The organism is Umezawaea endophytica, assembly GCF_025061645.1.
In the GTDB taxonomy this organism is placed as follows: domain Bacteria; phylum Actinomycetota; class Actinomycetes; order Mycobacteriales; family Pseudonocardiaceae; genus Umezawaea; species Umezawaea endophytica.
Map to the genome: position 1 here is coordinate 56,582 of NZ_JANYMP010000001.1, position 57,671 is coordinate 114,252.

At 72.9% G+C, this 57,671-nt stretch carries 50 protein-coding genes (2 of these 50 running past the window's edge); 15 read left to right on the top strand and 35 right to left on the bottom strand.

The genetic code is table 11. The annotated features are described in order from the left end of the window. The 3 genes in view from NZH93_RS00265 to NZH93_RS00275 are tightly spaced (at most 25 nt apart) and all read right to left on the bottom strand, a layout consistent with a single transcriptional unit that may run on beyond the window. Nucleotides 1–658, bottom strand: the 5' portion of a protein-coding gene (locus NZH93_RS00265) for a carbohydrate ABC transporter permease (RefSeq protein ID WP_259620796.1). It extends 224 nt beyond the left edge of the window; only the first 658 of its 882 coding nucleotides appear in the window; its start codon is at nt 656–658; its stop codon lies beyond the left edge, outside the window. A 2-nt stretch (nt 659–660) separates the two neighbouring features. Further along, entirely contained in the window at nt 661–1,980 is a 1,320-nt protein-coding gene (locus tag NZH93_RS00270) for an ABC transporter substrate-binding protein (protein WP_259620797.1), read from the bottom strand. A gap of 25 nt (nt 1,981–2,005) precedes the next feature. Further along, the gene (locus NZH93_RS00275) at nt 2,006–4,804 is read right to left on the bottom strand and encodes an alpha-L-rhamnosidase (protein ID WP_259620798.1); all 2,799 of its coding nucleotides are present in this window, start codon (nt 4,802–4,804) and stop codon (nt 2,006–2,008) included. A 177-nt stretch (nt 4,805–4,981) separates the two neighbouring features. Here NZH93_RS00275 and NZH93_RS00280 point away from each other — a divergent pair, with 177 nt between their 5' ends. After that, a complete protein-coding gene (locus NZH93_RS00280; RefSeq protein WP_259620799.1) occupies nt 4,982–5,920 on the top strand; it encodes a helix-turn-helix transcriptional regulator in 939 nt (312 codons plus the stop codon). Nucleotides 5,921–5,946: 26 nt separating this feature from the next. On the opposite strand, the gene NZH93_RS00285 is transcribed toward NZH93_RS00280, so the two are convergent. The 9 genes from NZH93_RS00285 to NZH93_RS00325 all read right to left on the bottom strand — a co-directional run bounded on the left by NZH93_RS00285 (nt 5,947) and on the right by NZH93_RS00325 (nt 18,804). Further along, the gene (locus tag NZH93_RS00285) at nt 5,947–6,492 is read right to left on the bottom strand and encodes a hypothetical protein (protein WP_259620800.1); all 546 of its coding nucleotides are present in this window, start codon (nt 6,490–6,492) and stop codon (nt 5,947–5,949) included. A gap of 31 nt (nt 6,493–6,523) precedes the next feature. Next, nucleotides 6,524–7,843 (bottom strand): DUF2252 domain-containing protein, encoded by a 1,320-nt coding sequence (locus tag NZH93_RS00290; protein WP_259620801.1) that lies wholly within the window; start codon nt 7,841–7,843, stop codon nt 6,524–6,526. Nucleotides 7,844–8,003: 160 nt separating this feature from the next. After that, a complete protein-coding gene (locus NZH93_RS00295) occupies nt 8,004–13,175 on the bottom strand; it encodes a DUF7379 domain-containing protein (RefSeq protein WP_259620802.1) in 5,172 nt (1,723 codons plus the stop codon). Nucleotides 13,176–13,311: 136 nt separating this feature from the next. Further along, entirely contained in the window at nt 13,312–14,868 is a 1,557-nt protein-coding gene (locus NZH93_RS00300; protein ID WP_259620803.1) for an ABC transporter permease, read from the bottom strand. Then, nucleotides 14,865–15,743, bottom strand: a complete 879-nt coding sequence (locus NZH93_RS00305; protein WP_259620804.1) for an ABC transporter ATP-binding protein — start codon at nt 15,741–15,743, stop codon at nt 14,865–14,867. The genes NZH93_RS00300 and NZH93_RS00305 overlap by 4 nt, the downstream gene beginning before the upstream one ends. Before the next feature lie 4 nt (nt 15,744–15,747). Then, nucleotides 15,748–16,038, bottom strand: coding sequence for a hypothetical protein (locus tag NZH93_RS00310; protein ID WP_259620805.1), 291 nt, complete (start codon nt 16,036–16,038; stop codon nt 15,748–15,750). Nucleotides 16,039–16,132: 94 nt separating this feature from the next. Further along, nucleotides 16,133–17,230 (bottom strand): sensor histidine kinase, encoded by a 1,098-nt coding sequence (locus NZH93_RS00315; RefSeq protein WP_259620806.1) that lies wholly within the window; start codon nt 17,228–17,230, stop codon nt 16,133–16,135. A gap of 295 nt (nt 17,231–17,525) precedes the next feature. Further along, nucleotides 17,526–18,149, bottom strand: coding sequence for a response regulator (locus tag NZH93_RS00320; RefSeq protein ID WP_259621422.1), 624 nt, complete (start codon nt 18,147–18,149; stop codon nt 17,526–17,528). A 109-nt stretch (nt 18,150–18,258) separates the two neighbouring features. Beyond that, nucleotides 18,259–18,804 (bottom strand): M15 family metallopeptidase, encoded by a 546-nt coding sequence (locus NZH93_RS00325; protein ID WP_259620807.1) that lies wholly within the window; start codon nt 18,802–18,804, stop codon nt 18,259–18,261. Nucleotides 18,805–19,008: 204 nt separating this feature from the next. On the opposite strand from NZH93_RS00325, the gene NZH93_RS00330 reads away from it, so the two are divergent. Continuing rightward, a complete protein-coding gene (locus tag NZH93_RS00330) occupies nt 19,009–20,319 on the top strand; it encodes a toll/interleukin-1 receptor domain-containing protein (RefSeq protein ID WP_259621423.1) in 1,311 nt (436 codons plus the stop codon). Here the strand turns inward: NZH93_RS00330 and NZH93_RS00335 are convergent. Genes NZH93_RS00335 through NZH93_RS00355 form a run of 5 tightly spaced genes read right to left on the bottom strand, consistent with a single transcriptional unit; the run spans nt 20,316 to nt 24,496 of the window. Beyond that, nucleotides 20,316–21,575, bottom strand: coding sequence for a phosphotransferase (locus tag NZH93_RS00335; RefSeq protein WP_259620808.1), 1,260 nt, complete (start codon nt 21,573–21,575; stop codon nt 20,316–20,318). The two genes, NZH93_RS00330 and NZH93_RS00335, sit on opposite strands and share 4 nt — an antisense overlap. After that, the gene (locus NZH93_RS00340) at nt 21,566–22,375 is read right to left on the bottom strand and encodes a hypothetical protein (protein ID WP_259620809.1); all 810 of its coding nucleotides are present in this window, start codon (nt 22,373–22,375) and stop codon (nt 21,566–21,568) included. The genes NZH93_RS00335 and NZH93_RS00340 overlap by 10 nt, the downstream gene beginning before the upstream one ends. An 8-nt stretch (nt 22,376–22,383) precedes the next feature. Continuing rightward, nucleotides 22,384–23,241 (bottom strand): hypothetical protein, encoded by an 858-nt coding sequence (locus tag NZH93_RS00345; RefSeq protein WP_259620810.1) that lies wholly within the window; start codon nt 23,239–23,241, stop codon nt 22,384–22,386. A gap of 55 nt (nt 23,242–23,296) precedes the next feature. After that, nucleotides 23,297–23,842 carry a hypothetical protein gene (locus NZH93_RS00350; RefSeq protein ID WP_259620811.1) on the bottom strand — a complete coding sequence of 182 codons (546 nt, stop codon included), beginning with the start codon at nt 23,840–23,842 and terminating at the stop codon, nt 23,297–23,299. A 3-nt stretch (nt 23,843–23,845) separates the two neighbouring features. Beyond that, nucleotides 23,846–24,496: a hypothetical protein gene (locus NZH93_RS00355; RefSeq protein WP_259620812.1), complete on the bottom strand. Its 651-nt coding sequence runs from the start codon at nt 24,494–24,496 to the stop codon at nt 23,846–23,848. Between the two features lie 209 nt (nt 24,497–24,705). Here NZH93_RS00355 and NZH93_RS00360 point away from each other — a divergent pair, with 209 nt between their 5' ends. Continuing rightward, nucleotides 24,706–26,007 (top strand): ferredoxin reductase family protein, encoded by a 1,302-nt coding sequence (locus NZH93_RS00360; protein ID WP_259620813.1) that lies wholly within the window; start codon nt 24,706–24,708, stop codon nt 26,005–26,007. Between the two features lie 54 nt (nt 26,008–26,061). Continuing rightward, nucleotides 26,062–26,727: a rhomboid family intramembrane serine protease gene (locus NZH93_RS00365; protein ID WP_259620814.1), complete on the top strand. Its 666-nt coding sequence runs from the start codon at nt 26,062–26,064 to the stop codon at nt 26,725–26,727. Here NZH93_RS00365 and NZH93_RS00370 read toward each other — a convergent pair. Both NZH93_RS00370 and NZH93_RS00375 read right to left on the bottom strand, forming a co-directional pair. Continuing rightward, complete coding sequence (locus NZH93_RS00370; RefSeq protein WP_259620815.1) at nt 26,684–29,404, bottom strand: helix-turn-helix transcriptional regulator; 2,721 nt, start codon at nt 29,402–29,404, stop codon at nt 26,684–26,686. The two genes, NZH93_RS00365 and NZH93_RS00370, sit on opposite strands and share 44 nt — an antisense overlap. Before the next feature lie 43 nt (nt 29,405–29,447). Then, complete coding sequence (locus NZH93_RS00375; RefSeq protein ID WP_259620816.1) at nt 29,448–30,053, bottom strand: VOC family protein; 606 nt, start codon at nt 30,051–30,053, stop codon at nt 29,448–29,450. A gap of 220 nt (nt 30,054–30,273) precedes the next feature. Here NZH93_RS00375 and NZH93_RS00380 point away from each other — a divergent pair, with 220 nt between their 5' ends. Beyond that, entirely contained in the window at nt 30,274–30,813 is a 540-nt protein-coding gene (locus tag NZH93_RS00380) for a DUF308 domain-containing protein (RefSeq protein ID WP_259620817.1), read from the top strand. Here the strand turns inward: NZH93_RS00380 and NZH93_RS00385 are convergent. The 4 genes from NZH93_RS00385 to NZH93_RS00400 are packed head-to-tail and all read right to left on the bottom strand — an operon-like array spanning nt 30,803 to nt 34,089. After that, the gene (locus NZH93_RS00385; protein WP_259620818.1) at nt 30,803–31,984 is read right to left on the bottom strand and encodes a cation:proton antiporter; all 1,182 of its coding nucleotides are present in this window, start codon (nt 31,982–31,984) and stop codon (nt 30,803–30,805) included. The two genes, NZH93_RS00380 and NZH93_RS00385, sit on opposite strands and share 11 nt — an antisense overlap. Nucleotides 31,985–31,986: 2 nt before the next feature. Continuing rightward, the gene (locus NZH93_RS00390) at nt 31,987–32,460 is read right to left on the bottom strand and encodes a cation:proton antiporter regulatory subunit (RefSeq protein WP_259620819.1); all 474 of its coding nucleotides are present in this window, start codon (nt 32,458–32,460) and stop codon (nt 31,987–31,989) included. Between the two features lie 31 nt (nt 32,461–32,491). Beyond that, nucleotides 32,492–33,142 carry a response regulator gene (locus tag NZH93_RS00395; RefSeq protein WP_259620820.1) on the bottom strand — a complete coding sequence of 217 codons (651 nt, stop codon included), beginning with the start codon at nt 33,140–33,142 and terminating at the stop codon, nt 32,492–32,494. Beyond that, nucleotides 33,139–34,089, bottom strand: coding sequence for a HAMP domain-containing sensor histidine kinase (locus NZH93_RS00400; protein ID WP_259620821.1), 951 nt, complete (start codon nt 34,087–34,089; stop codon nt 33,139–33,141). The genes NZH93_RS00395 and NZH93_RS00400 overlap by 4 nt, the downstream gene beginning before the upstream one ends. A 218-nt stretch (nt 34,090–34,307) precedes the next feature. On the opposite strand from NZH93_RS00400, the gene NZH93_RS00405 reads away from it, so the two are divergent. The 3 genes from NZH93_RS00405 (at nt 34,308) to NZH93_RS00415 (ending at nt 36,459) form a co-directional block, all read left to right on the top strand. Next, nucleotides 34,308–34,478, top strand: a complete 171-nt coding sequence (locus NZH93_RS00405; protein WP_259620822.1) for a hypothetical protein — start codon at nt 34,308–34,310, stop codon at nt 34,476–34,478. 103 nt (nt 34,479–34,581) lie between these two features. Further along, nucleotides 34,582–35,076: a CBS domain-containing protein gene (locus NZH93_RS00410; protein WP_259620823.1), complete on the top strand. Its 495-nt coding sequence runs from the start codon at nt 34,582–34,584 to the stop codon at nt 35,074–35,076. A 96-nt stretch (nt 35,077–35,172) separates the two neighbouring features. Beyond that, nucleotides 35,173–36,459, top strand: coding sequence for an ArsB/NhaD family transporter (locus NZH93_RS00415; RefSeq protein ID WP_259620824.1), 1,287 nt, complete (start codon nt 35,173–35,175; stop codon nt 36,457–36,459). 45 nt (nt 36,460–36,504) lie between these two features. Here NZH93_RS00415 and NZH93_RS00420 read toward each other — a convergent pair whose 3' ends face one another. From NZH93_RS00420 to NZH93_RS00430, 3 genes are all read right to left on the bottom strand, one after another. After that, the gene (locus NZH93_RS00420; RefSeq protein WP_259620825.1) at nt 36,505–37,890 is read right to left on the bottom strand and encodes a lamin tail domain-containing protein; all 1,386 of its coding nucleotides are present in this window, start codon (nt 37,888–37,890) and stop codon (nt 36,505–36,507) included. A 194-nt stretch (nt 37,891–38,084) separates the two neighbouring features. After that, nucleotides 38,085–39,251 carry a fatty acid desaturase family protein gene (locus NZH93_RS00425; protein ID WP_259620826.1) on the bottom strand — a complete coding sequence of 389 codons (1,167 nt, stop codon included), beginning with the start codon at nt 39,249–39,251 and terminating at the stop codon, nt 38,085–38,087. 23 nt (nt 39,252–39,274) lie between these two features. Further along, nucleotides 39,275–40,357: a ferredoxin reductase gene (locus NZH93_RS00430; RefSeq protein WP_259620827.1), complete on the bottom strand. Its 1,083-nt coding sequence runs from the start codon at nt 40,355–40,357 to the stop codon at nt 39,275–39,277. Nucleotides 40,358–40,449: 92 nt separating this feature from the next. Between NZH93_RS00430 and NZH93_RS00435 the strand changes: the two genes are divergently transcribed. After that, the gene (locus tag NZH93_RS00435) at nt 40,450–41,622 is read left to right on the top strand and encodes a PucR family transcriptional regulator (protein ID WP_505011375.1); all 1,173 of its coding nucleotides are present in this window, start codon (nt 40,450–40,452) and stop codon (nt 41,620–41,622) included. A gap of 4 nt (nt 41,623–41,626) precedes the next feature. Here the strand turns inward: NZH93_RS00435 and NZH93_RS00440 are convergent, their stop codons facing one another. Next, nucleotides 41,627–42,328 carry an SDR family NAD(P)-dependent oxidoreductase gene (locus tag NZH93_RS00440; protein WP_259620829.1) on the bottom strand — a complete coding sequence of 234 codons (702 nt, stop codon included), beginning with the start codon at nt 42,326–42,328 and terminating at the stop codon, nt 41,627–41,629. A gap of 129 nt (nt 42,329–42,457) precedes the next feature. On the opposite strand from NZH93_RS00440, the gene NZH93_RS00445 reads away from it, so the two are divergent. Further along, nucleotides 42,458–42,817: a winged helix-turn-helix transcriptional regulator gene (locus NZH93_RS00445; protein WP_259620830.1), complete on the top strand. Its 360-nt coding sequence runs from the start codon at nt 42,458–42,460 to the stop codon at nt 42,815–42,817. A gap of 20 nt (nt 42,818–42,837) precedes the next feature. On the opposite strand, the gene NZH93_RS00450 is transcribed toward NZH93_RS00445, so the two are convergent. The 4 genes from NZH93_RS00450 to NZH93_RS00465 are packed head-to-tail and all read right to left on the bottom strand — an operon-like array spanning nt 42,838 to nt 46,414. After that, a complete protein-coding gene (locus NZH93_RS00450) occupies nt 42,838–43,698 on the bottom strand; it encodes a TauD/TfdA dioxygenase family protein (RefSeq protein ID WP_259620831.1) in 861 nt (286 codons plus the stop codon). A gap of 22 nt (nt 43,699–43,720) precedes the next feature. Continuing rightward, complete coding sequence (locus tag NZH93_RS00455) at nt 43,721–44,500, bottom strand: ABC transporter ATP-binding protein (RefSeq protein WP_259620832.1); 780 nt, start codon at nt 44,498–44,500, stop codon at nt 43,721–43,723. Next, the gene (locus tag NZH93_RS00460; protein WP_259620833.1) at nt 44,490–45,521 is read right to left on the bottom strand and encodes a taurine ABC transporter substrate-binding protein; all 1,032 of its coding nucleotides are present in this window, start codon (nt 45,519–45,521) and stop codon (nt 44,490–44,492) included. The genes NZH93_RS00455 and NZH93_RS00460 overlap by 11 nt, the downstream gene beginning before the upstream one ends. Nucleotides 45,522–45,553: 32 nt before the next feature. Beyond that, nucleotides 45,554–46,414, bottom strand: coding sequence for an ABC transporter permease (locus tag NZH93_RS00465; RefSeq protein WP_259620834.1), 861 nt, complete (start codon nt 46,412–46,414; stop codon nt 45,554–45,556). 161 nt (nt 46,415–46,575) lie between these two features. On the opposite strand from NZH93_RS00465, the gene NZH93_RS00470 reads away from it, so the two are divergent. After that, nucleotides 46,576–47,130 (top strand): TetR/AcrR family transcriptional regulator, encoded by a 555-nt coding sequence (locus NZH93_RS00470; protein WP_259620835.1) that lies wholly within the window; start codon nt 46,576–46,578, stop codon nt 47,128–47,130. A 20-nt stretch (nt 47,131–47,150) separates the two neighbouring features. Here the strand turns inward: NZH93_RS00470 and NZH93_RS00475 are convergent, their stop codons facing one another. Together NZH93_RS00475 and NZH93_RS00480 are read right to left on the bottom strand one after the other, a co-directional pair. Then, nucleotides 47,151–47,639, bottom strand: coding sequence for a winged helix-turn-helix domain-containing protein (locus NZH93_RS00475; protein WP_259620836.1), 489 nt, complete (start codon nt 47,637–47,639; stop codon nt 47,151–47,153). A 152-nt stretch (nt 47,640–47,791) separates the two neighbouring features. Further along, nucleotides 47,792–48,559: an SDR family NAD(P)-dependent oxidoreductase gene (locus NZH93_RS00480; protein ID WP_259620837.1), complete on the bottom strand. Its 768-nt coding sequence runs from the start codon at nt 48,557–48,559 to the stop codon at nt 47,792–47,794. 526 nt (nt 48,560–49,085) lie between these two features. On the opposite strand from NZH93_RS00480, the gene mptB reads away from it, so the two are divergent. Both mptB and lnt read left to right on the top strand, forming a co-directional pair. After that, a complete protein-coding gene (gene mptB, locus NZH93_RS00485; RefSeq protein WP_259620838.1) occupies nt 49,086–50,579 on the top strand; it encodes a polyprenol phosphomannose-dependent alpha 1,6 mannosyltransferase MptB in 1,494 nt (497 codons plus the stop codon). Further along, a complete protein-coding gene (gene lnt, locus NZH93_RS00490; protein ID WP_259620839.1) occupies nt 50,572–52,122 on the top strand; it encodes an apolipoprotein N-acyltransferase in 1,551 nt (516 codons plus the stop codon). Before mptB ends, lnt begins: the two co-directional genes overlap by 8 nt. Before the next feature lie 34 nt (nt 52,123–52,156). On the opposite strand, the gene NZH93_RS00495 is transcribed toward lnt, so the two are convergent. Continuing rightward, nucleotides 52,157–53,317, bottom strand: coding sequence for a beta-ketoacyl synthase N-terminal-like domain-containing protein (locus NZH93_RS00495; RefSeq protein WP_259620840.1), 1,161 nt, complete (start codon nt 53,315–53,317; stop codon nt 52,157–52,159). 413 nt (nt 53,318–53,730) lie between these two features. On the opposite strand from NZH93_RS00495, the gene NZH93_RS00500 reads away from it, so the two are divergent. Further along, nucleotides 53,731–56,466 (top strand): sensor domain-containing protein, encoded by a 2,736-nt coding sequence (locus NZH93_RS00500; protein WP_308214153.1) that lies wholly within the window; start codon nt 53,731–53,733, stop codon nt 56,464–56,466. Between the two features lie 87 nt (nt 56,467–56,553). Here the strand turns inward: NZH93_RS00500 and NZH93_RS00505 are convergent, their stop codons facing one another. Next, complete coding sequence (locus tag NZH93_RS00505; protein WP_259620841.1) at nt 56,554–56,949, bottom strand: DUF5997 family protein; 396 nt, start codon at nt 56,947–56,949, stop codon at nt 56,554–56,556. Nucleotides 56,950–57,007: 58 nt separating this feature from the next. Between NZH93_RS00505 and NZH93_RS00510 the strand changes: the two genes are divergently transcribed. After that, nucleotides 57,008–57,671, top strand: partial view of a LysR substrate-binding domain-containing protein gene (locus tag NZH93_RS00510; RefSeq protein ID WP_259620842.1) — the 5' portion only. Its footprint extends 62 nt past the window's final position; only the first 664 of its 726 coding nucleotides appear in the window; it begins with the start codon at nt 57,008–57,010; the stop codon falls past the right edge of the window.

The following is a 57,671-nucleotide window of genomic DNA, read 5'->3' on the forward strand; positions in this document are numbered from 1 at the left end:
TGACGACCGTCACCGTCGCCGGGCGGCACAGCGGCAGCAGGATGTGCCGGAACGTGGTGAACCGGCCCGCGCCGTCGACCCTGGCGGCCTCGAAGTACTCGCTCGGGATGGACACGATCCCGGCGATGTAGATCAGGGTCGCCAGCCCGACGCCCTTCCACACGTCGACGAGCGCCACCGACAGCAGCGCGGACGACGGGTCGGTCAGCCACGCGGGTCCCCGCACGCCGAGGACGGCGAGCGCGTCGTTGATCAGCCCGCCGTTCGGCTGCATGAGGACGGTGAACGTGATGCCCACGCCGATGGTGCTGACGAGGACCGGGAAGAACACGACCGAGCGCAGGTAGGCGCGGCCGACGATGTCGGAGGTGAGCAGCACCGCGAGCGGCAGCGCGAGGACGACCTTGAGCCCGGACGTCACCACGGCGTAGACCAGGGTGTTCGTCAGGCCCTTCACCAGCGCGGGCTCCTGGAAGAACACGACGAAGTTCTCCAGGCCGATGAACTCGTGGTCGAACAGCGTCCACCTGGTCAGGCTGAAGTAGAACGACGCGAAGGTCGGGACCAGGAACAGGGTCCCGTAGACGACCGCGGCGGGCAGGTAGAACCAGTGCGGGTAGACCGACCCGGCCCGGTGCCGCCGCCGCGGTCCCGCCACGGCTACCAACCCGGTATCCCGAGCTGCTTGGCCTGCTTCTCCACGTCCCGGTCGTAGAGCGCCGCGCCGTCGGCCGCCGACCGGATGCCGGAGCCGACCTCGACGGTGATCTGCTCCAGCGCGGGGCCCTTGATGGGCGAGACGAACTCCAGCGCGGGAGTCGTGCGCCCGGCGGCGTCGAAGTACGGCAGCATGTCCCGCACGGCTCGCGGCAGGTCGTCGGGCAGCGGGCAGTCCTTCACGACGTACGGCCCGGTCGGCGCGTAGGCCTTGGTCTGCGCCTCGCAGCCCTCGCTGCTCGCGATGAACGCGAGGAACTCCTTGGCCGCCTTCAGCTTGGCGCCCTCGGTGGTCTTGGGGATGTAGATCCCGGCCGGGGTCCAGACGGTGAGGCCGTTCTTGGCGGCGTCGTCGCCGGGCAGCGCGAAGAACCCGACGTCGTCGGCCTGGTCCGAGTGGTTCGCGACGAGCGTGCCGACGACGAACGTCAGGATCGGGAAGTGCGCGCCCTCCCCCGCGGCGAGCTGCCGGAGCCCGCCCTCGTACTTGGTGGAGGCGAAGTCCGCGGTGAGGTACCCGGCGTCGTGGACCTCTTGCAGGCGCTGGAAACCCTTGAGCGCGGCGGGCGACCTGGCGTAGCTGGTCTTGTTGGCCGTGTAGTCCTCGGCGAAGCGAGGTTCCGCGGCGGCGACGTTGTGGAAGTCGGCGAGCACGAAGATCTGCGACGTCCAGGTGTCCTGGTAGGTCTGGATCACCGGCGCGACGCCCGCAGCCTTGATCTTCGCGTTGTTCGCCATGAACTCGGCCCACGTCTTGGGCACCTGGAGGCCGAGCCGGTCGTAGACGGCCCTGTTGTACAGCACGCCACCGCCCATGGCGCCGCCGATCGGGACGCCGTACACCTCGTCCCCCGCGGAGACGGTGGGGAAGAACGTGTCCTGGATGTTGCCGAGGAAACCCTCGCCCTTCAACGACACCAGGGTCTCCGCGGGTTTCAGCGCCTGGAGCAGCGAACCCGAGTTGTACAGGAACACGTCGGTCATGTCCCCTGTGGACAGACGCGTCTTCACGACGTTGTCGCCCTCACCGCCCTGCGGGCGCACCTCGACCTTCACCTCGACGTCCGGGTTCTTCTCGGTGAACGCCTTGGCGAGTCCTTCGGCGGGGCGCACGCTCGCGTCGGAGTTGTCGACCAGGAACGTGAGCGAGACCTTGTCGCCGTCGCTGGAGCCGAGGTCGCCGGGACTGCACGACGCGAGCGCGAGCGCCGCGACCAGGACCGCGGCGAGTCCGGTCCACCGGGAACGGTGTGGGGGTTTCATCGGGACCTCCGGGGCTGGGTGCGGTTCAGCGGTCGGCGTCGGCGGGCCGCGCCAGCAGCCGGTCGAGGCGCGATCGGAGTTCGTCGACGCCGCGGGTGAACGCGCCGTGGGCGAGCGCGGCGGGCAGTGCCGCCGCCGGGGCGTCGAGGTGGGGCAGCAGGCGGACGGCCGCCTGCCGCTCGCCGTCGACCACCTCGGCGGCGACGGCGGCCTCCACCACCGCCGTCCACGTCGGGTGGTGGTCGAGGACGTCGCGCACGGTGGCGTCGGCGGGCGGGAACGGTTCCGCGACCACGGGATCGGGCACGCGCCACTCGTGGCGCCCGTGGTCGACGGCGACCGGGTCGGGCACGCCGGGGACGTGCACGGTGGCGGTGGCGCCGACGGGGACGACCACCGAGAGCGTGAGTTCACCGTCCGCGCGGCGCCAGGAGACGGCGGCCTCGCCGTAGGGCGTGAGGTGGCGGGCCGACGCCCAGGTGAGGCCTTCGCGGAGCAGCGGTCGCACGCTCAGCTCGCGGTAGCCGGGCCGGGCGGGCGCCAGTCCGGCGACGGACCGGTGCAGCCAGTCGGCGACCGCGCCCAGCGCGTAGTGGTTGAACGACGTCATCTCGCCGGGGTTGACGGAGCCGTCGGGCAGCATGCTGTCCCACCGCTCCCACACCGTCGTGGCGCCCATGGTGACCGGGTGCAGCCACGACGGGGACCCGGTCTGGAGCAGCAGCCGGTAGGCGACGTCGAGGTGCCCCGACACCGTCAGCGCGTCCATGACCAGCGGCGTGCCGACGAACCCGGTGCCGATCCGGAACCCGGCCGCCCGCACGAGGTCCGCGAGCCGGTCACCCGCGCGGGTCCGCTGCTCCGCCGTGGGCAGCAGGTCCCACACCAGTGCCAGCGCGTACACCGTCGGCGCGTCGCTGAGCACCCGCCCGCCCGCCGTGACGTACTCGCGGACGAACGCGTCGCGGACCCGTGAGGCCAGTTCCGCGTACCGCGCGGCCCCGGCCTCGTCGCCCAGCAGGAGGGCGCTGTCGGACACGACCCGCGCGGACTTCGCCAGGTGGGCGGTGGCGATCACGTCGGGGTCGGCCTTGGCCGCGAAGGGGTTGTCCGGCGGCGCGTCGGGGTCGAGCCAGTCGCCGAACTGGAAGCCGCCCGACCAGAGCAGGTCGGCACCCGCCAGGCCCGCCGCGTGGTCGACCCAGGCCCGCATGCTCGGCCACTGCGCGCGCAGCACCTCCAGGTCCCCCGTGCGCTGGTACAGCGTCCACGGCACGAGCGCCGCGGCGTCCGCCCACGCCGCGGCGGCCCGTGGCGCCCCCGGCAGCACGTCGGGCACGACGAACGGCACCGAGCCGTCCTCGTGCTGGTCGGCGGCGAGGTCCGCGAGCCAGGAGGTGAGGAACCCCGTGCTGTCGAACAGGAAGCAGGCCGTGGCGGCGAAGACCTGGATGTCACCGGTCCAGCCCAGCCGCTCGTCGCGCTGCGGGCAGTCGGTCGGCACGTCCAGGAAGTTGCCCCGCGCGCTCCACACGACGTTGTCGTGCAGGCGGGCGAGGAGGTCGTTCGAGCAGTCGAACCAGCCCGTGCGGCGCAGGTCGGTGCCGACCACGACCGCCAGCAGGTCCTCCGCCCGCAGGTCGGGAACGCCCGTGACCTCCGCGTACCGGAAGCCGTGGAACGTCAGCGCCGGTTCGAGCACGGGTCGGCCGCCCGCCGCCACATAGGTGTCCGTCGCCCGTGCCGTGCGCAGCGGACGGACGCCGAGTTCCCCGTCCTCCAGCACCTCGGCGTGCCGCACCACCACCTCGTCCGCGACGGCCCGGTCCCCCACCAGCAGCCGGACCCAGCCGACGACGTTCTGGCCGAAGTCGACCAGCGTGGCGCCGCGCGGGAACGTCCAGACCTCCACGGCGGGCAGGACGTCGGTGATCCGCACCGGCGGCCCGTCGGGGGCGACCAGCCGGTCGAGGCGGCTGTCGAGCACGTCGACCGGGCCCTCGGGCCGGGCCGCGGGGCGCAGGTCGGTCCGCTGGCCGTCGTACAGGTCGTCCGCCACCACGTCGCTCTCGCGCGCCGTCCACGAGCCGTCGGTGGCCAGGACGTGCACCGCCCCGTCGCGCGTGGTCACCTCCAGTTGGGCCAGCAGCGCGAGCCGGTCGCCGTAGGTCGCGCGCCGCCCGGTGAAGCCCAGCCTGCCCCGGAACCACCCGTTGCCGAGCAGCACCTCCAGGACGTTGGCGCCGGGGCGGACCAGCTCGGTAACGTCGTGGGTCCGGTGGCGCAGCCGGTGGTCGTAGCCGGTCCAGCCGGGCGCCAGCACCTCGTCGCCGACGCGGTGGCCGTTCAGCTCGGCGACGTAGACCCCGTGCGCCGTCGCGTGGAGGCGGGCGGAGACGACGTCGCCCGGAACGGTCAGCTCGCCGCGCAGGACCGGCGCGGGGGCGTCCAGGCCGCCGACGGTCCGGGGGCTGACCAAGCGCGCCGTCCAGTCGTCGACGGCGAGCAGCCCGGCCTCGACGTCGGTCGGGTCGCTCCACCCGGTCCAGTCGTCGTCGCGGACCCGGACGCGCACCCGGACCCGTTCGCGCGACTCCAGCGGCGCCCCCGGCCACGGGACCAGGACCTGGTCCCCGGACTCGACATCGAAGCTCCGCGCGTCCCCGGTCCCACGGGTCAGCTCCACCTCGTAGGCCCGTTGGCGGAAGCCGGGTTCGGCCTCCGGGAGGTACCACGACAGCCGCGGGCGGGCGTGGCCCACGCCCAGCGCCGGGCCGGGGTGGTGCTCGAACCGGAGACCGGTCGGGGGTGCGGCGCCGGGCATGGTCCTCCTCGGGAGTGAAACGATTCAACTTCGCCGCCGCGACCCGTTAACGAACGGTGTCGCGGGGGTTTCGTGCCTAGATCGTGTGGCCGACGGGCGGACTGGTGCTAGCCCGAGGTGCACCGGTGGTAGCACGATCTTCACCTCGGGCCGTCCGCGGTCGTAGGGTGGTCGGCCATGGACGGCCTCCCCGTGGGGAACGTGAACGACCTGCTGCACTTCACCGACGGCTCACTCGCCTACGCCGGGCACCACCAGCACGACCCCGGCCACCACCTGCACACCCACAGCTTCGTCGAGGTCGCGGTGGTCACCGGCGGTGTCGGCGTGCACGTCTCCCACGCGGGAAGGCAGCCCATCGGCGTCGGCGACGTCGTCCTGCTCCGGCCGGGCGTGTGGCACGGGTACGAGGAGTGCACGCGCCTCGACGTGTTCAACTGCTGCTTCTCCGCCGACCTGCTGCACCGCGAACTGGCCTGGACCCGCGAGGACCCGCTGCTCGGCTACCTGCTCTGGACCGGGCCGTACTCGGACCGGCGGCACGGCCTGCTCACCACCAATCTGCCCCCGGCCGCCCTCGCGGAGTGCGTCGACCACCTGGACGCGCTCGGCGCGCTGCGGTTCCGCGCCGCGCACCTGCACCGGGGCGACGTCATCGGCAGGCTCGCGCTGTTCCTCAGCACCCTGGCCCGCACCGTGGCGGAGGACCGCGCGGCGCCGGAGGCGCGGTCGACCCACCCGGCCGTGGTCCACGCGATGCGGCTCATGGAGGCCAGGCCCGAACACCGCTGGACGCTCTGCGAACTGGCCGAACGCCTGCACCTCGCGCCCGGCTACGTGGTCAGGCTGTTCAAGAACGCCACCGGCCTGCCACCGATCGCCTACCTGTCACGCCACCGCGTCGAGGTCGCGGCGGGCCTGCTCCTGCACACCGACCAGTCCATCGCGCACATCGCCCGCACGGTCGGCTGGCCGGACCAGAACTACTTCGCCCGCCGCTTCAAAGTCCACTTCGGACTGACCGCGTCCGCGTACCGCGAGCGGTTCAGCGACAACGCCGTGCGCCTGGAGTCCGGGACGATCATGAGCAGGCACAAGCGGCTGCGGGACCTCTGAGCGCCGCGTCGAGGACCCGCCACGGGTCAGAGTTCCGGGAGCCGCTCGCCGACGTCCGGGTAGCGGCCCTGTTCCAGGCGGAAGACGTAGGCCCGCAGGTCGGCCTCGAGGTCGCCCGCGAGGTAGGCGAGGAAGTCGCGCGCGCCTTCGGCGGCCTCGGCCACCACCTGACGAGCGCTCTCGGTGGTCCACACGGCGAGCAGCGCGAGGACGTGCTCCTCGACCCGGCCCCGCTGATCCCACCAGGCGCGGACGGCGTCCGGCGTCCACCGCGAGTCGCCGTCACCGGAGTAGCCGCCGAGGGGTTCGAAACCGGCGGCGCCCAACAGGCGTTCGACCTCCGCACGGGTCTTCGGCTGCCGGTAGACGAACTCGGTGTCGTACTCGCCGCCGTAGAGGACGTGGCGCGGCGCGAACGTCCGGCCGGTCCAGCCGGTGTCGGTCTCACCCGTGTAGAAGGGGCCGGGCACGGTCAACCAGAGCTTCTCCGCCCAGTTCGCCCCACCGTCCGGCGTGAAGAAGTCCGCCGGGACGAACGAGACGGGATCCCGGGGCGCACGCGTGTCGGTCACGCCACCAGGATTCCCAACCGCTCCGGAGACGTCACGTCGTCTCGGTCGACCCGACCCCCTTGATCCGCCCGTCGCGGAAGGCGTCCACGAACAGCCGGTGGTCCTCGCGGGTCTGGGCGGCGTAGCGCAGGGCGAACTCGACGACCGAGTCGGCGAACTCGGCCTCGCGGTCGCCGATCGCCGCGGCGATGGCCTCCTCGCACTGGAAGTCGACCAGCGTCTGCTCGGAGTCCGAGTCGGCGACGCAGTGCATCTTGGCCGTCGCCCGGCCGAGGTACCCCAGCACCGGCAGCATGTCCGCGGGCTCGGTCAGGTCCGACCAGTCGAGGTCCGAGACGTACGGGGACAGCTCGGCCACGACGTAGCCCACGCCGTCGATCCGCGTGTGCCCGAGCCACGGGTCCGCGTGCGCCTGCAACGCCCGCTGCGACACGGCGGTGCGGTGGCCGTGGTCGGTGAAGTACTCCCGGATGCGCTCGTCGCGCACGATCCGGCTGGGCGCGGCCACGTTCGCCTGCTTCATCGACAGGACCACGTCGTTCTCCAACGCCTGCGTGCGGCCCTCGACCAGGACGTTGTACGCGGGCAGCCCGGCGGACCCGATGCCGAACCCGCTGCGCCCCACCACGTCCTTGACGGCGTAGGTGAGGCTGCTGCTGGCCCTCTTGCCGGTGGGGATGGTCTCCAGGTACTCGGCGAACGCCCGCTCGACGCCCGCGCGCTCCTCGTCACCCAGCTCCCGCACGCCCGAGCGGTCCCGGCGGAAGTGCCGCTCGTAGTCGACGACGACCGTGGTCTCGTCGAGCAGTTCGACCCTGGTCGCCAGCCTGGCCCGCAGCAGCACCTGGTGCAGCACACCTTCCGTGCTGTCCAACCGCAGGCTGAACAACTCGTCGTCCGGGTTCTCGGCGAACGACCGGACCTGCCCGACGTACGCCGTGACGTAGGTCCGCACCAGCTCCTCGATGATCTTGTCCGGCAGCGCCTTGCGCCAGCCCAGCAGCGCCATGCTCGCCGCGAACCGCCGCACGTCCCAGGTGAACGACCCGAGGTAGGCCTCGTCGAAGTCGTTGACGTCGAACACCAGCGTGCCCGAACCGTCCATGTAGGTCCCGAAGTTCTCCGCGTGCAGGTCGCCCTGGATCCACACGCGACCGGTCCGCTCGTCGGCCCACTCGTCGGGCTCGTCGGCCATGTCGGCGTAGAACAGGCACGCGCTGCCGCGGTAGAACGCGAACGGCTCGGCCGCCATCTTCCGGAACTTGTGCCGGAACGCGGCCGGGTCGGCGGACATCAGGTCCTCGAACGCGTCTTCCAGCACGGCCACGATGCGATCGCCGCGGTCGGTCATCCAGGTGCCCCTTTCGTCGAGCGGCTGTGATCATCGCCGATTTCGCCGACGTGCGCCGGCACGGTCACCGCTCACGTCCAAGACGTCCCGGACGGGCACCCGGTTCCCGTCCTCCGCGCGACGGGAGAACGAATCCTCCACATCGGACAAATCACCGGGATCAGGGGCTCGGCACGGCCAGTCGGGTCCGCAGTTCCCTCAGCGCCGCGACGTCCCGGCCGCACTCCGCGGGCAGGGCGCGGACCAGGATGTCGATGTGCTCGCCGACGGTGGCCCGGTCGCGGCGGCTCGACCGGGCGAAGGCCTTCGCGTACGCCCTGGCGATGGTGTCCACCCGGTCCGGCAGCGCGCCGCCGATCAGGGCTTCGGCGAGGGCCGCGTCCGGTTCCGTCACCTGGGCCCAGAAGTCCGCCCGCTTGGCGGCCGCGGCGGATTCCCGCGACCCCTCGATCAGCCTGCGCGCCCTGGCCTCGTCCAACGGGTGCCGCGAGCAGCGCTTGGCGACCAGCCAGCCCAGCACGACCTCGTTGAGCGCCGGGTAGAAGTCGATGGCACCGGTCCGCTCGCCGTGCAGTTCCACGGCCCGGCCGTAGGCGTCGCGCGCGGCGACCAGCGCGGCCGTGAGGTCGTCCTGCCGGTCCAGCGGGACGCACTGCGCGCGCCTGCGGGCCACGCCGCCCAGCAGCGAGTACCGCTCCGGGGTCTCGCCGAGCTGGATGAGCAGGGTCGCCGACTGCTCGGCCTCGGCCAGCAGGTCGGCCGCCGCCGGTCCCGGCTCGTCGGGGTGCAGACCCCGTTCCACCGCCCACTTCGCCTGCACGTTGACGAGCTGTTCGAGGCTCTTCACCGAACCACCGGCGTCCCACTCGCGGCGGACCTCCTCGTAGCAGTCCACGGCCTCGCGGTAGCGCGCCAGCAGCATCCACACGTCACCGGTGCGCGCGAGTTCCTGCCCCCGCAACCAGTCCGCGGGCACGGCGGCGAGCAGCGCCAGCAGCTCGTCGGCCAGCGCGTCCACCTCGTCGTCCCGGCAGCCCGCCGCGCGCCGCTTGAGGTCTCCCAGTCGGTCGGCCAGCTCGCGGCGGGCCACCGGGCGTTCCAGCGCGGGGTTGTGGCGGTTCGCCGGGTCCAGCCGGAACGCGGGCGGCCCGTACACCTGGTAGGCACCCCACGTGTTGGTGGCCGAGAAGTCCCGGTACACGCGCTTGCGGGCTTCGAGGCTGGCGATGCCGAGGTCCCGGCCCCCGAGCAGTTCCCGGTACAGGGCGTCGGCGAACGCCTCGGCCGCCGCGTCGTCCACCGCCCAGCCCGCGGCGATCACCGCGCGCACCCCGTTCTCCACGAGCTGCCGCGAGATGCTCGACGCGAGGTGGTCGGCCCGCAGCGGCGCGCCCGCCTGCCCCATCGCGCCGAGGTGGCAGCAGTTGACGAAGACGAGGTCCGGCGCCGTGCGCATCTTCGCGATCTCCAGCGCTCCCAGGTACGCGTCGTGCCCGATCCGGACACCGCTGCGCGCCGGGTCCGCCGGGTCGTGGTGGCCGTGGCCCGCGACGTGGACGATCCGGTAGTCGCGCCGGAACAGCGCGTTGAGGATGTCGACCACGTCCTCCTCCGCGTCGTCGCCGGGGATGATCGACGTGACCTCGTACCCCATGCCCTGCAACAGGTCCCGCACGTGGCGCGCCTCGCTCCTGGCGCCGGGTAAGCGGGGCAGGCCGGTGCCCGCCGGGTCGCCGACGACCAGCGCGGCGTTGCCGGACGACGGCCGCGTCACCTCGGTGAACGCGCGGGTCTCCAGCCTGCGCACCAGGCCGACCTGCACGGCGAGCGGCAGGACGCCCTCGTCCTCGGTCCGGGTGGCGAGCAGTTCCAGCGGCAGGACACCCGCCTGCTCGTCGACGACCACCATCAGGTGCTCGCTCCCGTACCCCTGGCCCTTGAGCCCGTTGGGGACCAGCAGCTCGTAGAGGGTGTTGAAGAGCTGGGCGTCCGGGTTGACGTCCGCGACCGCCTCGGCCACCAGCTCGTCGAGCAGCCTGCGCTGGCTCGTGGTCACCCGCTGCTCGGCGCGGGCGTGCCTGCCGATGCTGGTGAACGACAGCTCGACCAGCTCGTCCCGCACGGCGACGTGGTCGTCCGGGTCCGCGGCGACGATGCGGACGGTCCGCCACATGTCGTCGTGGTAGTCCGGCCTTGGCAGGCCGTGCTCGCCGTCGCGACCTTCGAGCATGAGCCGCTCGACGACGACCTCGCCCGGCAGGGAGCGCGCGAGCTGGATCGCCGCCTTGGTCGCCTGGATCGCGCGCTCCTCGTACAGCTCGACGATCTTCAGCTCCTCCACGAACACCCTGGCGCGCAGGTCGTGCAGCCGCCGGTTGGCCTGCCGGACGGCGGTCACGATCGCGGTGAGCGAGTTCTCCACGGGCATCGGCGGCACCAGCGCGGTCCCGATCAGCACCGCCGAGATCGACAGCGGCGGTGGCGGCACGTCCGGGTCCGCCCGGTCCTCGTGCACCGCGGCCAGGCGCAGGACGCCCTGGATGACGCCCGCGGTCAACGCGCCGGGGGTGAGGTCGCCCGCGTCGCCGACGCCGATGACCACCGCGGCGGGTCCCGCGGCGTCCGCGAAGACCTCGCACGTGCCGAGCGGGCCGGGGAACTGCCTCATGTCCAGCCGTCGTTCGAAAGCGCCGTTCAGCAGGGTGTCGACGGCCTTCTCCGCGCCACCGATGGACGTCCCGTCCTGGTGGCCGACCAGGACGGGCCCGGTCACCGAGTCGAGGTGGCCGTGCACCACCGCGACGCGCAGGACCTGGCGGGCGGTGGACCGGCCACCGCCCCACGCCATCCGGACGACCTCCTCGTCGGTGGGCAGCAACAACCGTCCGCGCGGATCGGCGAGGCGCGTCTCGCGGGTCGACCCGGCGGGCGGCGAGGTCAGCATCCTGGCCGGGGTCCGGCCCGCCAGCAGTTCCAGCACCACCTCCGCGACGTCCGGGTCGGCGGGCAGGTCCGCGTGCGGGACGAGCGCGTACCAGGTGACCGGCCCGCGCACCCGGCGGTTGTCGTGCGGCGCGAAGCCGTCGCCGTCCGAGGAGACGGTGAAACCCCCGTCACTGCTCCGGCCGGACACGGTCTGGTCCGCGGTGCCGTGGACCGCGCTGATGCCGCTCCAGTCGGCGGGCAGCAGCGCGGCCCGTTCCGCCGCCGCGGCGGGCAGCAGCGCCGTCAGCGTCGGCCAGCCCGCCAGCCACCCGCCGACCTCCTCCGCGCTCGCCTCGCCGTCCAGCAGGGCGATGGCCGCGCTCAGCTCGTCCCGGCCCGCGAGCCGGGCCTCCACGAGGTGGCTGCCGTCCAGCGGCGGGCCGAGCAGCACCGCACGTCCACCGGCCGCGCGCCACGCCGCGTGCAGCCCGTCGACCTTCAGCGCGCCCAGCACGACGAACGCGCCCGCGCCGTGCGCGACGAGGTGCGGCGACTCACCGCTCTCGACGCGGGCGCGGAGGTGCTTCGCGAGCCGGGCCGCCGACTGCTCGAAGCTCACGCGGGGGTTGTACGGGAACGGCACGACCCGGTGCCGCTCCCCCAGCGCCCTCTCCAGCGGCGCGTAGGCCGGGACGAGGTCGTCCGGCCGGGTCTGCCCGGTCAGCACCTTCTCCGCGCGCAGGCTCACCAGCCGCGACACGTCCGGCCACGTCGGCAGGCCGCCCTGGTTCAGCGCGCACCCGAACACGTCGGGCACCAGCAGCACCTCCCCGCGGGCCATCACGTCGACGCCGTCCCGACGGGAGCGGGGCGCGGGCGCGGCGCGGGGCTCGAACCCCTCGACCACCTCCCCCGGCTTCGCCGCCAGCCACGCCCTCATCGCGCGCCTGCTGTCGGCGTTGGCGAAGTACGCGCCGTGGTTGACGTCCCCGCCCCGGAACGACCTGGTGCGCGGCGTGGTCCGCGTGGCACCGCCGGACATCGACGACGTCGGCACGACGTAGTCGTGGTCCTCCCGGTAGAAGAGGTCCGCGCCGAGGACCAGCAGCCGTCGGGCGATGCCCGCCCCCTGGACGTCACCCGCGATGGAGCCGAGCCCGTCGTCGAGCGACTGCGCGGACAGCAGCATGCGCAGGAACGGGGACTCGGGCATCTGGGCTTCGAGGCCCGGCACGATCCGCGGGTCCGTGCGCTGTTCGAGGAACGTCAGGAGGAACTTCTTGACCAGAGCGGCGATCCCGCTCTCCCGCAGCACCGGGACGAGGCTGAACACGTTGAACAGGAACGAGGCCCACAGGTCGACGCGGTGCGACGCGAGCGTGGTCCCCCTGGCGGGGCAGGCGACCCGGACGAAGCGCTCCACGCTGACGCCGCGGTCGACGAGCAGGTCGCGGAGTTGGGGCAGCGCCTCGCGGTCGGGGTGGCCGTCGGGGTACGTGTCCAGGTTGGGCCGGTGCTTCGCGGCGTAGCTCAGCGCCTCCCCGACGAGCCCGCCGCGGGAGTGGCTGACCAGGTGCAGCCGGGAGCCCTCCGGCAGGTGGGCGGCGGCCTGGAGGGCGTTCTGCGCGGGCGTCAGTCCGAGCGTGGCGTGCTCGACCGCCAGGATCCTGCCGCGGTAGCGGCTCGCGACGTCCCTCCACTCCGCCGTGTCGCGCAGCGCCGTGAAGGCGCCCTCGGTGTGCGAGAACGTGCCGTGCAGCAGCACCAGGTACGGGTCGTCGCTCGGCGGTGGCGCGGTCTTGACCGGGCCCGTCCTCGACAGCCGCAGGTCCTCGCCGATCTGGTACACCCCACGGGGTTTCGCCTTGCGCCGCCAGACCGCCTCGGGCACGTGGTCGCCCGCGGACACCGGCTCGTCGATCCAGTCGACCACCTTGCGCATCGCGGCCTTCGCCGCCTCGTCGAACAGCGGGCGGGCGGCGAGGCCCACGGCCGAGCTGATGAGGCCGGAGCGGTCGACCTGCGCGCCGACGGCCGTGTCGACGACGCGGACCGCCTCCCGGATGCCCGGCGGCACCGAGACGGCCATCCGCCGGATGGCCGCGGGCCGTGATCCGGCACCCCTCGTGGTGGTCTCGAGGTAGTCGGTCAGGTCGGCGCCGCCCGCGCGCTCCACCAGACCCCCGGCCCGGTGGAAGATCACCACGCCGTCGACGTCCTCGACCTCGACGACGTCGGAGTCCTCGCCCTCGAGCGCGACCGGCCCGGTGTCACCGCGGCTCACCCCGGCGAGCCGGACCTCGCCCCTGACCTCGTACTGGACGTCGTCGCCGTACAGTTCGGCGAAGTCGTCCCGGTCCGACCGCTCCGCGGCCCCCTTGCCGCGGACGGTGAACTCGACGGCCATGACGACTGCCCTCCTGCCCCGGTCCGCCCGGCACCGTCAGGCGGGCCTGATGTCCCTGGAGTCGCGGGAACGGGTGATCCGTTAACAGGCGGGCCGCTCTTGAACGGGTGAATCACCGGGAGTCACCGTTGACCACTCATCGTAGTCGACGGCCGGAGAGGGCCACCACCGCCACGACCAGCCCGATCCCCAGTGCCGCCAGCAGTGGCGCGGGCGGGCCGAGCGGCGTCCCGTCCTCGGCGCGCAGGGCACCCGCGAGGTCGAGCACCGGCAGCCCGCTGACCCCCGCGTACCAGACGGGGACGTACCCGGCCTGGAACACGCGGTGGGTGCGGCTCAGCGAACCGAGGGAGAACGCCAGTGCCGGGATGAACAGCACCGCGGCCACCCACGCCGCCACACCGGCGGGATCACCCGCCACGACCATCCGGATCGCCGCCGCCGCACCGGTTCCCGCGGTGAGCAGGACACCGGCCAGCCACTCCGCGACCGCCCGCCACCGGACCGAGGGGTAGGGCGCCAGGATGGACTGGACGTCGCACTCGTACCGCTGGGTGCCGAGCCGCGACCACAGCAGCACCGGCCAGATCCACGCCGCGGGCAGCAGGACCCTGCTCACCCCGGCGATCGGCACGACGACGGTGACCGCGGCGACCAGCGCCAGGCCGATCCACCACCACCGGGACACGCCCTGGAGCAGGACGCGCACCTCACCGACCAGCAGCCTGGGGAACGCCGACAGCGCGCTTCCCCGCCGCACCACCGTCTTCAGCCCACCGCGGACGTAGAACGCACCGGACTCGGCGGGCACGGGCACGGCGTCGGGCGCCTCCGGGACGACACCGCCGTCCAGCGCCGGGTCGAAGCGGGTGAACCACACCGCGGGCAGCAGCGCGAGCGCCACCACGACCCCCATCACCAGGAGGCGGGAGAGCAGGAACCCCGCGCCGGGCGTGAAACCCGACCACTCGAACGGCGTGAGCGGCGCGTCCAGCGCGGTGAGCCCGAGGCTGAACTCGCCGCCGGTGACGTCCAGGCCCTTGGCGGCCATGTCCGCGCCAAGCGACTCCACCACGTCGCTCACGCCGAGCCCGCCCAGCGGCGCCGACGGGCTCTGGCCGCCGAGCGCCAGCACCATCCAGCAGAAGAACCAGATCACGTTGCCCGAGCCCGTCTTCAGGACCGGGGTCAGCTCCCAGAACAGCGCGGCGGACGCGGTCAGCACGACGGCGGGGAAGGCCACCACCGCGAACGGCAGCAGCAGCGCCCCGAGGTCGACCGACGTGGACTCGCCGCGGGCCACCTGCATCACCAACGCGGTCCCGGCCAGCACGACCAGCATCGACGTCAGCACGAGCACGTTGCCGAGCAGCTTGGCCACGAGGTAAACGGGTGTGCGCAGCGGCGTGGACGCCAGCAGCAGCCCGACGTTGGTGCGCTCGTCGCGGGCGATCGTGTTGCGCACGACGTAAAAACCGCCCAGCATCAACCAGAGCGTGCTCGCCAGCGCCGTCGCCATGCCGACGTACGCGCTGGTGTACAGGCCGCGGTAGGGGCCGAGTTGCATGATCGCCCACCGCGAGTCCGACGCGGGCACGGCGAGGTAGCCCAGCAGGGCGGCCGCCAGCAGCGTCGCCGCGTAAGCGGGTCTGCGCACCCGGTCGCGGAAGTCGCCCAGCACCAGCGCGATCACCGGCCCACCGCCACGGACCTGCCGATGATGCCCAGGTACGCGTCCTCCAGGTCCGGAGCCACCGGTACGGCGTCCGCGGACGGCCGGGTCGGCGACAACATCCGCAGCCGGACACCCGTCGTGGTGCGGACCATCCGGCTCACGGTGTGCACGGCCCGCACCGCGGCGACCTCCGAGTAGGGCACGGTGGCTTCCCAGACCTGGCCGTCGACGTCGCGCAGCAGGTCCTCCGGCGCGCCGCGGCGCAGCAACCTGCCCCTGGCCACCACCACGACGTCGGCGGCCACCGAGTCGACGTCGGAGACGATGTGCGTGGACAGCAGCACCACGCGGTCGACGGACAGGTCGCTGAGCAGGGTGCGGAACCGCACCCGCTCCTCGGGGTCCAGCCCGGCGGTCGGCTCGTCGACGATGATCACCTTCGGGTCGCCGAGCAGGGCCTGCGCGATGCCGACCCGGCGCACCATGCCGCCGGAGTACTTGCCCAGTGGGCGTTCGAGCGCCTCGGTGAGGTTGACGAGCTGGATCAGCTCGTCGACGCGAGCCCTGGCGGACCGGACGGACAAGCCCTTGGCGGCGGCCAGGTACGCGAGGAACTCGCGGGCGGTCAGGTTCGGGTAGACGCCGAAGTCCTGCGGCAGGTAGCCGAGCGCTTCGCGCAGCGGGTTGGGGTGGGCCACGGCGTCCCTGCCCTGGAACAGGACCTGCCCGGACGTGGGGCGGGTGACGGTGGCGGCGATCCGCATCAGCGAGGACTTGCCAGCGCCGTTGGGGCCGAGCAGGCCGATCAGGCCCGGCTGGAGGTCGAGGGTGATGCCCTCCACCGCGCGCTTGCCGCCGCGGTAGACCTTGGTGACGTCGACGAGTTGCAGCACGGCCCTACCCCGCCTTCCGCACGGTGGCGCGGCCTTCGCCCGTGCGCACGGTCCGGGTGCCCGCCGGGTCGTCGGCGACGGGTCGCGCGACCCGGCAGGTCTCGGGACCGGTGGGCAGCACGCCGTGGTCCAGCGCCGGCGTCACGGCTTTGCCCGCGAGCGTGCGATCGACACCGACCGAGCCCCTGCCGATCACCACTCGGGCGTCGATGACGAGCTTCTCCGCGGTGAAGTCGAACGACCGGGTCTCGGGCGTCCCGGTCAGGGTGGTCGCGGTAGTCCTCTGTGATGGCACTGCGGCTCCGGAAGTCGGCGGTAGGTCGGCTTCCCCAGCTTCCGGTCGCGGCGCGGGACGGACATCTCCCGTTCGGCAGAGATCGGCGGTCGGATCACCGCGCCGGGAACACGGCGGCCACCCGCCACCCCGACCCGTGCGGACCGGCGTCCAGCGCGCCCCCGGCCGCCTCGACGCGCTCGCGCAACCCGACCAGCCCGCTGCCGCCGCTCGCACGGGTGGTGCCCCGCGCGCCGCCGCCGTCGACGACCGAGACCACGACCCCGCGCCCCGGCGCGAAGTCCACCTCCACCGCCACGGAGGGCGCGCCCGCCGCGTGCCTGCGGACGTTCGTCAACGCCTCCAGCACCACCGCGTACGCCGTCTCGTCCGCGACCGGGCCGAGCCTGCCCACCGCGGCGTCCGCCAGTTCGCAGCGGACGGCCGACCCGCTGAACCGGCCCACCAGTTCGGGCACGTCGCGCACCCCGACGGTGTCCGCCCGCGAGCCGTCGCGCATGGCCGCGACCGCGCGGTCCATCGAGTCGAGCGCCCTCAACCCCGCCTCCTCGATCCGCGCGAACGCCGCCTTCGCCTCGGCCTCGTCGAACTCCACGAACCGCGCCGCCTGCACCTCCACGACGATCCCGGTCACCTCGTGCGCGACGAAGTCGTGCAGCAGCTCGGCGATCTCCAGCCGCTGCCGCACCCGAGCCTCCACCAGCCGCGAGTCGAGGCCCCGCAGGTAGACCCCGACGCCGATCGCCACGACCAGCGGGAACGACACCAGCAGCAGTCCGAGCACCGACGCGTCCCAGCGCGGCGGCGACTCGTGCAGGGTGAACCTCAACGGCAGCGCCATGGCCGCCACCACGGCGAGCGCCGTGACCGCGACGACCCGCCCGGACGAGACCACCCGCACCGCCCGCCCGAGCAGGACCAGCAGGCCCGCGAACTCGAAGGGCATCCACAGCAGCGCCATCCTGGGTTCGCCCCCGTGGAGCACGTCGACCAGCAACGACAGCCCGGACACCAGCACGACCACGGCGGCGGGACCGACCCGACCGACGGGCCAGCGCCACGTCGCCGCCAGCACCACGACGGTGGCGGCCACGGCGAGCACGAGCGTCCCCGGCGGCGCGGCGGCCACCGGGGCGAGCAGGAGGAAGGCCACCAACACCGGCCAGACGGCCCGACCGCGGGGTACACGCATGCGAAAAAGCCTACGCACGAACGACACAGGAGATCAGCGAAACCCGGTCAGTCCACTGAGGACGGTCCTTGGCGGTCGGCCCGGAGGGGCCTCGTCCGGCCGCGGTGGACATGACCGACCGCGAAGGCGCCTGCCGGGCACCAGGTCGGCCAGGGCCGCCATGTCCACCGGCCTCGGCCAGCCACCAGGCCGCGAGGGCCACCACACCCAATGGCCCGGCCGAGCAGCGGGTCGTACCGAGCACGCCGTCGAGGCACCCGCGCCGCTCGACCGCTCGCCCGCGGTCCGCTGTCACTCAGGACGGCAGCCGCGTCGAGTAGCCCATCTCGTGAGCCCACACGGCGATCCCGACGCGGTTGCGCACGCCGAGCTTGCGCTGGATCGCCGCCACGTGCGTCTTCACCGTTCCCGCGCCGATGAACAGCTCAGCCCCGATGTCCGCGTTCGTCCGCCCCTCGGCCACCTTGCCCGCCACCTCGATCTCCCGCTCGGTCAACGGCTCCGCGAGCACCCGCGTCTCACGCTTGGCGTCCACGACCTGCCGCAGCAGCCGCACGGTGATCGACGGACTGATCAGGCTGTCACCGTTGTGCGCGGCCCGCACCGCCTCGACCAGCAACGACGGCCCCGCCCGCTTGAGCAGGAACCCGGACGCCCCGTACCGCAACGCCGGGTACACGTACTCGTCCAGGTCGAACGTCGTCACGACGACCACCTTGACCGGCACCACCGCCTCAGGCCCGGCAAGCCTGCGCGTCACCTCCAGCCCGTCCAACCCCGGCATCCGCACGTCGAGCAACGCCACGTCCGGCCGAAACCGCTCAGCCAACTCCACCGCCGCGACACCGTCCGCGGCCTCGCAGACGACCTCCAGGTCGGCCTGACTGTCCAGGACCCGACGCATACCGCGCCGAACCATCTCCTGGTCGTCGGCGATGAGCACCCGGATCGTCACAACGGAAGATCATCCCACACGAACCACGACACCGACGTCCTCCGCCAGGACCACGGCTGGCACCGGCACCGCCTCAACTGGTCGCGTCGGCCAGTGGTTGGGGGCACTCGCCGCCGGGCGTGGTGAGCAGTTCGAAGTGCCACATCTCGTTCGCGTACGCCTGGCAGAGGCCGTAGGCCGCGCCGTGGCGGATCAGCCAGTCGTCCGCGTTGGTCGGGCCGATGTCGATCGCCTTGCCCACCACGTGCTTCGACTTCTCCGGTGTGCTCACGAACCGCCGCGCCTCCTGGAGGCTCCCGTACGTGACGACCGCCTGGTCGAGCAGGCGCCGCTGGTACGCCTCGCTCCGCCAGCCCGACGTCACCCGCAGTTCCACACCCGCCAGGCGAGCGTCCACGTCGGCCTTCCGCACCGCCTCCAGCAGCGCCGGGTCGAGGCCGCGGAGGGCGTCGTGGTCGGTGTCGGACAGCGAGATGCTGCTGTTCTCCGGGATGCTGCCGTCGCCTGCCGGGCGGCCGGGCGGGGGTTCGCGCTGGGCGCAGGCCGCCAGGGTGACGAGCAGCGCGGCGGCGAACGCGGGTCGCCTGGCACCGTCCACAATTCCACGTGTCGTGGCCAAACCCTGTCTCCTCACGGTGGTGCCGAAGCCGGACACCCCCGACACTGCCGGTGGGATGTCCGCGTCCCGCGCCCGTTGTGCAACAACTGGTCGACGGGACGTCACGGCACCGGAACGAAGTACCGGTCGACGACGATGGAAGAGGTAGAGCCCGTGGCGCGGAGGCCGCGCGGGCGATCGTGATCGAGGGGGCGAGGGACCATCATCTTCCTCAGCTACACCCGAGCCGACGAGGCACTCGTCCGGGCGCTCAGGGAGGACTTCGAGCGCCTGGGCTGGCAGGTCTGGATGGACCGCGAGATCCACGGCGGGGAGCAGTGGTGGCGCGAGATCATCCGGACGATCCAGGAGGCGGACGTCTTCGTGTTCGCGCTGTCGCAGGACTCGTGGACGTCGCAGCCCTGCCGCGAGGAACTGGACTACGCCCAGCGGTTGGGGCTCCCGGTGCTGCCGGTCCAGGTCGGCTCGGTGGAGAGCGTGCGGATCCCGATCATGGAGACCCAGGGCGTCGACTACCGCGAGCGGACCGCCAACGCCGCGCTGGGGCTGGTGGCCGCGCTCACCGAGCTGACCAGCCGCCCGGTGGTGCGCGCGGACCCGCCGCCGGAGCCGCCCAAGGTGCCCTTCGAGTACCTGTACCGGATCGCCGAGATCCTCGGCCCGACGCCGATCGCGCCCGACCGCCAGGAAGCCGTGATCGTCCAGCTCCGGCGCAAGCTCAAGGAGGAGCGGGACGTGGTGGCCCGCGCGGACATCGTGAAGCTGCTGCGGGAGTTCCGCAGGCGCAAGGAGCTCACGGTCGGCAACTCCGAGGAGATCGACCAGTTGCTGGACGCCGCCGGGGAGACCGAGCAGGAGGACGGGGCGACCCGGCTGCCGCCGACCGACCACTGGCGGCGGAACCTGGTGGCGCAGGGCGCTTCCACCGAAGCACCGCGACCCGACGGCCCGACCCGAGCCGTCGAAACCCCGCGTCCCGGCACCACGACCGAGGCCGTGCCACCGAGCCGCCCGACGCCCCGGAAGCCCCCGCGGACCCCACCACCGCCCGCACCGACGATCGAGGTCACGCGCGAACCCGCGTACGACTGGGGTCGAGCCCAGCACACCAAGGCACCGGCGGAGACCGCGAGTTCGCCCGCGCCACCCCCGTGGACGACCACCGAGCCCGAGACCCCACCGGTCTCGACGCCCCGACCGCCGACGGCGGGCTGGTGGAACGCGCGGAAGGTGAAGGCGGAGGAACCCGACCCGCCACCGCCGACCGACAGCGGGCTCGCGTTCGCGGGTGGTGTGCTCGGCGGACTGGGCATCCCGTTCGGGATCCTCGCGCTGACCGAGCACAACCGCACCGCCACGCAGGTCGCGCTGTCGCTGCTGCTGATCGCGTCGGTGCTGGGGCTGTCACTCGGCCTGGTGGCGGTCAACCGCGGCGAGCGGCGGTCGCAGGTCGCCGCCGCCATCGCCGCCGCGGGCCTGCTCGGCGCCGTCCTCTTCGCGCTGAGCGCGTTCTAGCCCGACCCCTTCACCAGGCCCACGATGGCCGCGAGGGTGAACGCCACGACTCCCAGCGCGAGGGCGATCGGGCCGCCGGGCGCGTCGAAGTCGATCGCCAGCGAGAGCAGCGCGACGACCAGGCCGAGGACGGTCGCCACCGTCAGCACGGCCCGGACGCGCGGTCGCTTGCTCACCGGCTCAGGAGGCGCGGGAGTGGTTCCCTTCCACCACGCCGCCGTCGGCGTGCCGTCGTTCCGCACGGCCACGCGCGGAGGGGTCGGGGTCGCCGGGGTGGTGGTCGGTCCACGGGGCGCGGGGACCGCAGTCGGCGCGGTTCCGGCGACCACGGTCGAGGTGCGCTCCCACCACGGCCTCGCCGCGGGCGCCAGCAGGGCGTCGAGCCCGCCGGTCGCGGTCCACCCCGGTGAGCAGCACCTCTTGAGCCGGGCGGCCAGGTCGTCGATCCCGCCGTCCCGGAGTCCCGACAGGAAGCTCCACGCGGGAGTGGCGAACGGCGGCTGGAAGTCCTGTTGCGCGAACAGCAGGTTCTCCCCCGTGTTCAGCGCTCCGCGCTCCGGGTTCTTCGCCAGCGCCAGCAGCGAGAGGTAGACGACCAGGCCGGGGAACGTGTCCATCCACCGGTCCCAGGCGCGGTTCGCGGGCTGGTAGTTGCGGTGCCCCGTCTCGCTCGGCGGCGCCGACGAGGCGAAGGCGGCGATCCAGGAGCAGTCGAAGTCGACCAGGCGCATGGCGCCGCGGTCGTCGACGAGCACGTTGCCGTGCTGGAGGTCGCCGTGCGCGAAGTCCGCGCGCTGCAAGCGGTTCACCAGTTCCCGCCAGGTCTCGGCGAGCGCGGCCAGCGCGGCGGTGTCCCGCCGCGACACGAGCTCGTCCACGTGCCGGTTGAGGGTGTGCCCCTCCACCCACTGCATCCGCACCACCGGCCAGGTGCGGCCGTTGACCCGGATGCCGTCGTCGATCCACCGGGGCAGCGCGACCGCGCTCAGCAGGTCCCTGGCCACGAAGTGGTCGTGCAGGGCGTTGTAGCGTTGGCCGTTCCCGGCGTCGGCGCGGGTGAAGAACCGCAACGCCTTGGCCTGACCCGATTCCGTCGCCTTGAACACGACCGCGCTCGTGCCGGAGGCGGGCGACGGGATCCCGAACACCGGGTGCACCACCAGTTCCAGCAGCCGCAGCTCGTCGGTGGTGAACACGTCCGGCTGCTGGACGGCCTTCATGTAGTCGTCGAATCCGGGGTAGCGCACTAGAGGCACACCACCAGGTTCTCGGGGCCCGCGGCGCTGATCGACACCCGCATCAGGGTGACGTCGTCGTTGACCATGTCGTTGGCGCGCCTGCGGTCGTCCACCAGCGCGCGGAACCTCTCGGGGTGGTCCAACCCGGCCAGCGTCGTCCACAGCTCGCGCCGGTCGCCCTCCTCCTCCCGCAGCACCCAGTCCGCGAACGCGTCCGTGGCGAGGTAGATCACGTCGCCGTCGAGCAGCACGCCCTCGTCGAACAGCAGCCGGTCGACCACGGCTTCCAGCGCTTTCGGGCCGGTGGGCAGACCGTGGGGGTTGACCCCGAAGCCGTGCGCCGGGATCGGGGGGAAGGTCGCCACGAGTTCGTCGCCGCGCACCTGGAAGAGCACGGTGTCGCCGATCGCCACGGCCGACCAGTGCGGGTGCGGGCCGTCGAGGTCGACGAACTCGCAGCCGAGGAACGTGGCGAACGAGCCGACCGTCTCCAACTTGTACACCTGCATGTCGGTCGCCTGCGCGAGGAGCGGGTCGTGGCGCCAGCGGTCCTGCGTCCGCCGCAGCCACCGGTGGAGGGGTTCGGCGGCCAGGTCGGGGATCTCGTCGAGACCACCGGCTCCCTCCCCGACGAACCCCTCGACCAGCCGCATGGCCCACCGCGTCGAGCCGAAGCCCTGGGTGGCGCCGTCCGCGACCGCGAACCGGGGTCCGCGACCGGTGGCCGGGTCGCCGGGAGCGGCGGCGGCGCCGTCCTCCCATTCCGCCTCGGAGTTGCCGTGCTTCGGCACGGAGAAGACGACCTGCCAGGCGTGCATCGGGGCTCCTAGGCCGACCGGTCCGGAACGCGGGTGCCGACCTGGAGGACGCGCAGCAGCGTGGAGCGGCCGACGTTGAACGCCAGGCCCTTCGCGCCCGCCCGCACGTCGTAGCCGTCGACCCTGGCGTTCTCCACCATCGGCGCGGGCAGCACGCTGCTCAACGCGAACAGGTCGGGGCCGGGCAGCGGGAGCCCACCAGGATCGGACGGGAAGACGATCTCCGGCACCTCCACCGGGGACAGGAAGACGTTGAAGAACAACGCCCGGCCGTCGCGGGTCTCGATGGCGGTCAACCGCTCCACCCACTCCTGGATGGTCGCGCCGTCGTACGGGTTGTCGGTGACCATGCCGTCGGTGATGTTGATGATGATCGGCGGGAAGGAGTCCGGGTGCGCCGCCGCCCAGTCGAAGACGTACCCGCCCGCCACCGCCACGGCCTGGCACATCGGCGTGCGGTAGCCGTGCGCCGGGTCGACCCACACCGGCATCTTGACGTTGACCGGCATCAGGTCGATCGACGGTTCCTGGCGGACCGCCATCGGGTGGGCGGCCAGTTCCGGCAGCGGCACCAGGCCGCGCCCCGCCAGCGGGCCGCCGAACGCGGGCTCCACGCCCTCGCCGCCCGGACCGGTGAGCCGGGCGCCGTAGCTGAACACGCCGACGTCGAAGTAGTGCCGGACCGGCGCGTTGACCTCCGTGGTCGCCTTGACGCACATGTCCAGCAGGATGTTGTTGACCGCCAGCGCGGCGCCGACGGCGAGTGAGTCCCCGGACTTGCCCCAGGGCAGCTTCATCGAGTCCGACCGGTCCAACAGGATGACGACGCATCCAGGGGTCGACCGCGACACCGATTGCCGGTACATGCTTGAGTCCACGCTCCAACCGTTCTCTCTCGATAGCGACCCGCGGGTGCCCGGCTCAACCCGGCGGACGTCCGGTCAGGTTCCGCCGGACCACCACCGCGGGCCACGCCGTGCCGAGCTCCCACTCCCACCGGTGACAGCACTTCGCGTTCCGGCACCGGAACGCGTACCCCCGCTCCACGCGGTGCACGTCCAGTTCGAAACCCGCGCAGTGCGGGCACTGCGCGATCCGCGCCCGTCGCGCGTCGAACTCCTGCCGCCCCGGCATCTCCTTGGGGACGGGAGTGGGCAGGGAATCCCTTTCCCACCAGCCTTGCTTCTCCACCGCGGCCTGCCGCTCCGGCAGCCGCACGGGGTCGCTCCTGCCCGGTGCGGGCGGGAACCCGGCGGTGGCCTGCCGCACGACGGGCGACGGCGCGGCGGCCACCGGCCGCGTGATCCACCCGAGGGCGAACAGGACGCCGAAGAACGCTCCGACCCCGGCGACGAACACCAGCCTCAGCGTCCCGAGTTCCCAGAGCCCGCCGCCCAGCAGTCCCCCGACCCCGGCCGCCACCGCGGTCGAGAACCAGAGGGCGCGGGTCCGCGTCGACACGGTCACCGATCAGCCCTCGTTCCTGATGACGACCAACCTGATCCGTTCACCGTCCGGGGGTTTGGCGACGTTCCAGCACGTGAGTCCGTTCGGTCCGGCGAATTTCGGATCCCGCGGCCTCCACTGCTCCGGAAGTGCCGCGCAGATCGTCATCGGCCACCTCGCGACCATGGGGAGGGAGAATGTCCCGTTCGTGTCGGGCTTGAGATCTTTTCCGGCGCTCCAGCCGAACTGAACGGCCACGTCCCGCAATTCGGCGGTCGGCTTCAGACTGCCGTCGCCCTCCTGCACGGCGAACTCCGCGTCCCACTTCTCGGGGTCCGGGACAACGGTTTCCGTCACCTGCGCCACAGGGGGCTTGACCTGGTCCGGAGCCAGTGCCGCCCCGATCAGGAGCGAGACCGCGAAGGAGACCACCAAGGCGTACACGGGCGCCATGAGTTGACTGCGCGCCCAGTCATTCATCACTGTCCAATGAAACCTCCGAACAACTCGACCACTCACCGGTCCTATCGTCGGCGACCCGTCGGCCGTGTCGCCCGCGACCGGATTTTCACCCGGAATAACCAAGACCTTCGGAGGAGCGGCGAGATACGTCGTCGTTCTGCGCTGTTCGAGTGATGACCGCGGAATTCCCGCGTTCACGTGGAATTCGATCACCCCCCGATTCGGGGCGGCGGCGGACGCGCGGTCCCGGCCCGCCGGCTCGGACTCGCCACCGGTTTCCCGTTCCGGAGCGGCCCACCGGGCGACCGGTCACGACATACTGTGCCGGATTCACGGGGTCGGCACCGGGTCGCGGGCGCCGACCGCGCGGCGACGAGAGGTGAGCGATGGTGGCCACGAGCGCACTAGGTCAGCGGAGCGGCATGGCGCCGGTAGTCCAGGCGCGGGTGGCGCTGTGGACGTTCGTCGTGGTGAACGTGGCGATCGTCGAGGTCCTCTTCGTCACGGCGGGCACCGGCAAGAACGAGGTCCTCGCCGTCGCCAAGTTCTTCGGCCTGCACGCCGCGCTGGTCATGATGTTCCAGCTCCTGCTGGTGGCCCGCCTGCCGTGGCTGGACCGCCGGATCGGCATGGACCGCTTGACGTCGTGGCACCGGTGGGTGGGTTTCGGTCTGCTGTGGACGATCCTCACGCACGCCACCCTCATCGTGCTCGGCTACGCCACCCTGGACGACTCCTCGATGGGGAAGACGTTCCTCGCGCTGGCCGGTGTGCCCGCCTCGCTGCTCGGCATGCTGGCCGCCGCCGTCGTCGTGGTGATCGGCGCCGTCTCGACGCGCGGCGTCCGGCGGCGGCTGCGGTACGAGACGTGGCACGCCCTGCACCTGCTCCTGTACCTGGCCCTCGGCATGGCGTTCGCGCACCAGTTGATCGAGACCACGACGTTCAAGTCGTCGGTGTTCGCGATGGTCTACTGGTGGGCGCTGTGGCTGTTCGCGTTCGGTTCGCTGATCGTCGGCCGGGTCGTGGTGCCGCTGGTGCGCAACTCCCGCCACCAGTTCCGGGTCGCGGCCGTGGTCCCGGAGTCGCCCACCGCGGTCTCGGTGTACGTCACGGGCCGCCACCTGGAACGGCTGCCCGCGCTGGCTGGCCAGTTCTGCGTGTGGCGCTTCCCCGGCCACAACCACTGGTGGTTGGCGAACCCGTTCTCGCTGTCCGCCGCGCCGAACGGCCGCTCGCTGCGGCTGACCGCCAAGGCCGTCGGCTCCACCAGTGCGGGCCTGCGGAACCTCAAGGTCGGGACCCGCGTGTTCCTGGAGGGCCCGTACGGCGCGTTCACGACGCTGCACCGGAGCAAGCCGGGGGTGGTGCTGATCGCGGGCGGCGTGGGTGTCACGCCCGTCCGGTCGCTGCTGGAGGAGCACACGCCGGGCGACTTCGTCGTGCTCTACCGGGTGCGCGACGAGACGGAGGCGGTGCTGCTGACCGAGTTGCGGCAGCTCGTCCACGCCCGCCGCGGTCGGCTGCACCTGCTCACCGGCCGCACCGACCAGGGCGCGCGACCGTTCGAGCCCGCCGCCCTGCACCACCTGGTCCCCGACATCGCCCAGCGCGACGTGTACGTCTGCGGCCCGCCCGCGATGACGGCGGCCGTGCTGACCTCGCTCCGCGCGTTGAAGGTGCCCGGCGGGCAGGTCCACGCCGAGAAGTTCAGCCTGGCCTGACGACCGGGCGACCGGGCCGGGCAACCGAGCCGGTCCGCCGCCCGTCTTCCGGACGTGGAGACAACACCTCGGAAGCCGGTGCTCGCCATCGCGGCGGTCGGCGTCGCCGTCGTCGCGGCGATCGTGCAGTACGCGGCGCCGTCCGTCGTCCCGGTGCTGGAGCGCGGACGGCTCGACACCGGCGAGTGGTGGCGGGTGGTGACACCGCTGCTGGTGCAGACCCTCGGCTGGTACCAGGTCGTGACGAACCTGGTCACGCTGGCGCTGGTCGGGGTGGTCGCCGAACAGCTCTTCGGCCGGTGGCGGTGGGCGGTGCTGTTCGCCGCGGGCGCGATCGGCGGGCAGGTGTTCGCGTACGCGCTGCACGAACCCGGAGGCGGCGACTCGGGCGCCATCTGCGGGCTCGCGGGCGGTGTGCTGATCCGGCTAGCGACCGCGGGTCCCGGCGGGAACCGGTGGGGCCCGGTGGTCGTGGTCGGTTACGTCGCCGCGCTGGCGGGGTGGAGCTTCGCCGGGGTCATCGGCGCGGCGGCGGCCGTCCTGGCCGCGGCCGTCGCGCTGGCGGTCTCGGCGCACCTCTCGCTCATCGGGGCGGTGGTCTGCGCGGCGGTGATAGCGTCGGTGTCCGACCTGCACGGCATCGCGCTGGTGTCCGGGATCGTCGCCGGGGCGGTGCTCACCTCTCTCGAAGCGCGGCGGCCAGCTCACGACGTGACGTGATGCCGAGCTTGCCGAACACCTTGCCCAGGTGCCACTCGACGGTGCGGGGACTGAGGAACAGCGCGGCGCCGATCTCAGGGTTGGTCCGGCCCGCGGCGGCCAGGCGCGCGATCTGGGTCTCCTGCGGGGTGAAGTCCTCGGTCGCCTCGACCGTCCTCTTGCGGACGGTCTCGCCGGTGGCCGCCAGTTCCCGGCCCGCCCGCTCGGCGAAGCCCTCCGCGCCCATCCCGGCGAACGCCTCGTGCGCGGCGCGGAGCTGCTCCCGCGCGTCGGCGCGCCGGTTCTCCCGGCGCAGCCACTCGCCGTAGAGCAGCCGGGCGCGGGCCAGCGGCAGCCCGAGCAGGTCGGTGTCCAGCAGGTCGACCGCTTCGCGGTAGCGGCGCTCGGCCTTGCCGGGAGGACCCGCGAGCGCGTCGGCCACGGCCTGAGCGCCGAGCGCCCAGTCGGTTCCCGCGGCGGCGGTCCGTTCGGCCAGGCGGTCCCGCGCCCAGTCCGCCAGTCCGGTCTCCCCGGTGCGCGTGGCGGCCTCGACCAGCTCCCCCAGCGTCGGGTCGGCCACAGCGAGGTCCTCGTGCCCGATCGCCAGGCGAGCGGCTCGCACGGCAGCCGGGTAGTGGCCGAGTCCGTTGGCCAGCACCGTCCTGGCGTACCCGGCGATGCCGAGCTGCCAGCCCTCGCCGAGCGCCTCGGCGTCCCTGGCGGCGGCGTCGAGCAGCGCCTCCGCTGGCAGGTCCCGGCCGCGGTGGGCCGCCAGGACGAGCGAGGCGAACGGGTGCGGGGGGAGGCCCGTGGTCTGCCCGAGCGCGTCGGCCTCGTCGACCAGGTCCGACGCCTCGGTGAACCGGCCCGCGTAGACCAGGGCGCCCGCGCGGAAGGCCAGTGCCGGTGGCAGGAGCGACAGTGCGCCGGTGCGGCGGGCGACCGCGACCGCCCGCTCGGTGAGCCGGTGCCAGGCGGTGGCGTCCCACACCTCCAGCGCGACGGGCGCGGCCAGCCACAGCAGCCGCAGGTCCTCGTCGGAGGCCACGGCCTCCAGCGCCCGGCGCAGCAGCGGGGCCGCGGCCACGGGCCCGTCCAGGCTCCACGCCGTGAGGCCGGTCAGCAGCGCACCGGTCGCGTCCTCGGCCGCGGGGACGCCCCGTGCGGCCTCGGCCGCCGCGCGCACGTCACCCCCGAGCCTGCCCGCGTGCACGGCGGCGCCGACGGCCGACAGGTACGTCTCCCGCGCGGCGGCCAGGTCCAGGTCCTCCAGCCTGCGCGCGGCCGCGAGCAGCGGCGGACCGGCGTCCCGGCCCCGGTCGAGCGCGAACGCGATCTGGGCGCGCAGCCGTTCCACGCCGGCGCGCCCCAGCGGGTCGAGCGGCCCGAGTTCCGCCGCGGCCAGCAGCTCGGACGCCGCGGCGGGCGAACCCGAGTCGAACCGGGCGCGCGCGGCGGCCAGTGCCCGCACGGCACGGGTCTTGGGGTCCGGGGTCAGTTCGGCGGCGCGTTCCAGGAAGGCCGCCGCGGCGGCTCGGCCACCGCGGGCCAGCGCCCGGTCGGCCGACCGCTCCAGTTCGGCGGCCACGTCCTCGTCCGGGCCGAGCGCGGCGTGCGCCCGGTGCCAGGCGCGGCGGTCGGGGTCCTGCTCCGGGTCGGTGACCGCGGCGAGCGCGCGGTGCACGGCGCGCAGGTCGGCGGCCTCGGCCGACCCGTGGCTCGCCGAGCGGACCAGCGGGTGGCGGAACCGGACCCTGGCGCCGAACTCGACCAGTCCGGCGGCCTCCGCGGCTTCGGCAGCCTCCGGCCCGACGCCCAGCCGGTCGAGCGCGCGCCACAGCAGCGTCACGTCGCCGACCGGTTCGACGGCGGCGGCGAGCAGCAGCAGGCGGGCGTCGTCGCGCAGCGCGGCGACGCGCCGCCGGAACCCCTCCTCGACCCGGCTCACCACCGGTGTCGTGCTCGGGGTGCCGAACCCGAACGCCAGCTCCGCGGACGTGAGCCCGTGCGGCAGTTCGAGCAGCGCGAGCGGGTTGCCGCGGGTCTCGGCGACGATCCGGTCGCGCACGCGGTCGTCGACCGGGCCGGGCAGCACCGAGTCGAGCAGCGCCCGCGCGTCGGCCACCGGCAGCCCGTCGACGCGCAGTTCCGGCAGGCCGGTGAGGATCTCCTCGTCACCGGGGCTGCGCGCGGCGCAGACCAGCGCGACCGACTCGGCGTCCAACCTGCGGGCGACGAACGTGAGGATCACCTCGGACATCCGGTCCAGCCACTGCACGTCGTCCACGACGCAGACCAGCGGCTGGTCCGCCGCGGCCTCGGCCAGCAGCCCGAGCACGGCGAGGCCGACCAGCAGCGCCTCCGGCGGGGTGCCCGAGCTGAGCCCGAACGCGGTGGCGAGCGCGGCCCGCTGCGGTTCGGGCAGTCGGTCCAGGTGGTCCAGCAGCGGCGCGCAGAGGTGTTGCAGCGCGGAGTAGGCGATCTCGGTCTCCGGCTCGACCCCGGCCGCTCGGACCACCCGTCCGGCGCGCGCGTGCCCGGTCAGGTGGTCCAGCAACGCCGACTTGCCCGCACCGGCCTCGCCGCGCAGCACCAGCACGCGGCTCCGGCCCGACCGGACGTCGCGCAGCAGGTCGTCGAGCGCTTCCTGCTCGCGCCGCCTGCCGCGCAGCACCGGGATCCCGTTGTCGCTCCGCACTCGCGGGAGGCTACCCCGGAGCCCGATCTTGAACGACCGGTCTTCAGTCGACCAGCCCGGCCGCACGGGCCATGTGCGCGGCGTACCACGCGGGCCAGTCCACGTCCTCGTGCCCGAGCGCCTTCTCGTGCTCGCCGTGCGCGGCGGCGGCGTCGCGCAGGGCCTGCTCCAGCTCCGCCACCGAGCCGTGGACGATGTGGCTGATCCGGCCGGGCCGCCTCTCGGTGACCTCCTGGAGCACGAACTCGTTGCCGTCCGGGTCCTCGAAGGACAGGAACGAGCCGTAGGACTGCCGGTCCGGGTGGGGTCCGTCGACGCGGGCCACCTCGCCGGCGTGGTGGAACACGCCCTGGGCGTCGTGGAAGATCTCGCTGGTCTTCACGCCCTTGGCGGTGAGGTCGGCCCAGGCCGCGACGATGTCGTCCACGACCAGGTGCACCCCTCGCACCGATCCCGGCGCGGCGTCGGTGACGCCGTCGCCGACGATGATCGACGCCGACGAGCCGGGCGGGGTGAAGTGCACGACCCGGAGGCCGTCGGCGCCGGTGAAGTCGACGTCCTCGCGGAACCCGAGCCTGCCGTAGAACTCCTTGGACCTGTCCACGTCCGAGACCGGCAGAACCACGATCTCGACCTTGTAGTCCACCATTTCCAGCTCCCTTGTGGTCCCCGGTCGCCTTCTCGCTCCCGGTGACCACAGCGTGCGCCCGACGGCGGGTGCCTCGCCCCCGTGACAACCCCCTGCGCACCCCCCGGTGTCGAACGCCGGGGGGTCGACCGGGGTGCGGGCCGGGGTGTCCCACGGGGGTGACGGGCGGCGCGGGCGGGCACCGTCGGTCCCGACACCCTCCGAGCAAACGGGAGCCCCGATGTCCACCCTGTTCCGCGTCCACCTCGTCCGCGGCCTCGTCGCCCTCGCCTGGGCGGCGGCCTTCGCGGCCGTCCACGGCTCGCTCACCGCCGCGTCCGTCGCGCTGTTGGTCGCCTACCCGGTCATCGACGTCGTGGCCTCGCTGTTCGACGTCCGCGAGGACCCCGGCACCCCGGCCCGCACGCTCCAGGTCTTCAGCACCGCGTTGAGCGCCCTGGCGGCCGTCGGCCTCGGCCTCTCCGCCGTCAGCGGCGTCGGCGCCGTGCTGTTCACCTTCGGCGCCTGGGCGATCGTGTCCGGGATCGCCCAGTTCACCTTCGCCGTGCGCCGCCGCGACACCGGGCTCGGCCGCCAGTGGCCGATGCTGGTCGCGGGCGCCCTGTCGGTGATCGCGGGAGCGACCTACCTGCCCGCCGCGCTGGGCCGGGACCCCGGCCTGTCCATGCTCGTGCTCTACACCGCGGCGGGCGGGCTCTTCTTCGTCCTCCAGGCGGCGATCCTGGCGTGGCGGCGGCGCGGGCGTCCCGTCACGGCGTGACGGACGCCGTCCGCTTCCGCAGCAGGAACCCGCTCAGCGGTTCCACGTACTTCGCCACGATCGGCCCGATGATGGCCATCAGCAGCACGTACGCGGTGGCCAGCGCGGCGAGTTCGCCCTCCACGTGCCCGGACGCGACGGCGAGCCCGGCGATCACGATGGAGAACTCGCCGCGCGCGACCAGCGCGGCGCCGGTCCTGGCCCGGCCCATCGCGGCGATGCCCTGCCGCTTGGCGGCCCACCAGCCGGTGGCGATCTTCGTCGCCGTGGTGATCACGGCCAGCGCGGCGGCGACCCCCAGCACCGGCGGGATGCTCTTCGGGTCGGTGTTGAGGCCGAACACGACGAAGAACATCGCGGCGAACAGGTCGCGCAGCGGTTCGAGCATGCGGGTCGCGTTCTCCGCCGTGGAGCCGGAGATGGCGATGCCGAGCAGGAACGCGCCGACCGCCGCGGACACCTGGAGCTGCGAGGCGATGCCCGCGACCAGCAGCGCCGAGCCGAGCAGCTTGAGCAGGAACACCTCGTGGTCGGGACTGTCCACGATGGCCGAGATGAACCGGCCGTACTTCAGCGCCACCACGAGCACGATGGTGACCGCCAGCAGCGAGATGCCCACCGACGTCAGGCCGCCGAGGAAGCTCGCGCCCGCCAGCACGGCGGTCAGCACGGGCAGGTAGACCGCCATCGCCAGGTCCTCGAACACCAGCACCGAGAGGATCACCGGCGTCTCGCGGTTGCCGAGGCGGCCGAGGTCGCCCAGCACCTTGGCGATGATGCCCGACGACGAGATGTAGGTGACGCCCGCCATCGCCAGCGCCCCCACCGGCCCCCAGCCGAGCAGGAGCGCGGCGATGGCGCCCGGCGCGGCGTTGAGCACGATGTCGAGCACGCCCGCCATCCACGACTTGCGCAGACCGGTGGTGAGTTCCGACGCCGAGTACTCCAGGCCCAGCAGCAACAGCAGCAGCACCACGCCGATCTCGCTGGCGAGGTGGGCGAACTCCTCGATGCCGTGCAGCGGGATCAGCCCGCCGGAGCCGAACGCGAGGCCTCCGACGAGGTAGAGCGGGATGGGCGAGATCCCGAACCGCCAGGCGACCCGGCCGAGCAGGCCGAGCCCGAAGAAGACCGCACCCAGTTGGATCAGCGCGATCGTGGTTTCCGGCACGCTCAGCCGCCTGTCAGGATCTGGGCGGCGGCCTCGAGGCCGTCCACGGTGCCGACCACGACCGCGAGGTCGCCGTTCTCGAACAGGAACTCCGGCCCCGGTGACGGGTGCGCGACGCCCACGCGGACCACGGCGACGACCGACGCGCTCGTGCGGGTGCGCAACGCCGTGTCGCCCAGGGTGCGGTTCGCGAACGCGGTGACCGGCAACTGCCGGGTGGAGATGCCGCTGATGTCGCGGTGCTGCTCGCTCAGGCGGGCGACGAGCTGCGGTGAGCCGAGCAGGCCCGCGAGGGTCCCCGCCTCCTCGGGGGTGAGCGGTATGGACACACCGGACGCGTCGGGGTCGTCCTCCTTGGACACGATCAGCTCGAACTTGCCCTCGCGGTAGGAGATCACTCCGATGCGGCGGCCCGCGCGGATGGCGAAGTCCTCACGGACCCCGATGCCGGGCAGCGGCGTCACTTCGACGTTCACGGGTGGTCGTCCCTCTTTTCGCACACGGTGTTCACGGTTCGATGAGCCCGGCGCGGATCGCGTACCGGGTGAGTTCGAGGCGGTCCTTCAGACCGAGCTTCTGGAGCAGGTTGGCGCGGTGCCGCTCGACCGTCTTCACGCTGATGAAGAGCAGGTCGGCGATCTCCTTCGACGAGTTGCCCTCGGCGACGAGCTTGAGGATCTCCTCCTCCCGGTCGGTGATCGCCTTCGCCGGGATGCTCTCGCCGTCGCGCACCCGGTCGAGGTAGTTCCGGATCAGCGAGGCGACCGCGCCGGGGTACAGGAAGGGCTCGCCGCGGATCGCGGCGCGGCAGGCCTCGACCAGGTCGCGGTCGGCGACGGACTTGAGCACGTACCCGGAGGCCCCGGCCTTGAGGGCTTCGAAGAAGTACTGCTCGTTGTCGTACATCGTCAGGATGAGGATGCGCAGGTCGGGCATCAGCCGGGACAGCTCGCGCGCCGCCTGGAGGCCGGTCAGCCGGGGCATGGCGATGTCGAGGATGGCCAGGTCCGGCCGTTCGGCGCGGGCCATCGAGATCGCCTCGGCCCCGTCGCCCGCCTCGCCGACCACGGTCAGGTCCGGCTCGTTGTCGAGGATGAGGCGCACGCCGCGCCGCACCAGCGCGTGGTCGTCGGCGAGCAGGATGCGGACCGGCGTCACCGGCGTTCCCCGGCCTGGACGACCAGCCTGACCTCGGTGCCCTGCCGCGGGGCGGGGCCGACGGTCAGTTCCGCGCCGACCAGCAGCGCCCGTTCCCGCATCCCGCGGATGCCGGAGCCCTCCGCCGCGTCACCCATCCCCCAGCCGTCGTCGCGGACGCACAGCTCCACCCCGGCCGACGTCGCCCGCAGCAGCAGCTCGACCTGGTGGGCCCCGGAGTGCCGCACGGTGTTCGTCAGGCCTTCCTGCGCGACGCGGTACACGACGAGTTCGGTCTCCTTGTCCAGTTCGGGCAGGTGCCGGTCGAAGGTGCGCCGCACCACGACGTCGGCGTGCTCGGAGATCTCCGCGACCAGCGCCTTCAACGCGCTGACCAGGCCCAGCTCCTCCAGCACGCCAGGACGCAGCCTGCGGGCGATCCTGCGCACCTCGTCGAGCGTGCTGCGGACCGTCTCCTGCACCTGCGGCAGCTCGTCGCGGACGGGGGCGGGCGCGTGGTCGGCGACCCGCTTGAGCTCCAGCAGCACGGCCGTCAGCGACTGGCCCACCTCGTCGTGCAGCTCCTGGGCGACCCGGCGGCGCTCGGCCTCCTGCGCGGACAGCGCGCGGGCCGAGCTGAAGCCCCGCTCGGTCTCCAGCCGGTCCAGCATCCCGTTGAACGTGGTGATCAGGTCCGCGATCTCGCCGTGGCCCGACGCCGTCAGCCGGGGACCGGGCTTGAGCAGGTCGATCGTCGTCATCGCGCGGGTGAGGCGCTCCAGCGGGGCCAGACCCAGCCTGATCAGCGCCGCGTTGGCCATCAGCAGGACGGCCAGCCCCGCGGTGAGGACCAGGATCTCGGTGAGCAGCGCGGGCGTCGACACGGTGAGCGGACCGAGCACGAGCAGCGCGGCGGCGGCGACCAGCGCCACGGCGTTGAGCAGGAAGATCCTCCCGAACAAGGACACGCGCGCTGCCTCCTGGTGATCACTTCCCGTCACGCCTGCGAGGGTCACCCGAAAAACGCGCCGTGTCCATCCGTGGTGACACCCATGTTCGTCGTGGTCGGCCGATCCCGCAGCGCGGCCGGTGGACGGCGGACCCGCGCCCGAATGGGCGTGGCACCCGATGTCGCCGGACCCCTCACCACGGGCACGGTGGAGGTACGCCACCGAGGAGGAACCCGATGGTCCGGACCGATCACCGCCAGCCGATCCGACTCAAGCCCAGGACGAGGTGGGCGCTCCTCGCGTTCGCCGTCGCCCTGCTGATCGCGGGTGTCGTGGTGCCGCACGCGCTGCTCATCGCCGCGGGCCTGCTCCTGGCGGGCTCGCTCGGCCTCGGGAGCGGGCGCTGAAGATGCGTGGCGCCCCCACCCCCGGTTGGGTGTCGGCCCCGATGGTCCGCGAGCCCTGAGCCCGCGAGGCTCGTGGTGACCCCGGAACGGAGGGATCCACACCATGACCACACCGGTGCGCACCGATCGGGCTGAAACCATGCAAGCACGCGACATCGCCGTGAACGTCCCGACCGTCACCGTCGACGACCCGGTGGCGAAGGCGGTGCGCGTGATGGCCGTGAGCCGCCTGCCCGGCCTGGTCGTCGTCGACGCCCGGTCCCGGCCGTGGGCCGTGCTGGCGGGCACCCAGGTGCTGCGGCTGGCCGTGCCCGGCGCCTACCAGGAGGACCCGGCGCTGGTGCGGACGGTCGACGAGGACCACGCGGACGTCTTCTGGCAGGAGCTGGCCGACCGCACCGTCGGCGACGTCTCGCCGAGCCGACCGGCCAAACCGGTCACCGTGCGCGCCGACGCGACGCTGCTGGAGGTCGCCGCCCTCATGGCCCGCCAGCACAGCCCGCTGGTCGCCGTGGTCGACGACGACGGCGTCCTGGTCGGCGCCGTCACCCTCGAGCGGCTGATCACCAGCCTCGCGGTGTTCAACGCCGACGACTGACCACCTGTCGACGTCGCCGCCCGCGGTACCGCCGCGGGCGGCGACACCCCTTGTTCGGAGGTCTTCCCCCGTGCTCTCCCCCACCCCCGGACCGCCGTGACCGGCCTGCTCGCGCTGGCGGTCTTCCTGGTCGCGTTCTTCCTCATCGCCACCGAGAAGGTGGACAAGGTCAAGGTCGTCCTCGTCGCCGCCGGGCTGATGGCGGTGCTCGGGCTGATCCCCGGCTCCGAGGTGTTCTTCTCCGAGCACGAGGGCATCGACTGGAACGTCATCTTCCTGCTGTTCGGGATGATGGTGATCGTCGGGATCGTCAAGCAGACCGGCGTGTTCGACTTCCTGGCCATCTGGGCGGCCAAGAAGTCCAGGGGCAGGCCGTACCGGCTCATGGTGATGCTGATGGGGATCACCGCCGTCGCGTCGCCGTTCCTGGACAACGTCACCACGATCATGCTGGTCGCGCCGGTCACCGTCGTGGTGTGCAACCGGCTGCGCGTCCCGGCCCAGCCCTACCTGATCGCCGAGGTGCTGGCGTCCAACATCGGCGGCGCGGCCACGTTGATCGGCGATCCCCCGAACATCATCATCGGCAGCCGGGCCGGACTGACCTTCGTGGACTTCCTCGTCCACATGACACCGGTCGTCGTGGTCGTGTTCGTGGTGTTCGTGCTGCTGACCAAGGTGCTGTTCCGGTCGTCGTTCCGGTACAACGAGGAGCACGTGGCCGCGGTGATGGCGTTGCAGGAACGGCGTGCCATCACCGACCCGGTGATGCTGCGCCGCTGCCTGGTCGTGTTCGGCGGTGTGGTCGTCGGGTTCGGCCTGCACGCCGTGCTGCACGTCGACCCCGCGATCGTCGCGCTGGTCGGGGCGGGCGTCATGCTGCTGGTCACCCGCGTGGACGTGGGCGACGTGCTGGCCGAGGTCGAGTGGCCGACGCTCGTCTTCTTCATGGGGCTGTTCGTGATGGTGGGCGGGCTCGTGCACACCGGGGTCATCGAGACCATCGGCACGTGGACCGTCGGCGCGTTCGGCGACGACCACTTCCTCGCGGCGACGGCCCTGCTGTTCGGCTCCAGCGTGCTGGGCGCGTTCTTCGACAACATCCCGTACGTGGCGACGATGGCGCCCGTGGTGGAGGGGATGGTCGCCGGGATCCCCGACGCGGCGACGGGAGAGGCGCTGTGGTGGTCGTTCGCGCTGGGCGCCGACTTCGGCGGCAACGGCACGGCCGTGGCCGCGAGCGCGAACGTCGTCGCGGTCGGCATCGCCGCCCGCACCGGCCACCCGATCAGCTTCTGGCAGTTCACCAGGTACGGCATCGTGGTCACGGCGCTGAGCACGTTCCTGGCGTGGATCTACGTCTGGTTGCGGTACTTCTCCTGACCGGTTCCCCGCCCGCTTTCGCGGCGGGCGGGGAACCGCGCCGGGCTAGCGGGCGGACGCGGTGCAGGACACCGTGCCGCTGCGCAGCGCGTGACCGCCGGTGTTGCCGTCGTCGGCCCAGACGACGGGCTTGCGGCCCGCCGCGCAGGCCGCCTGCGGCGCGATGGCGAAGCCCTCGTTGTTCAGGTCGGCCATCCCCGCGGGCCGGTCGTAGGCGGCCGTGACGGTGAAGTGCCCCTGCGCGTCGACGTCGAGCGTGGTGGTGCGACCGTGGCAGGTGTCGTCGCAGGCCGCCCAGAGCCGTCCGGTGCCCGGCTCGAACTCGAGGTCCATGACGGCGGTGAGTCCACTCGCGACGGTGGCGATCCTGGTGCGACCGCCGCCGGTCTGGTTCAGCGCGTAGGCGTAGACCACGCCGTTGGCCTCCAGCCCGACGAAGAACAGCCCGCCGCCGTGACCGGGGTAGGCCGCCGGGTCGTACGCCGCGCCCGTGCGCTCGTCGCGGAAACCCTTGGCGGTGAGGACGGTGTCCGGGATCCAGGTGATGGCCTCGGGACCGCTGTTGGCGGCCACCGGGGGCAGGTCGGCCGTGAGGTTCCACTCGGTGGTCGCGGTGAGGGCCGAGGTCGTCGAGGCGACGTCGTAGCGGAGGACCTTCGGCGCGCTGGTGCCGCCGTTGGCGTTGTCCCGTTCGGTGACCACGAACAGGCCCTCGGGCGTGACGACCACCCCCTCCGCGTCCGGGTCGCCGCCGCCGGTGGTGAAGCGCAACGACCGGCCGCCCGCCGCGTCCGGGCGCCAGGAGGTGCCGTCGGGCACCAGGCGGTAGAGCGTGCCGGGGCCGTTCTTCACCGCCCACAGGACGGTGGGGCTCTCGAACGCCAGGCCGCTCAGGTTCGTGCCGAACGCGTTCGAGCCGTCGGCGGTGGCGACCGCCGTACCGCCCGGCCACGCGCCCGCGGGGCAGGCGTTCGCGGTGCCCTTGGTCGGCGCCGCCGTCGTGGTGAACGTCCCACCGCCGTCGGTGCACCGGCCGTAGGTCGTGATGGCGTGCGAGGTCCAGGAGTAGGAGTCGACCGGGGTGCCGCCGCCGGGCCGGTACAGGCGCGCCGAGTCGGCGCTCCCCAGGCCGAACGCCGGGTCCACGTCCAGCGCCAGGTGCGCGCCGGGGGCCAGCGCGGTGCCCGCGCCGATGGTGAAGGTGTGGGAGGCGTCGTCGTCCTTGAGGACCCAGCCCGAGACGTCGACGGCGGTGGTGCCGGTGTTGACCAGTTCGACCCAGTCGCCGGGCGTGCCGCCGCTGGACTCGACCTCGTTGATCCGCACGGTCTCCGCCGCCTGCGCCGTCGCGGGGACGCCGGACAGGGCGACGACGAGTGCGGCCAGTGCGACGACCGCGGGTCGTGCTTCTCCACGCCAGTGCTCACGCAATGCGACAGCTCCGTTTCGCCGGGGACGAGCGCGACGGGGTCGCGCCCACCCCGCAGCTTCCGGTCCCGAGGTTAACGAGCCGTCAACGGCGGGGGCGGCGGACGTGGCGAAGGCGTGAGGACCGGGTTCGGGTTCCCGCGAGTCGACCTCGACCCGTTCCCCGGCACGATCCGGTGCCGGGGAACGGGGTTCGGTCAGGCTCCGGCGACCGCGGCCCGCGCGGGCTCGGCCACCGCGCGGTGGGCGGCCGGGCGGGCGGGTGTCTTCTTCAGGAAGTCGTTCGGCAGCGACAGCCGGATGACCTTCCGCCACGCCGACGCGACCTGCTTGGGCAGGGAGCCGGTCGTGTAGGTCAGGCCGTAGCGCTCGAACAACGCCTCCACGTGCGGCGCGATCTCCTGGTAGCGGTTGCTGGGGAGGTCGGGGAACAGGTGGTGCTCGACCTGGAACGACAGGTTGCCGGTCATGACGTGCAGCAGCGGGCCGCCGCTGATGTTGGCCGAGCCCAGCATCTGCCGCAGGTACCACTCGCCGCGGGTCTCGCCCTCGATGGACGTGCGCTCGAACGTCTCGACGCCCTCGGGGAAGTGGCCGCACATGATCACCGAGTGCGTCCACAGGTTGCGGATGAGGTTGGCCGTCAGGTTCGCGGCCAGCGTCGTGGGGGCCGACGGGCCGGACAGCAGCGGGTGCACGACGTAGTCCTTCGCGGCCTGGCGGCGGACCTTGCGCAGCGTCGCGGCGAGGCGGGCCTTGAAGGCCGGGTTCCGGCGGCGCTCCTTGGAGGCGAGGTTCTTGCCGAGTTCCAGGTCGTAGGCCGCGATGCCGTACTGGAAGAACACGGCGTTGATGAAGTTCCACAGCGGCTGGCCGAGGTGCGCGGGGTACCACCGCTGGCCCTCGTCGACGCGCATGATGCCGTAGCCGAGGTCGTTGTCCTTGCCCAGGACGTTGGTGTAGGTGTGGTGCAGCTCGTTGTGCGAGTGCTTCCACTGCTCGGCGGGCGAGGCGTGGTCCCACTCCCAGGTCGTGGAGTGGATCTTCGGGTCGCGCATCCAGTCCCACTGGCCGTGCATGACGTTGTGGCCGATCTCCATGTTCTCCAGGATCTTGGCGATCGACAGCGCGGCGGTGCCGACGAACCACGCGGGCTTGTAGCGGGAGGCGAGCAGCACGGCCCTGCCGCCCATCTCCAGCACGCGCTGCGTCTTGATCACCTTGCGGATGTAGGCGGCGTCGCTCGCCCCGCGACTGGCGATCACCTTCTCCCGCAACGCGTCCAGCTCGCGGCCGAGGTTCTCGACGTCCTCGGCGGTGAGGTGCGCGATCGGGCTGTGTTCCTGCTTCTGGATCGTGGTCATGACGTCCTCAAAGTGGGGTGGGGTCAGATGCCGAGGTGGCAGGGGCCCGCAGCGGCGGAGACGCACGTCTGCACGGGAATGTCGTCGCCCGCCGTGGCGGTGGTGACCGCGCCGTTGCGCAGGTCCCGCACGGACCCCTCGCGCAGCGGGATGACGCAGCCGTAGCAGATGCCCATGCGGCAGCCGGACGGCATCAGCACCCCGTTGGCCTCGCCGGTGTCGAGCAGGGAGGTGGCGCCGTCGGCGTCGGCGGTGACGCCGGAGTCGGCGAACGAGACGGTGCCGCCCTCGCCCACGGCGAGCACGACGGGGCGGAACCGCTCGGTGTGCAGCCGGTCGCCGTGACCGGCCGCGTCGTAGGTGTCCTGGAGCGCGTCGAGCAGGTCGTTCGGGCCGCATGCCCACGTCTGCCTCGACGTCAGGTCCGGCACCAGCTCGGCGAGCCGCTCGGGGGTGAGCCGCCCGTCGACGGCGGTGTGGCGTTCGACCAGGCGCAGCCCGCCGCGCGCGGCGAGCGCCCGCAGTTCGGCGCCGAAGATGACGTCCTCGGGCCGGGGGGCGGAGTGCACCAGCACGGCGTCGCCGAGCCCGCCCGCGCCGTCGCGGAGCATGCCCATCACCGGGGTGATGCCGCTGCCCGCGGTGACGAACAGCGCCTTCGCGGGCCTGACCAGGGGCAGGGTGAAGTCGCCCGCGGCCTGGTCGAGGTGCACGACGGCGCCCGCCCGGACCTCGCGGACCAGGAAGCTCGACACCAGGCCGTCCCGCACGGCCTTCACGGTGATGGTGATGGCGCCGTCGGGGCGGGGCGGCGAGGTCAGCGAGTACGAGCGCCACTGCCGGACGCCGTCCACGTCGACGCCCAGGCGCACGTACTGGCCCGCGGTGTGGCCCCGCCAGCCGCGGCCGGGCCGGATGAGCAGGGTCGCGGCGTCACGGGTCTCGGGGCGCACGGCCACGACCCGCCCGCGCGGGTTCGCCCCGCCCCGCATCGGGTCGAGGACCTCCCAGAAGTCGCCGGGCACCAGCGGCGTGGTGGCCAGCTCGACGAACCAGCGCGCGCGGTCCCGCAGCGAGACCTGAGCCGGTGTCCGTGTTGTCGCCATGGCTCCAGCGTGTCACCATCTGGAGGTAAATTCCTGTGCCCCCGACGTGAATCGAGAGCAGTTCTTTGTCCCCAGCGAACAGTTCTCCGGGTTTGGAGGAGTTTCGCCTGCCTGGGCAGGTGGCGGCGGCGATGCGGTCCGGGCTGGCGTCGGTCGCCGAGCACACGGTCGCGGCCGTCGTCTACGACGTGCCCGCGTACGCCGAGGTCTTCACCGGTGGGACGGGCCGGACGATCGAACGGGCCGTGGAGCTGGCGCTGGCGGGCTTCCTTGAGCTGACGGCGGGCACCGGCGGCGCGGACGCGGGCACGCCGCTGGGCCCGGCGCTGGACGGCGCGTACGCGCTGGGGCGCGGCGAGGCCCGCAGCGGCCGGTCGATGGACGCGCTGCTGGCGGCCTACCGGGTCGGGGCGCGGATCGCGTGGCGGGAGCTGAGCGCCATCGCGGCGCCGGTGGACCTGACGGCCGGGGAGATGGCCCGCTTCGCCGAGCTCCTGTTCGCCTACATCGACCGGCTGTCGGCGCTCAGCGTGGCGGGCCACGCCGACGAGCTGGCCACCACCGGGCGGGTCCGGCAGCACTACCTGGAACGCCTGGCCAACGGTCTGCTCACCGGTGCGAAGCCGGACGAGCTGGTGGCGGCGGCCGAGCGGGCGACCTGGGAGCCGCCGCGCTCGCTGACCGCGGTGATCGTCCCCGAGGCGCGGGCCCGCGGTGCGCTCGTGCGGCTGGACCCGCGCACCCTCCAGGCCGTCGAGGACGACCCCGACGGCCGGATGACCGTGCTCCTGGTCCCCGACGCCGACGGCCGTTCCCGCCCGTCGCTGACCGGCGCCCTGCTCGGCGTGGACGCCGTCATCGGCCCGGCCCGGCCGTGGACCGGGGTCAGGTCGTCCTACCTGCGGGCCCGGCGGGCCGTCCGGCTGGGCCTGCGCTCGCCCGGCGACGCGCCGCTGGACACCGAGCAGCGGCTGGCCGACCTCGTCCTGCGCTCCGACGTCGAGGCGCTGGACGACCTGCGCGCCCAGGTCCTGGCACCGCTGGACGACCTGCGGCCCGGACCGCGGGCCAAGCTCGTGGAGACGCTGCGGTCGTGGCTGCTGCACCACGGGCGGCGCGAGGAGATCGCGGCCGACCTGTTCGTGCACCCGCAGACCGTGCGCTACCGCATGGGTCAGCTCCGCGAGATCTACGGGTCCCGGCTGGAGGACCCCACGACCGTGCTGGAGCTGACCATCGCGCTGGGCGCGTCACCGGCGGGGTGACGGGTCAGGTGTGCGCCATCCGCTCGGTGACGAACGCGCGGAACGCGTCCACGTCGCCGACGACCTCCTCGGCGCGGTCCCGCCGCAGGTGCAGGTCGTGGTAGCGCGCGCCGATGGCGTCGGGGTCGACTTCGCCGCCGCCGGGGACGATTCCGGTGGCGATGGTCACCGCGGCCACGTGGATCCCCTCCGGCCGGAGTTCGGCGTGCAGGGTGTGCGCCCAGGTGCGCAGGGCGGCCATGGCCAGGCCGACGTTCGCCAGGAACGGCGTGGGGACGGTGGAGGACACGCCGGTGGTGAGCAGGATCGTGCCGTCGCCGCGGGCGCGCATGTCCGGGAGCGCGTGGCGCACCGCGGTGATCGCGCCGAGGACGTTCAGCTCGAACTGGGCCGAGGCGGACTCGACGGTGGTGGCCGCGGCTCCGGTGATCCCGCCGGTCGGGCTCGGGCTGTACTCCAGCACGTCCACCGGACCCAGTTCGGCCCTGGCCGCGTCGAGGGCGGTGGTCAGGGAGGTCAGGTCGCGGATGTCGGCGGTGAACGCGGCGGCGGTGACGCCGTGGTCCGCCAGCTCTTGGACCAGGCCGCGCAGCCTAGTCTCGTCGCGGGCGATCAGCCCGACCCGGAAGCCGTGCCGTCCGAACGCGCGCGCCACCCCCATCCCCAGACCGGGACCGGCACCCACGACGATGAGCGTTTTCGCCATCACGAGACTCCTCACGGCAGCGGGGTCCGGAGACCCCGGTTACTCTTTGTGCGTAGCCCCATGATTTGTCACCACCGGTGGGGTGGCAAGACGGCACATCCCTGTCCGTCACGCACACGGAGGTAACCCATGGACGCACTCGAACCCGACGAGGACGCGTGCCGTGAGGTGCTGGGGATCCTCGCGCTCATCGGGGACAAGTGGAGCGTCCTGGTCATCGGGCACCTGCGCGACCGGACCGTGCGCTTCGGCGAGCTGCACCGGGCGGTCACCGGGATCTCGCAGCGGATGCTCACCCGCACCCTGCGCCAGCTCGAACGCGACGGCCTGCTGACCCGCACCGTGCACGCCGCCGTCCCCCCGCGCGTGGAGTACGCGCTCACGCCTCTGGGGACGACGCTGCTGGACTCCGTCGTCGCACTGGGCGGGTGGGCGGTCGAGCACCGCCACGAGGTCGTCGGCAACAGGCGCCGCTACGACGGCACCTGAGCCGACCGTCCACTGAGGACTCAGGTGTCGTGCCGGATGCCGACCGGGGCGTCACCCCGCAGCGTGACGCGGTGCATGACGCGGTTCTGGTCGCCGTAGTCGTCGACCGCGTAGTGGGCCGTGCTCCTGTTGTCCCACACCACGACGTCGCCGGGGCTCCAGCGGTGGCGGACGGTGTGCTCCGGCAGTCCGATCACCGCGAAGAACAGGCCGAGCAGGGCGCGGCTCTCGGCCTCGGTGACGTCCAGGACCCTGGTGGTGAAGCCGGGGCTGACGAACAGGCTGCGGCGGCCGGTCTCCGGGTGGACCCGGACCACGGGGTGCACCGAGGGCTTGAGCGAGGTGACCTTCTCGCCCTCCCACGTGTTCCCCTCGCCGGACAGCCGCGTGAGCAGGTAGTCCTCGAAGTCCTTGCGGCCGTCGTGCACGGCTCGCAGCCGGTCGGCCAGTGACCGCAGGTGCGGTGACAGGGCCAGGTAAGCGGCTTCCAGGTCGGTCCAGCAGGTGTCGCCGCCCACGGGTGGGAGGGACACCGCGCGCAGGACCGAGCCGAGCGGCGGCCGGGGCATGAAGGTGACGTCGGTGTGCCAGACCGGGGACTTGCCGCCGTCGCCGCTGTCCAGCACGTAGATCTCCGGGTGCCGGTCGTCCAAGCCCGGCACCACGGGGTGCGCCGGGGTGAGTTCGCCCAGGGTCGCGGCGAAGTCGCGGTGGGCGGTCGGGGTGAGGTCCTGGTTGTGGAAGACGAGGACCTTGTGCTCCAGCAGGGCCGCGCGGATGTCGGCGACCTCCGCGGGGCTCTGCGGCCTCGACAGGTCGAAGCCGGAGAGCTGCGCGCCGATCGTCGCCGTGAGCGGTTCGACCGCCGATACGACCGTCATGATCGTTCCCTCTCGTGTCGGGTCAGGAGACGGTCGCCCGGACGGCGGCCGCGATCTCGCCTCGGAAGGCCGCGTACTCGGGTGAGCCGCGGAGTTCGTCGGCCGATATCCCCTTGCGGGGCAACGTGATCGGCACGTCGAGCGCGATGCGCCCCGGCCTGTCGGTGAGCACGATGATGCGGCTGGCCAGGAACACCGCCTCGTCGACGCTGTGCGTCACGAACACCACGCCCTGCCCGGCGTCGTCGGTCAGCGAGCGGACGTCCTCCTGCAACCGCTCCCTGGTCAGCGCGTCGAGCGCGGCGAACGGCTCGTCCATCAGCAGCAGCTTCGGCCGCGCGGCCAGCGCACGGGCGATGGCGACGCGCTGCTGCTGCCCGCCGGAGATCTCCCAGGTGCGCCTGGGTCCGAGTTCCGCGAGGCCGACGGCGGCCAGCAGTTCGGCGGTGCGGCGCGACCGGTCCGGTTTGGGGACGTCGGCCCAGCGCAGCGCGGCGCCGATGTTGCCCGCCACCGTCTGCCACGGGAACAGCCGGGGCTGCTGGAACACCACTCCCACGTCGCGGCCGGGAACGGGGGTGCCGCCCAGCCTCAGGACGTCACCCGCGGTCGGCCGCTCGAAGCCCGCGATCAGCCGCAGCAGCGTGCTCTTGCCGGACCCGGACGGGCCCACCACGACCAGGAACTCCCCCGGATCGACGCGCAGGTCGATCGGGCCGAGCGCGGGCACGGCGCCCGCCTTCGTCCGGTAGCCGTGCTCAACGTCGACCAGGTCGGCCAACGCGGTGGCGTCACTTGCCATCGACGGCTCCCGGTGCGATCAGGGCGGCGCGGAAGGTCTCCAGCTCCGGCACCGACTCGATCTTCTTCTGGCCGTGCAGGAACTGGGCGGCGTCGCGCAGCCGGTCGGCGAGCTTGCCCGGCGACTCCTTGGTGCCGAAGTACTCCGGGGCGCGCTGCTCGGCGTGGTCGAGGTAGATGTTCTGCTTCAACTGGGCGATGGCGTCCTCCTTGCTGCTGCCGATCTGCCTGCTGACGGCCTCGGCCACCACGCCCGGATCGGTCTTGACCAGCCCGATCGCCCGGTTCGTCGCCTCCAGCCACTTGTCGACCACGTCGCGGTTGGCGTCGAGGAACTCGGTGCGCGCCACGGTGAACGTCAGCGTGGGCTTGCCCGCCGCGGCGAGCTTCGCGCTGTCGGTGAGGGTCACCCCGTCCTGCTGGAGCACGCTGAGCACCGGCGTCCACACGTAGGCGGCGTCGATGTCGCCGCGCTGCCAGGCGGCCTGGATGTTCTGCGGCTCCAGGTCGACCAGCGTGACGGCGCCCGGATCCACGCCCGCCTGCTGGAGCGCGGCGAGCAAGCTGTAGTGCGAGGTCGAGCCGAACGGCGCCGCGACCTTGCGGCCCACCAGGTCGGTGATCGCGGTGACACCGCTCGCCTTCCGCGCGACCAGCGCCTCGCTGTCGCCGATGACGTTGAGCAGCTCGATCACCTTGTAGGGGATGTTCAGCGGCGGGCACAGCGCCTGCGCGGTCGGGCTGCTGCCGATCACGGCGAGGTCGATGGCGCCGCCGAGGAACGCGGTGTTGATGCTGGCGCCCGAGTCGAACGACGTCCAGGTGATCTTGTGGTCGGGCAGCGCCTTCTCCAGCGTGGCCTGGTCCTTCACCAGCAGGGTGCTGTCGGCGAAGTTCTGGTAGGCGATGCGGACGACGCGCTGGGAGCCCGACCCGGAGGACGAGGAGCCGCCGACACCGCACGCCGCCAGCACCGGCCCCAGTGCGAGCAGGGAGAGGACCGATCTGCGGGTCACGGACATGGGAACTCCTTGGGGGTGGGGGTTGTGGTCGGTCACACCAGGCCCCGCCACGGCGACAGGGCCCGTTGGACGCCGACGATCGCGGTGTCGATGAGCAGGCCGGTGATCCCGATGACGAACAGCCCGAGGATGACCACCGAGGTCTGGTTGTAGCGCTGGGCGTTGAGGACCATGCCGCCGATCCCGTCGGCGCCGTTCACGGTCTCGGCCGCCACGACGGAGCTGTAGGCGATGCCCACGGCCAGCCGGACACCCGTGATGATCTCCGGCGCCGACGCGGGCAGGATCACCGAGGCGATCACGTGACCCCGTGACGCGCCAAGGGCTTGAGCGGCCTCGACGTACTGTCGGTTGACGCCGGTGACCGCGGTGGCCGTCGCGACCGCGACCGGCGGGAACGCGGCGATCATCAGCAGGTAGACCTTGGGTTCCTCGTCGATGCCGAACCAGATGACCAGCAGGCTCAGGTAGGCCAGCGGGGGCAGCGCGCGCAGGAACGTCACGGCCGGTTCGGTGACCGCCCGCACCAGCGGCACCAGGCCCATGACCAGGCCGAGGACGACGCCGATCAGGATGCCGTACGCCGACCCGTAGCCGACCCTGCGCAGGCTGACGCCGAGCCGTTCCAGCAGCGTGGACCCGGCGTACCCGCCCTGCCCGTTGGCGGCGTCGGAGGTGATGAGCAACTGGTCCCACACCTGGACCGGCCCCGGCAGGATCACCGGCGGCCAGAACCCGGCCAGCGCGAGGAGCTGCCACACCCCGAGCAGCACGAGGACGGCGGCCGCGCGCACCAGCACGGTTCTGGCGGCGGGCGTCGAACGCGGGGCGCGCGACGCGGGACGCGCGGTCCCCTGTGGTTTGTCGGATACTTCGGCGAGTGCCTGTGGCATGGGGGTTTCCGTGCTCTCAGGATGGCCCGGAGGTCAGGGCGTCTGGCGACCGTCCGGGCTGAATGTACAGACGTACACTGCGAGTTCCGACCGGTTCCGCACTGTGGACACCGAGCGCGAAACCCTTGCGCGGAGAGCACTTCATAGGGCATGGAGGACGAATGGCATCGGCAGCGCCCTCCCCTCGGCGTCGGGACCCGCACCGCAGGGAGCGGATCATCGAGGCGGCGGTGGAGGTGATCGGCGAGACGGGGCCCGCGAGCCTCACCCACCGCGCCGCGGCGGCCAGGGCCGGGGTTCCCCTCGGGTCGACGACGTACTACTTCGCCGACCTGGACGAGCTGTTCGACGCCGCCGTGCGGGCGGTGGCCGAGCGCAACGTCGCCCGGCTGCGCGAGTGGGCGCGGTCGCTGCCCGAGCGGGCGGACCTGTGCGCCGAGCTGGCGGCGTTCCTGGTGCTGCTGACCACCCGGTACCGCGCGAGCAGCGTGCTCGCCTACGAGCTGTACGGGATCGCCTTGCGCCGCCCGGCTTTGCGGGCCGCGAGCACCGCGTGGGACGACATGCTCAGCGAGGTGTTCGCCCTGCGCGTCGACGCCACCACGGCGAAGGCGCTCACGGTGATGTTCGACGGCCTGCTGCACCACGCGCTGGTGTCACCGCGCGCACTGGGGCGCGCGGACTTCGAGGCGCCGCTGCGACGACTGCTGGGCTGACCGTCCTCTTCGGACTCCGCTCAGCCCTCGTCCTCCACGCGCACCAGGTGCGCCCGCTCGACGCGGTAGCCGACGCCCCGCACGGTGCCGATGAACGAGGCGCCGTCGCGGCCGAGCTTGCCGCGGATCCGGCGCACGTGCACGTCGATCGTCCGGGTGTCCACGTGCACGGTCGTCCCCCACACCTCGTGCATCAGCGCCGTGCGGCGGTGCACCAGCCGCGGCCGTCCGCACAGGTGCAGCAGGAGGTCGAACTCCAGCCTGGTCAACGGCACCGGGACGCCGCGGTGCAGCACCCGGCGGGAGTCGGGGAAGATGCGCAGCTCCGGGGCGCCCCGCTGCGCGGGCACCTCGACGTCGAGCTGCGGCACGTCCACGGTCAACCGCGCCTCGTCGAAGGCGGACCGGATGGCGGTGGCCACGGTGTCGGCCACCGCCGTCGCGCCTGCCGCGCTGACGCGGATCACCAGGGAGATCTCGACGGTGTCGGGGGTGCGGGTGGCGGTCACGGCATGATCCGACCAAGTCCGGGCGTCCCGGTCAACGCCGTCCACAGGGTGGAAGCGCTTGACGCGCCTGGGGATCGACGTCGGGGGCGCTTCCGGGATGTGGCGTCCTGACTCGTGCAGGTCACGTCCTCAGGCGCCCGGACGTGTGCAGGTCAGGTCCTCAGGTAGGACGCGCCGTTGAGGTCCAGCACGGTGCCCGACGCCCACGCCGCGTCGGGCGAGGCGAGGTAGAGCACGGCGGCGGCGACCTCCTGCGGCGTGCCGACACGGCCGAAGGGGCTCTGGCCGCGCAACTCGTCCCCGCCCGCGCCCACCAGCTTGCCCTCCTGCCGTTCGGTCGCGACGAAACCGGGGGCCACCGACGTGACCGCGATGCCGTGCGGTGCGAGCGCGACGGCCATCGACTGGCCGAAGGCGTGCAGCGCGGCCTTGGTCGCGCCGTAGGCGGGGAAGTCCGGCTCGCCGCGGAAGGCCCCGCGCGAGCCGACGTTGACGACGCTGCCCGCGGCGCCGCGGTCGACGAGGTGCCGGGCGACGCGGTAGGTCAGGTTCGCCGCGCCGAGGAGGTTCACGTCGACCATCCGCCGCCAGGCCGCCTGCCAGTCCTCGTAGGTCACGTCCGCCACCGCGTGCCGATTGGCCCCCGTCGGCGCGACCGCCGCGTTGTTCACCAACACTTCGACCCCACCCAGCACCCGCACCACGTCATCGACCACCCGCCCGGCGACCTCGGGGTCACCGAGATCCCCGACGACCACCACGTGCCCTTCACCGGACAACAACCGCAAGGTCTCCTCGGCATCACCCCGGTTGGCCCCGCAGTGCACCGCGACACGATCACCCAACTCCGCGAACGCCACCGCGACAGCCCGCCCGATCCCACGGGACGCCCCCGTGACCAACACCCGCCTCGGGACCACGACACCACTCCTCGGATCGACGACGGCGCCTACCTTGCCCGCCGGGTTGTCCGGATGTCAACATTAGGACATAAAGGTGCCAGGGGTCGGGCGACGGTCACGCACGACTCCGCGCCGAGGCCGTTCACGGCACGAAACCCCGCCAGCCGAATCGGCCGTCACCTGCAAACCTCGCGAGTCGGATCAGGCCGAGCCGAGTCCGGGCGGGCCGGACCAAGCCGAGTTGGGCCGGGCCGAGTTGGGCCTGAGCGGGCCGAGCCGACCGCCATCCCCAAACCTCCCGAGCCAGACCGACGGCCGCCGCACCCCGACCCGCCTCGCAGCCCGACCGCATCCCGCAACCCGACCGCCTCGCGCGTCCCCCCGTGGTCGTACTCGGGTGTGCGACCGCAGTGTGATCCGCGATGACCCGCGTGCCGGCCATGATCGTCGTGAGCGGTCGAGGAGCGGCCGTTGTTCCACCCCGGACACCGCAGGTCACCAGTTCGTCGTGCGCCGACGCGTGCGCCACCCGCTTGGAGGACGCATGTCGCTCACCGCCGTGGACCGACGTCCGCGCCCCTCGTCGGACGTGGTCGGGCCGGGGGTGGGCGCGCCGCCGGACCGTCTCCGCTGGGTCGGGTTCGGTGGGGTGCTGCTGCTCGCGGTGGCGGCCTGGGTCGGGGTGGTGGCGCGGTCGGGCGTGGCGGCCACGGTGTCGCTCGCCGCTGGGGTCGCGGGGGTCGGGGTGGTGGTGCTCGTGTGGGCGCTGCTCGGTCGGGTCGTGCTCGCGGGCGGTCCTCGGCCGACCGCGCGCTGGCTCACCGGGACGCTGGCGCTCTGGTCCGCACCGCTGCTCGTCGCCCCTCCCCTGTTCAGCCGGGACGTGTTCAGCTACCTCGCGCAGGGCGAGGTCGCCGCCCGCGGTCTCGACCCCAACGTCGTCGGTCCCGCCACCGGCCTCGGCGCGGCCTCCGACGTCGTCGAGCGCGTGGGCGGCTACTGGCGCGACACGCCCTCGCCCTACGGTCCGCTGTTCGGCGCGGTCGAGCGGCTGGTCGCCAGGGTGTCCGGTGGGGACCCGGTGGTGGGTGTCCTCGCGCACCGCCTGGTCGAGGTGCTGGGCCTGCTGCTCATCGTGTGGGCCGCGCCCCGGCTCGCCGCCGCGGCCGGGGCGTCGGAACGCGTCGCGCTCTGGCTCGGCGTGCTCAACCCGCTGGTGCTGTGGCACCTCGTGGCCGGTGTCCACAACGACTCCCTGATGCTGGGCCTCATGCTCGCCGGGACGGCCGTCGCGCTGGACGCGCTGCGGAAGGACGTCGAGTGGTGGCCGTTCCTGTGCGGCGTGGTGCTCATCGCGCTCGGCGCGCAGGTGAAGCTGCCCGCGCTCGTCGCGCTCGCGGTGGTCGGGACCGCACTGGCCCGCCGTCGGGGCGGCTCGGTCGTGGACTTCCTGCTCGCCGGGTTCGGCATGGTGGCCGCGTTCGCGGCGGTGTCCGTCGCCGTGTCGCTCTCGACCGGACTCGGGTTCGGCTGGATCGGCGCGCTGGGCACGTCGGGGCTCGTCGATAGCTGGATGGCGCCCACGAACTGGTTCGGCTTCCTCACCGGCGGCATCGGGTCGCTGGTCGGCGCGGACATCACCCGGACCATGATCGGCGTCGGCAAGGTCCTCGGCTCCGCGCTCGCGGTGGGCGGGATCGCGGTCGTGCTGCACCGGCAGTGGCGAGGCCGGTTCGACGCCGTCACGTCGTTGGGCATGATGACGGGCGTGGTCGTCGTCCTCGGTCCGGTGGTGCAGCCCTGGTACCTCCTGTGGGCACTGGTCCCCCTGGCCGCGAGCGGGCTCCCGGTCCGCGCGCTGTCCAAGCTGGCCGGTCTCGTCGTCGTGTTCGCCGTGCTCGTGCCGCCGCTGGCGGGCGACTTCTCGGGGCGGGTCGGTCAGCTCGTCACGGGCTACGCGATCGGGATCGCCCTGGTGGGAGCGGTGTTCCCGCTGCTGCGCGCCACGTCCGCCGAGAGGCCGAAGTCGCTTGTCTGACGTCGCCATCGCCCCACGTCCGACGTCGCTCGCCCCCGTGCTCCGGCGGTGCGCGACCGCCGCGCTCGCGGGCGCGCTGCTGCACGCCGCGTTCCCGCCCCGCACCCTCTGGTGGACCGCCGTCCTCGCGTTCGCCCTGCTGTGGTGGGCGCTGCGGGGAGCGCGCGTCCGCCGCGCTGCCCTGCTGGGCTTCGTGTTCGGCTTCGCGTTCTTCCTGCTCCACCTCCTGTGGATCGACGACTTCCTCGGCCGCGACTTCGGGCCCGCGCCGTGGCTCGTGCTGTCCGCGGTGATGGCCCTGTTCACCGCGGGCGCGTGCGCGCTCATGCCGCTGGTGGCCCGACTTCCCGCCGCCCCGGTGTGGGCGGCGCTGCTGTTCGTGCTCCAGGAGTCGGCGCGCGGGCGGGTGCCGTTCAACGGCTTCCCGTGGGGACGGGTGGCGTTCGGCCAGGTCGAAGGCCCCTACCTGCGGCTCGCGGCGATCGGCGGCGCGCCGCTGGTGTCGTTCGCGGTCGTGGTCACGGGGTTCGGCGTGGCGGCGTGGGCCGCGCGGCCCCGTGACGCGCGGCGGGCGTGGCCGGTGCTCCCGCTGGTCGCGGCACTGGCCGTGGCGCCCGCCGCGGACGCGCAGGACGGCGTCCGCACCGTGGCCGTCGTGCAGGGCAACGCCCCCGACGTCGGACTGGGACTGCTGGACCAGCGGGACACGTTGCGCCGCAACCACCTGCGCGTCACGGCGGACCTGGCGAACGCGATCCGCGCGGCCGAGGTGCCCGCGCCGGACCTCGTCGTGTGGCCGGAGAGCGCGACCGGCACCAGCGGCCACGACCCGGTGCTGGACCGGGCCGTCGCCGACCTCGGCGTGCCCACCCTCGTCGGCGCGCTGCGGCACGTGGACGGACAGCAGGAGAACACCGTCATCGCGTGGGACCCGAGGACCGGCGCGGGCCGGTCGTACGTGAAGCAGGAACTGGTGCCGTTCGCCGAGCACATCCCGCTGAGGTGGCTCGCAGGCCTGGTCACGCCGTTCGCGGACACCCCGGACCTGCGCGCGGGCACCGAACCCGGCGTCCTGGACGTCGCGGGCACCCGCGTGGGCGTCGGGATCTGCTACGAGGTGGCCTACGACGGGGTGCTGCGCGACAGCGCCGCCCTCGGCGCGCGGCTGTTCGTGGTGCCCACCAACAACGCCTGGTACGGGCGCGGCGAGATGACCTACCAGCAGCTCGCCATGGCCAGGCTGCGCGCGGTCGAGCACGGGCGGGCCGTGGTCGTGGCGGCGATCAGCGGGGTGAGCGCCGTGGTGCGCCCCGACGGCGGTGTGGTGCGGTCGACCGGGATGTTCACCGAGGACACCCTCGTGGCGACCGTCCCGCTCCGCTCGGACACCACCCCCGCCACCCGGTGGGGCGCGCTTCTGGAGGCCCTGTTCGCGCTGGCCGCGCTCGGGGCGTGCGCGGCCGGCGCGCGCCTCCGGCCCGGTGCCGGCGCGCGCCTCCGGCCCGGTGCCGGCGCGCGCCTCCGGCCCGGTGACCGCCGGTGACGTGCCCGAAGTCCTCTGCGGACGGGCGGCCCTGTCAGGCGGGCGGGGCCAGCACGATGACCGAGTTGTGGCCGCCCATCCCCAGCGACGACTTCACCGTGATGCCGTCGCTGATCGGCGACGGCCCGTTGAGCAGCCGCGGGTGTCCGGGCGCGACGGTCGGCGGCGCGGGCACCAGCCCCCGGTCGTAGCCCAGCGCGGTCACCGCCACCTCGACCGCCGACGCCGCGCCCTGGCAGTGCCCGGTCAGCGGCTTCACCGAGTACACCTCGGTGTCCGCCGGGAACATCCGGTCCAGCACCGTGGCCTCGGCGAGGTCGCACTGCGCCGTACCCGGCCCGTGGGCGTTGAGGTAGCGCACGGCCGACGCGGGCACACCCGCGTTGACCAGCGCGTCCTGGAAGCAGGCGGTGACGTGGGACAGACCGGGGTCGATCGAGGTCGCGTGGTACGCGTCGTGGGACATGGCACCGCCGAGCGTGATCGCGTACGGCCGGTCCGCCCGCCGCGACAGCACGAACGACACCGACGCCTCCCCCATGATGAAACCCCTGCTGCCCTGCTGGAACGGGCGGCACGCGTCCAACGGCTCCGCGTCGGTGATCGCCACGCCGAGCCGGACGAAGTGGGACACGTTCTCCGGCGTGAGCGACAGGTCGGTCGCCACGAACACCACGTCGTCGACGAGACCGGCGTCCAGCCAGGACTTCGCGGTGATCAGGCCCGCGTTGCCGGACGCGCACATCGCGGACACGTTCATCGCCGGACCGTGGAACCCGAACTCCTGCATGAACGTGGACATCGGCGTCGACGGCATCAGCGCCAGGTACTCGCGCACCGGCAGCTCACCGCCGCGGGTCGTGTAGAACTCCCGCCACAGGTCCACCTCGCCCAGCACCACCGCGTGCAGCAGGCCGACCCTCCGGCCCGGACGCCAGCCGCGGTCGCCCGCGTCCCGAATGGCCTCCCGCGCGGACGCGCGCATCGCCCTGGCGAACCGGGTCTGACCGTCCTTCGGGGCACCTCCCTCGGGGACGCGGGCGGCCCACACCTCGTCACCGGGGTACTGCCCGAGACCCGGCACCACCGTGGCGGCGGGCTTGCCGCTCAGCAGACCGTCCCACAGCGGCTCACGGCCCCACCCGTACCCGCTGACGACGCCGATACCGCAAATACCCACGCCCTGCGCGTCCATCTCCGCTCCTCCCCGATTCGAGGACCGACACCGCCGACACCGGAACCGCGGCGGACGTTCCGCCGAACGGAGCAAGAGCGGCAGCGCGGACTCGTGTCGACCGGTGGCGTGAACCCGCGAAACACCACCTGAATGCGTCTGAGCACACCGTTCCCACCGCCAGCACCCCTGATGGTAACGGTGCCGGCCCCGCCGTAGGGCACGATCAGCCGCCGCCCGCAACCCGAAATCCACTGTGGACTGTTCCGGGTGGATCACCGGATGCCACCCCCGCACCCGACCTGAGCGGCGACCCGCTATAACGACACACCGTGTGCCGTAGGTGGGTGGGTTTTGCGCGAACGATGTAGTAGGACTCCACGATGGCAACGCCACGGCGGATCGGACGCGACAACGGGCCTGGGAGCCACGACGTGAAGGAGCTCATGGGCGACGTCGGAGCGGACCACGAACTGGTGGTCGAACTGGCGCTGTCGGCCGGGCGTGCTGTTGCATGGTGGTTCGACGTCGACACCGACACCCTCGCGTGGATGCCGGGGCTCGGCGAGATGGTGGGGGTGCCCGGCGCGGACGAGGGCCTGGTGAAGGCCCGTCTGTCCGAACTGGTCGCCCCGCTGACCGTCGCCGCGAAAGCGGCTCCGGTCTGGCAGGACTTCGAACTGGAACAACCATGTGAGACGCCGGGAGGGACCATCCGCTGGATCCAGTTCCGGGCGCGGGTGTCGGGAGAGCCGGACAGCAGGCGCCTGGTCGGCGTCGCGACGGACGTCACCGAACAGCACGACCAGGAGCAGGCGCTCACCGACCTGGCCGACCGGTACCGGCTGCTCGTCGAGCTGTCGCCGGAGGCGATCGTCGTGCACGAGGCGGGCCTGATCGTCTACGCGAACCCGGCCGCCGTCCGGTTCGCGCGCGCGACCTCCACCGCCGAGGTCCTCAACCGGCCGATCACCGACTTCGTCCACCCCAACTCGGTGTCCCCGATGCTGCACCGCATCTCCGAGTTAGGCACGCCGGGCGCCGCGAGCGACCCGGCCCAGGCGGTCCTCCTGCGGTCCGACGGCAGCACCCTCGACGTCGAGTCGGTGTCCGTGCGGACCACGTGGGAGGGACGCCCGGCGTTCCAGGTGATCATGCGCGACGTGACCGCCCAGAAAGCGGCCGCCGCCGCCCTGCACTACCAGGCCGCGCTCGTCGCCCACGTCAGCGACGCCCTCGTCGCGACCACCGCCGACGGCCTGGTCACGAGCTGGAACCCGACCGCCGAGACCGTGTACGGCCGCGCCGCGGACCAGGCCATCGGCCAGCCGATCCAGGCCGTGGTTGGCGCCCCCCTCGACCCCCGCGCCATCCTCGACGCGGGCGGCGTCGAGCAGGCCGTCCACCACCGGGCCGACGGCGGCCCCCTCGCCGTCCGCGTATCGGTCGCCAGGATGGGCGACGGGTACGTCCTCGTCTGCGCGGACGAGACCGCCCGCAGACGGGCCGAACAGCACTTCACCACCGTGGTCGCCGCACTGGAGGAAGGCGTCATCGTGGTCGGCCCCACCGGGCTGGTCGAATCGGCCAACCCCGCGGCCGAACGCATCCTCGGCATCCGCGAGCAGGAGGTCGTCGGCCTCCCGACGACCCTGGCCGAGCTCTACGACGAGACCGGCTCACGCCTGCCCGCGGCCAACTACCTGTCGGCCCGCACGAGGCTCACCGGCGAAGCGCAGAACGGGCGCATCCTCAGCATGACCAGGCCCGACGGCGCCCGCATCTGGCTGTCCCTGAGCTGCCACGCCCTCGACGCGGCGGGCGACGGCCCCTCCGCCGTCGTCGTCTCGTTCACCGACATCACCGAACGCCGGATGCTCGACGGCATGCTGGAGCACGAGGCGACCCACGACGCACTGACCGGCCTGTTCAACCGCACGGTCATCATCGAGCGGCTCAGCAGGACCGCCCGCAACCACCGCTCCGGCCGAACCGCCATCCTCTTCATCGACCTGGACAAATTCAAGATCATCAACGACTCGCTCGGCCACAGCGCGGGCGACAAGGTCCTCCAGGTCCTCGGCACGCGACTGAGCCGCGGCGTCCGCCGAGGCGACGTCGTCGGCAGGCTCGGCGGCGACGAGTTCGCCGTCATCGCCCACGGCACCGCCAGCCGCGACGAGGCGACCGCCCTGGCCGAGCACATCAGGAGCGCGCTCAACGAACCCATCACCGTCGACGGCCGCAACCTGCACATCGACGCCAGCGTCGGCATCGTGATCGCCGACCCGGACGACCCGCGCGACGGCGCGGACCTCCTCCGCGACGCCGACCTCGCGATGTACGAGGCCAAGACGCGCGGCCGAGGACGGCACGCGTTCTTCGACGTCGACCTGCTGGAACGCACCCAACGACGACTCCAGCTCGAACAAGACCTGCGCCAAGCCCCCCGCACCGACCAGCTCTGGGTCGCCTACCAGCCGATCGTCGACCTCCGCACCGGCCGCACCACCATGGTCGAAGGCCTCCTGCGCTGGACCCACCCCCGCTACGGCGCCATCCCGCCGATCGAGTTCATCGGACTCGCCGAGGAGAGCGACCTCATCAACGTGGTCGGCGTCCACATGCTCCGCAAGGCCACCGGCGAGATCCTCGACCTGCGCGCCGACCACAACCCCGACCTGGGGCTCACCGTCAACCTGTCCGCACGCCAACTCGACGACCCGCACCTGGTCACCGCCGTGCGCGAAGCACTCCGCACCACCGGGCTCCCCCCGAACGACCTCTGCCTGGAGATCACCGAGAGCGCCCTCATGCGCGACCCCACGATCGCCGCCCGCACCCTCGCCGCCCTGCGGGACCTCGGCGTCCGACTCGCCATCGACGACTTCGGCACCGGCTACTCGTCACTCGCCCAACTGCTGACCCTGCCGCTGGACACCCTCAAGATCGACCAGTCGTTCACCGCGGGACTGGGCAAGTCCGACGACGCCGAGGCCATCGTCACCAGCATCATCGCCATGGCCCACGCCGTCGACCTCACCGTCGTCGCCGAAGGCGTCGAACACGCGCTCCAACTCGACATCCTGCGCCGACTCGGCTGCGACCAGGCACAGGGCTACCACCTGGGCCGCCCCTCCGCCCAACCCGACCTCGACCGGGTGTTCTGACGACGACGGGCAGGTGCGGCGACGGACCACCCGCGCCGCACCTGCCCGTCACGGGCGCCGTCCACACCGGACGACACCCGACCGCTCTCAGGAACGCGGGCGCTTCACGGGCTCGGCGGGCCTCTCCTTCAGCCGCGCCTCCTCCCGGCGGACCTCGGCCTGCGTGGCGCGCTCCTTGCGCAACCACGTCGGGATGTCCGCCTTCAGCGCGTCGATCTGCTCCGTCGTCAACGACTCGGTGATACCACCGCGCACGAGACCGCCGATGGAGACACCCAGCTTCGCCGCGACGACCGGCCGCGGGTGCGGACCGTCACGCCGGAGGTCGCGCAGCCACTCCGGCGGATCGGCCTGGAGGGCGTTCAACTCGTCGCGCGAAACGACACCCTCCTGGAACTCCGCGGGCGTGGCCTCGAGGTACACACCCAGCTTCTTCGCCGCAGTAGCGGGCTTCATCGTCTGGGGGGTCTTCTGCGACTTCATGGGGGCAAGGGTATCGGGCGCGTCCGCCGCTCCCGGTCACGCCCGGTAATCTGACCCCGTGACCGGCCCGGACGTACCCCCATCCTTCACCCTCGCCTACGTACCGGGCGTCACGCCCACCAAGTGGGTGCGGATCTGGAACGAACGGTCACCCGACGTCCCCCTGGTCCTCGTCCAGGTGTCCGCCGCGGACGCCGCCGCCACCGCGCGCGACCGCGCCGCCGACGCCGTCCTCCTGCGCTTGCCGATCGACAGGACCGGCCTGCACGCGATCCCCCTCTACACCGAGACCACCGTGGTCGTCGTCCCGAAGGACCACGTCGCCGCCGCGGCCGACGAGCTGTCCACCGACGACATCGCCGACGACATCGTCCTGCACCCCCTCGACGACACCCTCGACTGGGAACGACCACCCGGCCGCCCGGCGATCTCCCGCCCCGCCACCACCGCCGACGCCATCCAACTGGTCGCGGCGGGCATCGGCCTGCTCGTCGTCCCCCAGTCCCTCGCCCGCCTCCACCACCGCAAGGACCTCACCTACCGACCGCTCGCCGACGCCCCCGAATCGCGGGTCGCGCTGTCCTGGCCGGAGGACGAGACCACAGACCTGACCGAACAGCTCATCGGCATCATCCGCGGCCGAACCGTCAACAGCACCCGCGGCCCGGCACCGACACCCGCCCCCGCCAAACCCGCCGCGGACACCCGCAAACCCGCCCCCC

Bases quoted from the DNA above. Each gene is read 5' to 3' on its own strand.
- NZH93_RS00455 (WP_259620832.1), bottom strand. From the start codon at position 44,500: ATGGCAAGTGACGCCACCGCGTTGGCCGACCTGGTCGACGTTGAGCAC.
- NZH93_RS00445 (WP_259620830.1), top strand. From the start codon at position 42,458: ATGGACGCACTCGAACCCGACGAGGACGCGTGCCGTGAGGTGCTGGGG.
- NZH93_RS00360 (WP_259620813.1), top strand. From the start codon at position 24,706: ATGGCGCCGGTAGTCCAGGCGCGGGTGGCGCTGTGGACGTTCGTCGTG.
- NZH93_RS00460 (WP_259620833.1), bottom strand. From the start codon at position 45,521: ATGTCCGTGACCCGCAGATCGGTCCTCTCCCTGCTCGCACTGGGGCCG.
- NZH93_RS00495 (WP_259620840.1), bottom strand. From the start codon at position 53,317: ATGGACGCGCAGGGCGTGGGTATTTGCGGTATCGGCGTCGTCAGCGGG.
- NZH93_RS00505 (WP_259620841.1), bottom strand. From the start codon at position 56,949: ATGAAGTCGCAGAAGACCCCCCAGACGATGAAGCCCGCTACTGCGGCG.
- NZH93_RS00410 (WP_259620823.1), top strand. From the start codon at position 34,582: ATGACCACACCGGTGCGCACCGATCGGGCTGAAACCATGCAAGCACGC.
- NZH93_RS00290 (WP_259620801.1), bottom strand. From the start codon at position 7,843: ATGACCGACCGCGGCGATCGCATCGTGGCCGTGCTGGAAGACGCGTTC.
- NZH93_RS00470 (WP_259620835.1), top strand. From the start codon at position 46,576: ATGGCATCGGCAGCGCCCTCCCCTCGGCGTCGGGACCCGCACCGCAGG.
- NZH93_RS00340 (WP_259620809.1), bottom strand. From the start codon at position 22,375: ATGCACGCCTGGCAGGTCGTCTTCTCCGTGCCGAAGCACGGCAACTCC.
- NZH93_RS00320 (WP_259621422.1), bottom strand. From the start codon at position 18,149: ATGGTTCGGCGCGGTATGCGTCGGGTCCTGGACAGTCAGGCCGACCTG.
- NZH93_RS00405 (WP_259620822.1), top strand. From the start codon at position 34,308: ATGGTCCGGACCGATCACCGCCAGCCGATCCGACTCAAGCCCAGGACG.
- NZH93_RS00315 (WP_259620806.1), bottom strand. From the start codon at position 17,230: ATGCGTGTACCCCGCGGTCGGGCCGTCTGGCCGGTGTTGGTGGCCTTC.
- mptB (WP_259620838.1), top strand. From the start codon at position 49,086: ATGTCGCTCACCGCCGTGGACCGACGTCCGCGCCCCTCGTCGGACGTG.
- NZH93_RS00430 (WP_259620827.1), bottom strand. From the start codon at position 40,357: ATGGCGACAACACGGACACCGGCTCAGGTCTCGCTGCGGGACCGCGCG.
- NZH93_RS00275 (WP_259620798.1), bottom strand. From the start codon at position 4,804: ATGCCCGGCGCCGCACCCCCGACCGGTCTCCGGTTCGAGCACCACCCC.
- NZH93_RS00380 (WP_259620817.1), top strand. From the start codon at position 30,274: ATGTCCACCCTGTTCCGCGTCCACCTCGTCCGCGGCCTCGTCGCCCTC.
- NZH93_RS00345 (WP_259620810.1), bottom strand. From the start codon at position 23,241: ATGTACCGGCAATCGGTGTCGCGGTCGACCCCTGGATGCGTCGTCATC.
- NZH93_RS00375 (WP_259620816.1), bottom strand. From the start codon at position 30,053: ATGGTGGACTACAAGGTCGAGATCGTGGTTCTGCCGGTCTCGGACGTG.
- NZH93_RS00465 (WP_259620834.1), bottom strand. From the start codon at position 46,414: ATGCCACAGGCACTCGCCGAAGTATCCGACAAACCACAGGGGACCGCG.
- NZH93_RS00440 (WP_259620829.1), bottom strand. From the start codon at position 42,328: ATGGCGAAAACGCTCATCGTCGTGGGTGCCGGTCCCGGTCTGGGGATG.
- NZH93_RS00280 (WP_259620799.1), top strand. From the start codon at position 4,982: ATGGACGGCCTCCCCGTGGGGAACGTGAACGACCTGCTGCACTTCACC.
- NZH93_RS00450 (WP_259620831.1), bottom strand. From the start codon at position 43,698: ATGACGGTCGTATCGGCGGTCGAACCGCTCACGGCGACGATCGGCGCG.
- NZH93_RS00295 (WP_259620802.1), bottom strand. From the start codon at position 13,175: ATGGCCGTCGAGTTCACCGTCCGCGGCAAGGGGGCCGCGGAGCGGTCG.
- NZH93_RS00270 (WP_259620797.1), bottom strand. From the start codon at position 1,980: ATGAAACCCCCACACCGTTCCCGGTGGACCGGACTCGCCGCGGTCCTG.
- NZH93_RS00425 (WP_259620826.1), bottom strand. From the start codon at position 39,251: ATGACCACGATCCAGAAGCAGGAACACAGCCCGATCGCGCACCTCACC.